The organism is Enterococcus sp. DIV1304_2 (genome assembly GCF_050555445.1).
Taxonomy (GTDB): Bacteria; Bacillota; Bacilli; order Lactobacillales; family Enterococcaceae; genus Enterococcus_B; species Enterococcus_B pernyi.
In genome coordinates this window covers 625,514-683,184 of record NZ_CP187851.1, presented here as the reverse complement: position 1 = coordinate 683,184, position 57,671 = coordinate 625,514, and the positions used below count along the sequence as shown (strand labels likewise).

The 57,671-nt window shown below is 38.9% G+C and carries 50 protein-coding genes, 1 pseudogene and 1 riboswitch (2 of these 52 running past the window's edge); of the genes and pseudogenes, 12 read left to right on the top strand and 39 right to left on the bottom strand.

Annotation, left to right across the window (positions count from 1 at the left end):
• The 5 genes from IGJ14_RS03235 to IGJ14_RS03215 form a co-directional block, all read right to left on the bottom strand.
• A protein-coding gene (locus IGJ14_RS03235) for a DHH family phosphoesterase (protein WP_207463676.1) crosses the window boundary here: on the bottom strand, positions 1 to 498 show its 5' portion. Its footprint begins 453 nt before the window's first position; 498 of the gene's 951 nt are visible here — the first part of the coding sequence; the start codon lies at positions 496 to 498; the stop codon falls past the left edge of the window.
• A 15-nt stretch (positions 499 to 513) separates the two neighbouring features.
• Positions 514 to 1,845 (bottom strand): DRTGG domain-containing protein, encoded by a 1,332-nt coding sequence (locus IGJ14_RS03230; protein ID WP_019723185.1) that lies wholly within the window; start codon positions 1,843 to 1,845, stop codon positions 514 to 516.
• Positions 1,846 to 1,854: 9 nt separating this feature from the next.
• Complete coding sequence (locus IGJ14_RS03225) at positions 1,855 to 2,535, bottom strand: metal-dependent hydrolase (protein WP_207463677.1); 681 nt, start codon at positions 2,533 to 2,535, stop codon at positions 1,855 to 1,857.
• 753 nt (positions 2,536 to 3,288) lie between these two features.
• Entirely contained in the window at positions 3,289 to 3,639 is a 351-nt protein-coding gene (locus IGJ14_RS03220; RefSeq protein WP_207463678.1) for a PTS sugar transporter subunit IIB, read from the bottom strand.
• Positions 3,640 to 3,753: 114 nt separating this feature from the next.
• Positions 3,754 to 5,433, bottom strand: a complete 1,680-nt coding sequence (locus tag IGJ14_RS03215) for a ribonuclease J (RefSeq protein ID WP_010736115.1) — start codon at positions 5,431 to 5,433, stop codon at positions 3,754 to 3,756.
• Positions 5,434 to 5,906: 473 nt separating this feature from the next.
• Between IGJ14_RS03215 and IGJ14_RS03210 the strand changes: the two genes are divergently transcribed.
• Together IGJ14_RS03210 and IGJ14_RS03205 are read left to right on the top strand one after the other, a co-directional pair.
• The gene (locus tag IGJ14_RS03210; RefSeq protein WP_066026206.1) at positions 5,907 to 7,415 is read left to right on the top strand and encodes an ABC transporter permease; all 1,509 of its coding nucleotides are present in this window, start codon (positions 5,907 to 5,909) and stop codon (positions 7,413 to 7,415) included.
• A 12-nt stretch (positions 7,416 to 7,427) separates the two neighbouring features.
• Positions 7,428 to 8,093 (top strand): ABC transporter ATP-binding protein, encoded by a 666-nt coding sequence (locus IGJ14_RS03205; RefSeq protein ID WP_010736117.1) that lies wholly within the window; start codon positions 7,428 to 7,430, stop codon positions 8,091 to 8,093.
• 61 nt (positions 8,094 to 8,154) lie between these two features.
• Here the strand turns inward: IGJ14_RS03205 and IGJ14_RS03200 are convergent, their stop codons facing one another.
• The 12 genes from IGJ14_RS03200 to IGJ14_RS03145 all read right to left on the bottom strand — a co-directional run bounded on the left by IGJ14_RS03200 (position 8,155) and on the right by IGJ14_RS03145 (position 24,014).
• Positions 8,155 to 8,376 carry a CsbD family protein gene (locus tag IGJ14_RS03200; RefSeq protein WP_010736118.1) on the bottom strand — a complete coding sequence of 74 codons (222 nt, stop codon included), beginning with the start codon at positions 8,374 to 8,376 and terminating at the stop codon, positions 8,155 to 8,157.
• A gap of 90 nt (positions 8,377 to 8,466) precedes the next feature.
• Complete coding sequence (gene iadA, locus IGJ14_RS03195; RefSeq protein WP_207463679.1) at positions 8,467 to 9,657, bottom strand: beta-aspartyl-peptidase; 1,191 nt, start codon at positions 9,655 to 9,657, stop codon at positions 8,467 to 8,469.
• A gap of 202 nt (positions 9,658 to 9,859) precedes the next feature.
• Complete coding sequence (gene yfcC, locus IGJ14_RS03190) at positions 9,860 to 11,599, bottom strand: putative basic amino acid antiporter YfcC (protein ID WP_019722929.1); 1,740 nt, start codon at positions 11,597 to 11,599, stop codon at positions 9,860 to 9,862.
• A 521-nt stretch (positions 11,600 to 12,120) separates the two neighbouring features.
• Positions 12,121 to 12,726, bottom strand: a complete 606-nt coding sequence (locus IGJ14_RS03185) for an SIS domain-containing protein (protein ID WP_010736121.1) — start codon at positions 12,724 to 12,726, stop codon at positions 12,121 to 12,123.
• A gap of 510 nt (positions 12,727 to 13,236) precedes the next feature.
• Complete coding sequence (locus IGJ14_RS03180) at positions 13,237 to 13,611, bottom strand: hypothetical protein (protein ID WP_207463680.1); 375 nt, start codon at positions 13,609 to 13,611, stop codon at positions 13,237 to 13,239.
• Positions 13,612 to 13,674: 63 nt separating this feature from the next.
• Entirely contained in the window at positions 13,675 to 14,556 is an 882-nt protein-coding gene (galU, locus tag IGJ14_RS03175; protein WP_207463681.1) for a UTP--glucose-1-phosphate uridylyltransferase GalU, read from the bottom strand.
• A gap of 30 nt (positions 14,557 to 14,586) precedes the next feature.
• A complete protein-coding gene (locus tag IGJ14_RS03170; RefSeq protein ID WP_019722927.1) occupies positions 14,587 to 15,600 on the bottom strand; it encodes an NAD(P)H-dependent glycerol-3-phosphate dehydrogenase in 1,014 nt (337 codons plus the stop codon).
• Between the two features lie 452 nt (positions 15,601 to 16,052).
• Positions 16,053 to 17,531, bottom strand: coding sequence for a helix-turn-helix domain-containing protein (locus tag IGJ14_RS03165; protein ID WP_207463682.1), 1,479 nt, complete (start codon positions 17,529 to 17,531; stop codon positions 16,053 to 16,055).
• Between the two features lie 163 nt (positions 17,532 to 17,694).
• Positions 17,695 to 18,744, bottom strand: a complete 1,050-nt coding sequence (locus IGJ14_RS03160) for a DUF916 and DUF3324 domain-containing protein (protein ID WP_019722925.1) — start codon at positions 18,742 to 18,744, stop codon at positions 17,695 to 17,697.
• A 30-nt stretch (positions 18,745 to 18,774) separates the two neighbouring features.
• Entirely contained in the window at positions 18,775 to 19,404 is a 630-nt protein-coding gene (locus IGJ14_RS03155; protein WP_195274173.1) for a WxL domain-containing protein, read from the bottom strand.
• 262 nt (positions 19,405 to 19,666) lie between these two features.
• Complete coding sequence (locus IGJ14_RS03150) at positions 19,667 to 21,706, bottom strand: pectate lyase-like adhesive domain-containing protein (RefSeq protein WP_207463683.1); 2,040 nt, start codon at positions 21,704 to 21,706, stop codon at positions 19,667 to 19,669.
• 571 nt (positions 21,707 to 22,277) lie between these two features.
• Positions 22,278 to 24,014, bottom strand: coding sequence for a fibronectin type III domain-containing protein (locus IGJ14_RS03145; protein WP_019722922.1), 1,737 nt, complete (start codon positions 24,012 to 24,014; stop codon positions 22,278 to 22,280).
• Positions 24,015 to 24,225: 211 nt separating this feature from the next.
• Here IGJ14_RS03145 and IGJ14_RS03140 point away from each other — a divergent pair, with 211 nt between their 5' ends.
• From IGJ14_RS03140 to IGJ14_RS03125, 4 genes are all read left to right on the top strand, one after another.
• The gene (locus IGJ14_RS03140) at positions 24,226 to 25,167 is read left to right on the top strand and encodes a helix-turn-helix domain-containing protein (protein WP_019722921.1); all 942 of its coding nucleotides are present in this window, start codon (positions 24,226 to 24,228) and stop codon (positions 25,165 to 25,167) included.
• A gap of 605 nt (positions 25,168 to 25,772) precedes the next feature.
• Positions 25,773 to 26,414, top strand: coding sequence for a lytic polysaccharide monooxygenase auxiliary activity family 9 protein (locus IGJ14_RS03135; RefSeq protein WP_195274179.1), 642 nt, complete (start codon positions 25,773 to 25,775; stop codon positions 26,412 to 26,414).
• Positions 26,415 to 26,821: 407 nt separating this feature from the next.
• Complete coding sequence (locus IGJ14_RS03130; protein WP_065096139.1) at positions 26,822 to 28,537, top strand: ABC transporter ATP-binding protein; 1,716 nt, start codon at positions 26,822 to 26,824, stop codon at positions 28,535 to 28,537.
• A 1-nt stretch (position 28,538) separates the two neighbouring features.
• The gene (locus IGJ14_RS03125; protein ID WP_019722485.1) at positions 28,539 to 30,314 is read left to right on the top strand and encodes an ABC transporter ATP-binding protein; all 1,776 of its coding nucleotides are present in this window, start codon (positions 28,539 to 28,541) and stop codon (positions 30,312 to 30,314) included.
• A 77-nt stretch (positions 30,315 to 30,391) separates the two neighbouring features.
• On the opposite strand, the gene IGJ14_RS03120 is transcribed toward IGJ14_RS03125, so the two are convergent.
• From IGJ14_RS03120 to IGJ14_RS03105, 4 genes are all read right to left on the bottom strand, one after another.
• Positions 30,392 to 30,925 carry a folate family ECF transporter S component gene (locus IGJ14_RS03120; RefSeq protein ID WP_195274181.1) on the bottom strand — a complete coding sequence of 178 codons (534 nt, stop codon included), beginning with the start codon at positions 30,923 to 30,925 and terminating at the stop codon, positions 30,392 to 30,394.
• 36 nt (positions 30,926 to 30,961) lie between these two features.
• Positions 30,962 to 31,059, bottom strand: a riboswitch (THF riboswitch).
• Positions 31,060 to 31,213: 154 nt separating this feature from the next.
• The gene (gene mgsA / locus IGJ14_RS03115; protein WP_019722486.1) at positions 31,214 to 31,645 is read right to left on the bottom strand and encodes a methylglyoxal synthase; all 432 of its coding nucleotides are present in this window, start codon (positions 31,643 to 31,645) and stop codon (positions 31,214 to 31,216) included.
• 63 nt (positions 31,646 to 31,708) lie between these two features.
• The gene (locus IGJ14_RS03110) at positions 31,709 to 32,035 is read right to left on the bottom strand and encodes a type II toxin-antitoxin system PemK/MazF family toxin (protein ID WP_104776820.1); all 327 of its coding nucleotides are present in this window, start codon (positions 32,033 to 32,035) and stop codon (positions 31,709 to 31,711) included.
• Entirely contained in the window at positions 32,036 to 32,269 is a 234-nt protein-coding gene (locus IGJ14_RS03105; protein WP_066026200.1) for an AbrB/MazE/SpoVT family DNA-binding domain-containing protein, read from the bottom strand.
• 506 nt (positions 32,270 to 32,775) lie between these two features.
• Between IGJ14_RS03105 and IGJ14_RS03100 the strand changes: the two genes are divergently transcribed.
• Positions 32,776 to 33,885: an ABC transporter ATP-binding protein gene (locus tag IGJ14_RS03100; RefSeq protein WP_010736134.1), complete on the top strand. Its 1,110-nt coding sequence runs from the start codon at positions 32,776 to 32,778 to the stop codon at positions 33,883 to 33,885.
• A 93-nt stretch (positions 33,886 to 33,978) separates the two neighbouring features.
• On the opposite strand, the gene IGJ14_RS03095 is transcribed toward IGJ14_RS03100, so the two are convergent.
• The 5 genes from IGJ14_RS03095 to IGJ14_RS03075 all read right to left on the bottom strand — a co-directional run bounded on the left by IGJ14_RS03095 (position 33,979) and on the right by IGJ14_RS03075 (position 38,531).
• On the bottom strand, positions 33,979 to 34,605 hold the full coding sequence (locus tag IGJ14_RS03095) for a hypothetical protein (RefSeq protein ID WP_019722490.1): 627 nt from the start codon (positions 34,603 to 34,605) through the stop codon (positions 33,979 to 33,981).
• Between the two features lie 251 nt (positions 34,606 to 34,856).
• A complete protein-coding gene (gene rsmA / locus IGJ14_RS03090) occupies positions 34,857 to 35,741 on the bottom strand; it encodes a 16S rRNA (adenine(1518)-N(6)/adenine(1519)-N(6))-dimethyltransferase RsmA (RefSeq protein ID WP_195274183.1) in 885 nt (294 codons plus the stop codon).
• The gene (gene rnmV / locus IGJ14_RS03085) at positions 35,734 to 36,303 is read right to left on the bottom strand and encodes a ribonuclease M5 (protein ID WP_066025111.1); all 570 of its coding nucleotides are present in this window, start codon (positions 36,301 to 36,303) and stop codon (positions 35,734 to 35,736) included. Before rnmV ends, rsmA begins: the two co-directional genes overlap by 8 nt.
• Positions 36,296 to 37,072 (bottom strand): TatD family hydrolase, encoded by a 777-nt coding sequence (locus IGJ14_RS03080; protein ID WP_023519222.1) that lies wholly within the window; start codon positions 37,070 to 37,072, stop codon positions 36,296 to 36,298. The genes rnmV and IGJ14_RS03080 overlap by 8 nt, the downstream gene beginning before the upstream one ends.
• A gap of 136 nt (positions 37,073 to 37,208) precedes the next feature.
• The gene (locus IGJ14_RS03075) at positions 37,209 to 38,531 is read right to left on the bottom strand and encodes an APC family permease (RefSeq protein ID WP_010736139.1); all 1,323 of its coding nucleotides are present in this window, start codon (positions 38,529 to 38,531) and stop codon (positions 37,209 to 37,211) included.
• Between the two features lie 168 nt (positions 38,532 to 38,699).
• Here IGJ14_RS03075 and IGJ14_RS03070 point away from each other — a divergent pair, with 168 nt between their 5' ends.
• The gene (locus IGJ14_RS03070) at positions 38,700 to 39,293 is read left to right on the top strand and encodes a hypothetical protein (protein WP_195274186.1); all 594 of its coding nucleotides are present in this window, start codon (positions 38,700 to 38,702) and stop codon (positions 39,291 to 39,293) included.
• Positions 39,294 to 39,334: 41 nt separating this feature from the next.
• Here the strand turns inward: IGJ14_RS03070 and IGJ14_RS03065 are convergent.
• A pseudogene (locus tag IGJ14_RS03065) lies at positions 39,335 to 39,577 on the bottom strand (Fic family protein); the annotation flags it as partial.
• Between the two features lie 142 nt (positions 39,578 to 39,719).
• Positions 39,720 to 41,729 (bottom strand): methionine--tRNA ligase, encoded by a 2,010-nt coding sequence (gene metG, locus IGJ14_RS03060; RefSeq protein ID WP_010736142.1) that lies wholly within the window; start codon positions 41,727 to 41,729, stop codon positions 39,720 to 39,722.
• Positions 41,730 to 42,006: 277 nt separating this feature from the next.
• Between metG and IGJ14_RS03055 the strand changes: the two genes are divergently transcribed.
• Both IGJ14_RS03055 and IGJ14_RS03050 read left to right on the top strand, forming a co-directional pair.
• A complete protein-coding gene (locus tag IGJ14_RS03055) occupies positions 42,007 to 42,285 on the top strand; it encodes a hypothetical protein (protein ID WP_010736143.1) in 279 nt (92 codons plus the stop codon).
• Positions 42,286 to 42,376: 91 nt separating this feature from the next.
• A complete protein-coding gene (locus IGJ14_RS03050; RefSeq protein WP_010736144.1) occupies positions 42,377 to 43,198 on the top strand; it encodes an NUDIX domain-containing protein in 822 nt (273 codons plus the stop codon).
• A 142-nt stretch (positions 43,199 to 43,340) separates the two neighbouring features.
• On the opposite strand, the gene IGJ14_RS03045 is transcribed toward IGJ14_RS03050, so the two are convergent.
• From IGJ14_RS03045 to opp3b, 5 genes are read right to left on the bottom strand one after another with little or no spacing between them, the layout of a single operon-like run.
• The gene (locus IGJ14_RS03045) at positions 43,341 to 44,348 is read right to left on the bottom strand and encodes an RNA-guided endonuclease TnpB family protein (protein ID WP_062805593.1); all 1,008 of its coding nucleotides are present in this window, start codon (positions 44,346 to 44,348) and stop codon (positions 43,341 to 43,343) included.
• A gap of 12 nt (positions 44,349 to 44,360) precedes the next feature.
• On the bottom strand, positions 44,361 to 45,314 hold the full coding sequence (locus IGJ14_RS03040) for an ABC transporter ATP-binding protein (protein ID WP_010736151.1): 954 nt from the start codon (positions 45,312 to 45,314) through the stop codon (positions 44,361 to 44,363).
• Entirely contained in the window at positions 45,289 to 46,371 is a 1,083-nt protein-coding gene (locus tag IGJ14_RS03035; RefSeq protein ID WP_019722498.1) for an ABC transporter ATP-binding protein, read from the bottom strand. Before IGJ14_RS03035 ends, IGJ14_RS03040 begins: the two co-directional genes overlap by 26 nt.
• 5 nt (positions 46,372 to 46,376) lie before the next feature.
• Positions 46,377 to 47,420 (bottom strand): ABC transporter permease, encoded by a 1,044-nt coding sequence (locus IGJ14_RS03030; RefSeq protein ID WP_019722499.1) that lies wholly within the window; start codon positions 47,418 to 47,420, stop codon positions 46,377 to 46,379.
• Positions 47,421 to 48,362 (bottom strand): oligopeptide ABC transporter permease, encoded by a 942-nt coding sequence (opp3b, locus tag IGJ14_RS03025; protein ID WP_019722500.1) that lies wholly within the window; start codon positions 48,360 to 48,362, stop codon positions 47,421 to 47,423. It abuts the gene before it with no gap.
• Between the two features lie 80 nt (positions 48,363 to 48,442).
• Between opp3b and IGJ14_RS03020 the strand changes: the two genes are divergently transcribed.
• On the top strand, positions 48,443 to 48,787 hold the full coding sequence (locus IGJ14_RS03020; RefSeq protein ID WP_019722501.1) for a DUF3899 domain-containing protein: 345 nt from the start codon (positions 48,443 to 48,445) through the stop codon (positions 48,785 to 48,787).
• Positions 48,788 to 48,879: 92 nt separating this feature from the next.
• Here the strand turns inward: IGJ14_RS03020 and IGJ14_RS03015 are convergent, their stop codons facing one another.
• The 6 genes from IGJ14_RS03015 to IGJ14_RS02990 all read right to left on the bottom strand — a co-directional run bounded on the left by IGJ14_RS03015 (position 48,880) and on the right by IGJ14_RS02990 (position 56,443).
• Positions 48,880 to 50,547: a peptide ABC transporter substrate-binding protein gene (locus IGJ14_RS03015; protein WP_010736156.1), complete on the bottom strand. Its 1,668-nt coding sequence runs from the start codon at positions 50,545 to 50,547 to the stop codon at positions 48,880 to 48,882.
• A gap of 333 nt (positions 50,548 to 50,880) precedes the next feature.
• Positions 50,881 to 51,423 (bottom strand): aminoglycoside N-acetyltransferase AAC(6')-Ii, encoded by a 543-nt coding sequence (gene aac(6') / locus IGJ14_RS03010; protein ID WP_195274188.1) that lies wholly within the window; start codon positions 51,421 to 51,423, stop codon positions 50,881 to 50,883.
• Positions 51,424 to 51,508: 85 nt separating this feature from the next.
• On the bottom strand, positions 51,509 to 52,582 hold the full coding sequence (gene rlmN / locus IGJ14_RS03005) for a 23S rRNA (adenine(2503)-C(2))-methyltransferase RlmN (RefSeq protein WP_010736158.1): 1,074 nt from the start codon (positions 52,580 to 52,582) through the stop codon (positions 51,509 to 51,511).
• 120 nt (positions 52,583 to 52,702) lie between these two features.
• Entirely contained in the window at positions 52,703 to 53,116 is a 414-nt protein-coding gene (locus IGJ14_RS03000) for a hypothetical protein (protein ID WP_195274190.1), read from the bottom strand.
• A 15-nt stretch (positions 53,117 to 53,131) separates the two neighbouring features.
• Positions 53,132 to 53,542 (bottom strand): ribonuclease G, encoded by a 411-nt coding sequence (locus tag IGJ14_RS02995; RefSeq protein ID WP_195274208.1) that lies wholly within the window; start codon positions 53,540 to 53,542, stop codon positions 53,132 to 53,134.
• A gap of 462 nt (positions 53,543 to 54,004) precedes the next feature.
• Positions 54,005 to 56,443, bottom strand: a complete 2,439-nt coding sequence (locus tag IGJ14_RS02990) for a DNA translocase FtsK (protein ID WP_195274192.1) — start codon at positions 56,441 to 56,443, stop codon at positions 54,005 to 54,007.
• Positions 56,444 to 56,868: 425 nt separating this feature from the next.
• Between IGJ14_RS02990 and IGJ14_RS02985 the strand changes: the two genes are divergently transcribed.
• On the top strand, positions 56,869 to 57,671 hold the 5' portion of the coding sequence (locus IGJ14_RS02985) for a metallophosphoesterase (protein WP_430608264.1). It continues 739 nt past the right edge of the window; only the first 803 of its 1,542 coding nucleotides appear in the window; its start codon is at positions 56,869 to 56,871; the stop codon falls past the right edge of the window.

Here is a 57,671-nt window from a genome sequence, read left to right as displayed (position 1 = left end):
TGTTGAAGGATATAAGAACCTTCCAGTATCACCAACGATTCCTGCATACAATAAACGAGCAGAATCGCTGTTCATTTTCAGCTCATTGGGGAACATCAAAGCAAACTCAGCGATCATTTCACTACAACTGCTGGCTTTCGTATCTACCCAAAGTAAATCGCCATAGGGTTCATCATTCGGATGATGATCGATTTTGATCACTTGATCTCCTAAGGAATAGCGCTTGTCATCAATACGTGGCGCATTCGCTGTGTCTGTCACGATAACTAATGCCTCTTGATAAAAGGCATCATCGACTTCTTGCATTTCTGTTAAATAACGCAAGCCTTCTACGTCTTTTCCCACTTGACGAACGTCTTTATCTGGAAAACTATTACGTAATAACTCGGCTAATCCCACTTGTGAACCTAAAGCATCTGGATCAGGTCTTTGATGTCGGTGGATCACGATTTTTTGATATTTCTTGATTTCATTCAAAATCTCTTCTTGTATGGTCATTTTCTTTCCTACTCTCTACGAACGTTCCATCACTTGGCAAACAACAATGGCTTTAGCCACGATCGTGTTTTCTATAAATACTTCTACATCGAGTTTAGCGGACCTTCTGCCGATTTCCAAAACTCTTGGACGAATGTCTAACTCACTTTCGATCTGGATCAGACGAAGGTAATGCAGATTCATTTGCTCCAACAAGATATTTCTTCGTTGGTTCATGATCATTGTTTTTTGCGCAACATCTGAAATGATTTCACTTAACACCCCAAAAGAAATCGTTCCAACACCTGTCACCATTTGTGGCGACACCTCAAATTTGAACTTAGGTGTCGTCAATCGATTGCCTTCACGGTCTGTATCGATTGTTTGGATCGCACCGGAAATCTGATCAGAGATCGTATCAGCGATTTGCGGTTGACGTTGCACCAATTGCATCGCCTTCATGACATCTTGCCGTGTGATCAATCCTTCTAACGTCAAATCATCGGAAACGACTGGCATGACTTCTAAACCATCCCAAATCATTTGATGCCCGACAGAAGCGACACTCATCGTTTTCTTGACACTGATTGGATCTTTTGTCATGACCCGATCAATGACTTGTGTCGGTGCTTTGCCTACGACATCTTTTGCCGTAATGATCCCCATTAAACGCATGTGATGATTCACTACTGGGAAACGAGAATGTTGGGTTTCTTCTGAAATCCGTTGATAATCAGCCACCGTATCCGACTGTAACAAATAATGTGTTTTCTGGGCAGTCAGATAAATATCACCGACGAGCATGATGTCTTTTTTGATCAGTTGGTCACTAAGCGCTCGGTTGATCATCGTCGCTACGGTAAAGGTATCATAGGTCGTGCGTAAAATCGGCATGGCTAATTCATCCGCTAATTGGGCAATCTCAGGTGTCGTATCAAAACCACCCGTAATCAACACTGCCGCTCCATCTTCGAGCGCTAACTTTTGTACTTCTGTACGGTTACCAACGATCATCAATGAACCTGGAGTGATATAGCGTTCCATCGCGTGTTCGGTCATCGCACCAATGACAAATTTATTCAAGACTTTATCTAGACCGACTGCCCCGCCTAAGACATCGCCTTCAATGATCCGCACGACTTCTCCAAATGTCAATCGTTCGATATTTTTCTTCAATTTGCGCTCGATCCGAATGGTTCCTACTCGTTGGATCGTGGACACTAAGCCTACATTTTCAGCATCTTTAATTGCTCGATAGGCCGTTCCCTCACTGACATTCAATTCTTTGGCTATACTACGGACAGATATTCGATTCCCCACTGGTAGGCTTTCGATATATTCTAAAATCAAATCATGTTTTGTCGCCATCTCTTTCCCCTACACTTCCAGCGTTTCCGAAACGCTCATTATTTTTCCTTTGGTATCTGCTAATAAATCGATGAATATTTGCGGATCTTGTTCAATGACAGGAAAGGTATTGTAATGGATCGGCACGACTTTCTTCGCTTTGATTCGCTTCGCCGCACGAGCCGCATCCTCAGGCCCCATTGTATAATTGTCGCCAATCGGTAAAAAGGCTACATCGATCATAAACTGTTCACCTAAGAGCGCTAAATCGCTAAAATCTGCGGTATCACCCGCATGATAAATCGTCTTCCCATCTGCTTGGATCAGAATACCACTAGGCTCTCCCATATAACGCGAAACACCATCGATTTCAATACTTGAACTATGCTGTGCATGGACAAATTTGACTGTGCCAAAAGGAAACTTCCTTTTGCCACCGATATTCATCCCAAAAGAGTTTGCTCCTTGCTGTTGTGCATAATCAGCGATTTCGACAATACTGATGATGGTCGCCTCATTGTTCTTCGCAATCGGCAACATGTCTCCAATATGATCAGCATGTCCATGGGTGATCAATATCCAGTCCGTCTGGACTTCATCCACTTTTAAATCAGTCATAGGATTCCCAGTAATAAATGGATCTATCAGCACTTGCTGGCCATTTTGCATTTCAAGAGAAATACAAGAATGTCCATGATAAGTAATCTTCATCTTCTCACTCCTCAACATTTTGGTCACTGACTCTTTCGTTTTCGTTTCGAACATTTACACAATTAGTAGTACAGTATATCCTATTCAATTGTAACAGATAACACAGGTTGTACCAAGTCTCAAGTGAGCGTGTACTTAACACGGAATGCCTAGATAAGAGAATGTTTCGTCTAGGGTTGACAGTTCCTGTTTATTGTTATCCACTGTGAATAAATCTAAAATGACTACGGGTCTGTTACCATGCTCAAATCAAAAGAATAAGACAAAAGCGCGCATCCGCTATTCATCATAATCTTTCATTTGACAATAAAATAAAAGAGAAATACCATTAACCATATGATCAATGGTTAAGTAACTAATGCAATATAAGCACTTGAAAAATCAAGGAGGCCCTATTTGGAAAAATATAATTCAAAATCATTCACGATCGTTCGGTTGAGCATATATATTATTTGTATTCTCAATCCCTATCTTCACTTAGTAAACAATAATATTTTAAAAACTACTTTTACGTTATTGTCAATTGTATTCATTATCTACGACTTTTTGGATGTAGTAAAAACTGGAAAAAATAAAAATACCGATAGTAGAAATTAAGACTCTAGTTTCTACTATTGGTATTTTATTTAAGTTTAAATACCCTTGTGGATCCTACAAGATCAAACAAAATAGCTACACTTTCTTAGCTAGAGGAGTCATGAGAATAAAAAAATGAAGTTTGCTAACTATATTGAAAATTTTCTCTTTTTTGGGTTAGTGATTAATAAATTTTTTTAAGATATTCTCAGCATTTAGCAGACCATAATCTTTCATGTCTATCACTTCAATAACCTTTGTAGGATAATCTTTTACGATACTTTCTCTCATAGAAGAAAGCTCTGGAGATAATAGAATAACATCGGCAGCCTTTGCATACTGATCCAACTTAGAAATGCTATGCATGTCAACATGCACAAGTAAATGTTGTTTTTTTGCTAAGTTGTTCATCTTTGTTACTAACAAATTGGTATAAAGGGTACTATCTGTACTCATTGAAGTTACGCCAAAAACGATGATCTGTATCTCTTTCATTTGATTATTTTCCAAAACAAGTTCCTTTTTCATTGTAGACTCTTCCACCTTTCAATAGTATATATTTAATAATCTCGCTCATATAAAATAAAAGCTATACCAAACATATCCATCATCTGAACATCCTTTGGTACAGCTTTTCATTTTTTATCTTTTGCCGCGACGTTGTGTCGCTTCCATGATGACTGGTAAAATCACTGGGCGGCGTTTGGTTTGTTCAAACAAATAGCGACCTAATTGATCACGTATTTCTTGTTTCAGCTTGCTCCACTCGAAATCATCGCTTTCTAAATGTTTGCCTACAATGGTTTCGATCATGTTGCTACTTTCATTGATCAAATCACGACTTGCTTTGACATAAACAAATCCTCGTGAAGTGATTTGTGGTTTTGAGACAATTTTCTTTTCGCGACGACTAATTGTCACTACTGCAACAAAAATACCGTCTTCCGATAAGATTTTACGATCGCGTAAGACGATATTTCCAATATCGCCAACACCTAGTCCGTCGATCATCACATTTTCAGCACTTGTCGTACCTGCCACACTCATCCGCTTGTTTTTATATTCTAAAATATCCCCACGTCCTGTGATATAGATATTTTTATAGGGGATACCAACTGCATGGGCTAAGTCTGCATGGGCAGCTAGTTCACGGTATTCTCCTTGAACTGGGATGAAATATTTAGGTTTCATGAAGTTCAACATCAATTGTAAGTCATTTGGATTTGCATGACCGGAAACCCGCAGGTTGTCAGAGATTTGTTTGACTATTCCACCTGCTCGGTAAATGATGTCTTCTGTCTTAGCAACCATTGTTTCCATCGCAATACTTGGTGTCGTTGTGATATAAACAAGATCGCCTTCTTTGATCTTGATATGGCGATGCGCGCCATTCGCCATTTTTTGTAAAGACTTGATTGGTTCACCCATCCGGCCTGTTTCCAAAATGATCAGTTCTTCAGGCTCATAGTTTTTCATATCTTTTAATGTGACCAATAGGTCTTCACTTGGTAATTGAAGTTTTTCTAAGCGCATAGCTGTTCGGATGATCCGTTCAAAGTCTTGCCCAGTCAACACAACCTTACGTCCTGCTTTAGCAGCGGCGTCTAAGATTTGTTGGACGCGTTGAAGATTACTTGCAACACAAGCAACGATGATCCGTCCTTCCCAATATTTGATCGTATCAAATACTTCATCAGCAATTTGGAACTCAGAAGCAACAGGGGTCGCGTTTTCTGCATTTGCTGACTCACTTAGTAAAGCTAATACGCCTTCTTTCCCAATCTCTGCTAAACGAGCGTAATCCGTTTGGTACATTGGGATCGCCATTTGGTCAAATTTGAAATCACCCGTATAAACGATATTTCCTTCTTGGGTTTTTAAATTGATCCCAACTGAATCTGGAATCGTATGGGTGGTGCGGAAGAAGCTAACGATCGTTTCACCGAAATCGATTTCTGTATGCTCATCTACCACATGAAAATCTTTGAATCCTTTTGCAGCATCATTGCGATTGACATTCAATTTTGCTAATTCGATCGTCAATTCGGTTCCGAACACAGGAACAGAAATCTTTGACAATAAATAAGGCAACGCCCCAATCGCATCTGCGTGACCATGTGTCAGAAAGACACCTGCTACACGATCGACATTATCTTCTAAATACGTAAAATCAGGAATCACAACGTCAATCCCTAATAATTCGTTTTCAGGATATTTCAGACCACAGTCTAAAACAAAAATAGCTTCCCCTACTTCTGCAATGTACAAATTTTTTCCGTTTTCGCGTACACCGCCTAAAGGGATAATCTTAATGGTACTCACAAATTTCACCTCTTCTTATGACATCTTCATTTTGACGATGTCGATTCTCTATTTTATTTAAAACGATCCAATTTCTGAGTGCCTCGTTTTCGGATGATTTCATTAGATAATCAAATCCATCTTAATCTTACAGGCGTTTAGGATCTTTTTTTGACACAAAAAAATCGGGATTACTTCAGTTGCTCGATCAACTGCTCCACATCATTATACAACAAATCAAACAAATCGCTAGCATGTACGATTGTTTCTGTCTTCATGTTTTTCCCAGACCATTTTTTCTTCTTTTGTTTTAGAAGATACTTCGTCTATTTTAACATAAATTACTCAATAACTATAGAATGTTTTTCATTTCCTGCTCCATTTGATCTGTTTTTAGCTTTCAACTGTTTGTATTCGTGGCCGCTTTTTAAGGTAGGCTTAAGCTACTCCCTTTATTCTATTTTTTGTACTCATTTCGAAAGGAGATCGAACCAATGAATTTTTTCAAACGAGCATTAAAAAGTACAAAAGTAAAATGGGGGCGTTCTTTACTATTATTAGCAGTTTTTACAGCAATCCTTGTCTTCGTTCTTGCTGGACTAACCATACGTAGTGCGGCACAAGAAGCAGCAGAGCAAGCTCAAAAAGATGTCGGTGCGACGGTCACTTTAAGTGCAAATCGTGAAGCGGCTTTTCAAAAACAAACAGAGGCAACTGATACTGAATCCGGTGGACGACCAGATCCTGGAAGTTTCTCCCTCACACCTGTTTCAGTCAGCGATGCAGAAAAGATCGCAGCACTAGATAATGTAGCAAGTTTTTCCTTCGAAAGCTCTGCATCAGCTTTAGCAAATAGCGGGATCACTGCCATTTCAAGCTCTGATACCTCAGAAACATCCGAAGAAACTGATACTGCAACTGATGCTGCACCAAACGGTGAAAACATGGGTGGAGCTATGGGAGGTGGCAAACCCCAAATGATCCAAGCAGATTTTCAAATCAGCGGGGTATCCAATACAGCCCAAACCAGTGGCTTTACAGATGGCACAGCTAAAATCATCGAAGGAGAAGGAATCACTGATAGCGACAAAGATACGAACAATGTTGTGATCGACTCTACTTTAGCTAGTGCGAATGACTTATCCGTAGGGGATACTTTCATAATTACTAGCACGGAAGATGAAGAAACGACTTATGAAATGACGATCAAAGGAATCTATGAGTCAAGTGAAACAAGTAGTAGCATGGGAATGAATTTCAATTTCATGAATCCAGCGAACACTTTGTATACTTATTATACGTTTGCCAATACATTGAATGGCTCGACAGAAGATGACACAATCGATTCTGCGGTTTATACGCTGACCGATCCTAATAAAATGACAGACTTTATCAATGAAGCAGAAAACCTGATCGATACTTCAACGTTCAGTCTTCAATCAAACGATACCATGTTCCAAGCAATGCTTGAACCACTTAACAACGTGGCCAGTTTTTCACAAAATGTCGTTTTACTCGTTGCGGTTGCTGGAATCATTATTTTGACTTTGATCATCATGATCACGATTCGTGAGCGTCGCCATGAACTAGGGGTATTGCTTTCATTAGGTGAATCCAGAAGCAAAATCGTCCTTCAATTGTTTGCAGAAGTGGCCATATGTATGATCGTCGCGTTAGGTGTGGCTTCATTCAGTGGAAATGTCGTTGCAAATGCGGTCGGTCAACAGTTGCTTGATCAACAAACTGAAACGTCAACTGACTCACCTGCCGAGCAACAAGGAGAGCAGATGCCTGGTGGTGGCAATCGTGGACCTGGCGGACAACCAGGTGGAACTAGTAATCCATTTACCGTTTCGGAGCAAGTAAGCGACCTTGAAATCACTGTTCAACCAGCTCAACTTGGCCTACTAGCAGCTGTTGCATTTGGGATCAGCTTACTCTCAGTTTTTCTAGCCTCCATCGGCATACTACGATTAAATCCACGAAAAATTTTATTAAACTAAAGGAGGAATTGGATGTTACGTACAGAAAACTTGGGCTTCTGGTATCAGAATCCAACAGAAGCACTTTATAAAGATGTGAATCTATCCTTTGAAAAAGGAAAAATGTACGCCATATTAGGGGCTAGTGGTTCAGGAAAGACGACCTTTCTTTCGTTGATTTCAGGACTTGATACACCAAAAGAAGGGACTGTTTATTATGAAGAGCGAGCTTTAGCTAAAATAGGCCTACGGAATTATCGTAAAAATGATGTGTCTATCATCTTTCAAGCGTACAACTTATTGCCTTACCTTTCCGCTCTTGATAACGTCATTACCGCCATGGAGATTTCAAATACTCCTCAAAAAGAGTATCGCCAAGTAGCACTTGATCGGTTGGCACGCGTTGGGATAAATGAAACACTTGCAAAACAACAAGTCACTAAATTATCTGGGGGACAACAACAACGCGTAGCGATCGTCCGAGCGATTTGTTGCGAACATCAGTTGATCATTGCGGATGAACCAACAGGAAACCTTGATGAAACGACTTCACAAGAAATCGTTCAACTCTTCCAAGAAATCGCCCATGAGCAAGATCGCTGTATCATCATTGTGACACACGAATTAGAAGTGGCAAAAAAATGTGATGAAGTCTTTGAATTAAAGAACAAAACATTCGCGTCCATTGCCATTGGATAACCGCTAAAAAAGCGTCCACCTTATTGGTAGGACGCTTTTTTTTTAAGAATTTACAAGTCGACTATTTATGGTCTTTTTTTGAAAATTTTTCTTTTACATCTTCAAAGCCTTCTTTGATTTCATCGCCGATATTACGAGCTTTACTCTTGATATCCGCACCTACAGATTGGGCTTTACCTTCTGTTTCTTTACTTCTATCGCCTGTTGCTTTTCCATAGGCTTCTTTGCCTTCGCCTGCAACTTTGTCTTTCAAATCTTTAGAGCGTCCTTCTAAATCTGCCATGATATTTCCTCCTCTAAAATTTGTCTTTGTAACTACTTTTAGAGTAACACCAATTATAAAAACAAACAAACAGAATGCTTATTGTGTTATTTAGTTGTTAAGAATTTGCTCAAATGTTCCCCAAACTTTCACTTGTTTTTCTTGGACCATGATGGTGCCATTAGCGATCACCGTATCGATTTCTAAGGTTTCTTTATCAAGTAGACAAAGATCTGCATCTTTACCAACAGCGATTCTTCCCTTTTGGTCCAGTTTAAGGACTCTTGCAGGATTGGACGTCACAGCTCGTAAGGCAATCTCTAAAGGAATGTCTTCTTTTTGAACTGCTTCTTTGATCCCCACCAGTAAGGATTTCGCACTACCGACGCCCATACCGATAAAATGGTTCTCTTGGTCAAAATATGGGAGACTACCTTGTCCATCGGAGGTCAAGGTGAAGTTATCAAGAGAGACTTGTGCTTCCAATAACTGCTTCAATGCTTTACTGAAACGAACTTCACCATCGGTCTTTTCCCAAAAATCAGGATCTTCACTTGCAGTGAAATCGATCGTTCCACCTTTTTTCGCAAATTCGATACATGCAGCTAATAATTCAGCTGTCCGATTCGCATGCGTCGGATAAAACTGAGTAATAGGAATTTCTGTTTCTTCAACCACACGATTCAATAGTTCCAATTTTCGACTTCCACCACCTAAATGGACATTCACGATCCCTGCTTTACCTGATAACATGCCCCCAACACGAGCATCCGCCACTGCCCGAGCAAACTCATCGAATGTTGGCTGAGAAGAGCGATGATCAGACACAGCGATTTCTCCGATCCCAATGATCTTATCAATGGTAAGAAAATCTTTGATCAATGAATCAGTCACCGTTTTGACCGGCAACCGATAAGAACCAACATAAACATACGTAGTCAATCCTTCTGCCTCTAGCCCTCTTGCTTTACTGATCAAAGCAGTCATATCTCGACCCTCGCCATCTGTCCCGATACAACCTACGACTGTTGTCACTCCTGCTGTCGTTAATTGACTAAGTGTGACTTCTGGCGTGCGATTGTGATAGCCTCCTTCGCCGCCGCCACCTAAAATATGGAAATGGGCATCAATAAAACCTGGGGTCAAGAGTTTTCCTTCTCCTGAAATTTCTTCCACGATCAATTCTTCGTAACCGCCGGATAGTTGATCTTCCAAAGCAACGATCTTATTTCCTGCCACTAACACATCCTTCTTACCAAGATATTCTGGTGCATAGACATCGATTTGTCGAATGAGTTTCATATCTGATCTTCTCCTTTATAAAATAGTCTGTACCTTTTAGAACACTCAAAAGGTTGTTTAATAAGCAATCCATCGCTCTTTCGGAAATAAGCGAGAAAATCCAAAAATATGAGATACTTTCGGGTTTTCTCGCTTATTGTCTCAGAGTTACGTATCGGTTAGCATAACTTCTTTGATTGCTATAAATCAGTTCTTATTTGTTTTATTGAAGTCCGATCGCGATTGCAATCATAATGAAGATCGTTCCTAAAACAAAGAAGAATCCTTGCATTTTGATTTGGAATCGTGCCCATTTTGCCCATTCGATCCGTGCCACACCTAAGACACCAATCAAGCTAGCAGAAACCGGCGTGAACGCATCCATGAATCCTGAACCTAATTGATAAGCTAATACAGCCACTTGACGAGAGACACCTACTAAATCAGCCAACGGTGCCATGATTGGCATCGTCAATGCCGCTTGTCCAGAATTTGAAGTGACGACTAAGTTGAACAAACTTTGGAACACGTACATCGCCCATGCGCCGATCACTGCCGGCACACCAGTCAGTGCTGTTCCAATACCATGTAAGATCGTATTAAGCGCAGAAGGTACAGAAGCATCTGATCCACCTAATACAAGTAAGATTCCTTTTGCCATCCCAACAACGATCGCTGTTCCAGCTAGATCTGCTGCTCCAGATTGGAAAGAAGAGGCAATATCATTGACCGTCATACCGTCCAATTTGAATAAAACAGCAATGATCCCTGCAACGAGTCCCATAACAAAAAATTGAGAGGCGATTTCTGGGATATAATAGCCTTTTTGTGTGACTCCCCAAACGATCCATACTAAAACGATCAACATTTCGCCTAAAATCAATTTATGGCCTAATGTAAATGGTTTTTGTTCATCGGATGTTTTCTTCAAGTGGTTACGGAAGTATTCGTCAGATTTATACGTTAATGAACTTTCCGGATTCTTCCGAACTTTTTCGCCATAGATCATTAAGTAACCAGCCGATAATGCAGTCACGACGACCCACATGATCAATCGGAAGGTGGCGCCTGATAAGACTGGAATACCTGCGATCCCTTGTGCAACGGCGACACTGAACGGACTCATCCATGACGTGGCATTCCCGACTTGTGACGCCACATAGGTGACTGTGACGGCGACGATTGAATCATAGCCTAAGGCAATCACAAAAGGTACCATGACCATTGAGAATGGAATGACTTCTTCAGCCATACCGAACGTTGCGCCTCCAAATGAAAAAGCAAAGAACAAGAGCGGTAAAGCTAAACGTTCTAGACCACGTGTCTTATTGATAAAAGCATAAATACCTGCATCGATGGCACCCGTTCGCATGATGATCCCGAATGCACCACCCACGACTAAAATAAGTGCAGCAATCCCGACTGCTGAACCATATTTATCACCTGATACTAGACCTTCAAAAACGAAGTTTAAAAAGCCAAAACCACCGAAATCATCGGTCCCCCATAGTTTTGCTGTTTTATGCAATTTCTTTGAGGTGTCATAGATGTCTTCACCATATTCATCGTATAAAACATCATCTGTCAGTGAGATCTCATCTAGTTTCTCCTGGGTCAAGTTTTTCTCACCAGCTGCCAAGACTTCTTCTAATCCTTCTTCAGGAACAGCCAGCTTTTCTCTTTCCTTTGGATCATTTTGTAATTCTTCCAGTTGATCAAATACAAAAGCCTTATCTAATTCATAAGCATAACGAAACGAATCTTGGCGCAATACTGTTCTGGTACTGGTTTCTCCATTTGCATCTTTGTATTCTATATCTTGCGTACTGAATCTCCCAGCTGGTACGATAAATGTTAATAACCAGGCAAGTACAACTACACCAAAAATAATGACATACGTATGCGGGGTCGTCATTTTGGTAAAGTCTCGTTTTTTCTTTACTGAAGAATTTTTTCTCTTCAAAACTCGTTCTTCCTTTCTTGCTACGTTTTTGTCAATAATGAATAAGCAAATAGATTATACAGTAAAATGTTCTATACCACATGAATAAACAATTAAAAAAATCTATTGATTTTAGTTATCCTCAAGACACATTTTAATAAAAACGCTGGTTTCAAAGCCATAGCACCTATAAAAATGGATTAAAATTCTTTTTTTATTTTTACAATGTCGCTATTTCCGACTATTTATTTTCATTTCTAATTACGTATAAACAAAGATTTTTTAGCTATTAACAAATATTTATACATTTTCTTCCTCGCTCCTTTCCTATTTGAACCGATGTTTTTGATTGAATTTCTGCCTCTCTCTTCCTCTCTTTTTATTTTCATTAGGTATCTTCATTGCAATATTCATAACAAATGTACTATAATTGGAGTGTAAAGAGTTTTGGGGAAGACTCTTTCATCAACGTGTATAAAGAGACAAGAAAGAATCTTCATGATTCTTTCTTGTCTCTTTTTCGGACTCTTAACCTTCTCTCTTTAGTGACTCTCCAACAAATAATACACTGAAAAATAAACGATCTGCTGTAATAGGATTAAGGTTGCTAAGGAAGCTGCACCACATATAGCTGGCTCAAACTTAGGAACCGTAAGGACGGCATCATCTATCGTTGCATAGTTATCTAATACTAGATCTGCATATTCATATAAGCGCAAACCACTACTATGTCTTGACTTGATACTTCGGGATAAGTCAAATCCGGTGATCACGATCAATAGATACCCTTGTTCTTTGACCCATTCCGCCAGTTCAATGATTGCAGGATTTCTACCTTCATTTGATAAGAAAAGAAAAATATCTTCGGGTTGCGCATTGATTTGTTCAATGATTGCTTGGCCAGTTCCTTCCAGCGACTCATAAATCCCCGCTGCGGGATGTTCAATCAACTGAGTTGGCAAGATTTTTGGACATTGTTGCCAAAATTCATAGGCAGTACCTTGTAAGGTACGGCTAGCAAAAATATGTAAACATCCTCCTCGATGAATCTGTGTAGCAATCCAACGACCCGCTTGTTCCATCAAGGGTTCCTCGATCCTTAATTTTTGTTCAAGTTTTTGACAATAATCAAAATAGGGTAAGCTCATTCTTTTCTCCTCTTCTTCTGCTATTTCAGAATAGAGACAACTATCAAAAAGAAAAATACAAAAAGATGAGACGAAGCAATTGCTCAGTCTCATCTTTACCTTAACCACTTATTTATTACAATCAAGCAAAAGATCTGATGTAGCAGCATCTTGATGTTCTTCGGCTTCAGTGTAAAAGATAGGAACGATGTATCGCTAAAAGCAAGTCTTTAAAACGGATTAAACAAACTTCTCGCTTGAATATACATCTGTTTTGACATAGTAAATAAACTGCCCCGCTTCCTCCGCTTTTTAGATTCATAAGGTAGAAAATCTTCCTTAAATCAGGTACAATAAATGCGGTCGGTGCGCTGCATCGACTATGGCAAAATGATCGGTCAGGGTGTATACGTGTGACTGGTCATTCCTTGATAGTTAGTTGCCGCTAACTATCAAGGAGCCTTTTTTTTTAGTTATTTCTATCTGCATCTATTGTAAGGAAAGTGCGAAACAAGTGCAAGTATCAAAATATCAGCGGTCAGACCTTGTCCGTCTTTCTGAGACATCCTTTGAGCGGTTCGGAGAAGCCGCATGTTTGCCTTTTTTGACGACATGAAATCTTTTGAGTAGATACGGGATATAGGCAAAAAGGTACAGCAAAAGAAAAGCTGCCGCAAAAAGAAATGCCTGTTGATCTCCCCACAAAAGAACGATGATCAAACTAGCGATTGCCACTGTTGCTAAGTACCAAATAAAAATCAAAAAAGTTTCTTTTATTCTGACCATATAAAACATCGTAAACAAACTAATAAATAATACTGGCAGTAAAAACAGCCAATTATTTCCCTCCATCAACCATTTCAATCCATCAAGAAACGTTTGTGCAATGTTGATTAGAATCCCCATGTAAGCAATACACCTCATTTACTATTCTTTTCTCAAGATTTTATTTCTCTAATTGTTAAGTTTTTAGTCCAGAGAATGACTTAGATCAATGAGGTATTGTTTCAGCTGCTCGCTGATTTCAGGATGACCTAAACCGTATTCGATACTTGTTTTTAGATAACCAAATTTATCACCGACATCATATCTAGAGCCTTTGAATTCTCTCGCATATACGGGTTGCTTTTTATTTAATTCATCAATGGCATCCGTCAATTGAACCTCATTTCCAGCTCCAGGTTTTTGTGTTTCTAATAATTCAAAAATTTCTGGTGTCAATAAGTAGCGTCCAATAATCGCTAAATCACTCGGAGCTTGTTCAGGTGTTGGTTTTTCGACGAATCGTTTCACTTCATACAAGCCTTCAGATTCTTTTGTTTCTGGATCGATGATCCCATATTTTGACGTGTCTTCATGAGGAACTTTCATGACTGCTACAGTCGAACCTTTTGTTTTCTCGTAATCTAAGATCAATTGTTTTGTCAGTGGAATCTCATCTTCCATCAAATCGTCCCCAAGCATAACGATGAATGGTTCATCTCCAACAAAAGTTTTCGCTTGTAATACCGCATGACCTAGTCCTAAAGGATGGGACTGACGGATAAAGTGGAGATTGACATTCGTTGTTTCTTCGACTAATTTTAGCAAGTCGATTTTATTTTTTTCTTTTAGATTCAATTCTAATTCGATATTCGAATCAAAATGGTCTTCAATCGGTCGTTTTTCTTTTCCGGTAACGATCAAAATATCTTCGATCCCCGAAGCTAAAGCTTCCTCTACGATAAATTGGATCGTTGGTTTATCAACGATCGGCAACATTTCTTTTGCCATTGCCTTTGTAGCAGGTAAAAAACGTGTACCTAGACCTGCTGCAGGAATGACTGCTTTTCTTACGATTTTATTCTCCATATGCGTATTTATATACTCCATTCTGTTGATTTACTGAAATTCGTTTTCCATCTTGCCATCACGCAACATGATTTCTTTTGCTGCTTGTTTGATATCCTTCCCTTGATAAAGGACCTGATAGATTGTTTGAGTGATGGGCATCTCTACACCTAGTTGCTCAGCAAGTTCAACCGCCGCTTTTGTTGTCGATACACCCTCCACGATCATCCCCATATTCTCTAGGATTTGGTCTAATTTCTGTCCTTCACCTAACATATGACCCGCGCGCCAATTTCGTGAATGGACACTGGTACAAGTGACGATCAGATCACCAACACCGCTCAATCCAATAAAGGTCAAAGGGTTCGCGCCCATTGCTACACCGAGACGACTGATTTCAGCTAATCCTCTTGTCATGATCGCCGCTTTCGCATTGTCACCAAAACCAAGACCGTGGATCGCGCCGGCACCGATTGCAATGATATTCTTCAATGCTGCACCTGTTTCCACACCGATCACATCATTATTTGTATAGATTCGGAAATAATCATTCATAAATAATTCTTGCACATAAGTAGCTGCTTTTTGATCAACACTTGCAGCAGTGATCGTTGTGATATCGTGGACTGCCACTTCCTCTGCATGACTAGGTCCCGACAAAACAACGATGGATTGACGTTTTTCTTCTGGGATTTCTTCAGCAATCACTTCTGAGATCCGCTTATGCGTGTCTTGTTCTAATCCTTTACTTGCATGGATGATCACTGGTTTTGTCGTTAAATGTTGTAGCAATTCTTGTGCTACAGCACGGATCGCTTTCGTCGGTACGACAAATAATACTGCATCTACCTCTTTGACAGCTTCAGCCAATTCTGTGTAACCGATGATCGATTCTGGTAAATGTAATTCAGGTAAATAGTGTTTATTCGTATGATACGTATTGATTTCTGTGATTTGTTCTGGAACATTCCCCCAGATACGGACGTCATGTCCATTTTCTGCTAAGGTTTGAGCTAAAGCAGTTCCCCAAGAGCCAGGGCCTAATACTGCAATTTTTTGTTTCATGGAAATTCCTCCAAAATTCATAGTTAGTTTCTATTATAGTATAGATTAACAAAATACTGGACTTATTTTCATTGTTTTTAGCTTTTGTTTAAGAAGAGGTCGGGATAGAAGTGTTTCGAAGTGGCTACTTTTTAGACGTGTGAGAGGTCAAATGCCCCAGAAACATTTTATTCAACCATTTTCTTTCTTGATCTAACTTAAATAGAAATTATAATGTTGCAATACCATACAAGATGTTTTTTTGGTCTATTCCAATGATATAGTCTATTTATCAACAGTCGAACTAAAGGAGGTGCATCTTATGTGGTCAGTTACTCCACCAATGTAAGTGCAAGTTTCAAGAATAGACAAAATCCTCAAGAATAAAAAAACGAAAATCGTCGTTCAACAAGCGATTTTCGTTTTTGTATTTATTTTTCTAAAAATCAGCTGTCTCTGCCCATCTCTTCTATTTATCGTAATTCTTTCTCGATGATTTTTTTATACATAGCAATATCATAACCAAACAATTCTTTCCTTATGTTAAACAATTCACAAAAATCAAAATTAAAGGATACCCTCATTTTGAAGCAATCAATTTGTGGTAGTTTCTCATGGCTGATATTATATAAAATCACGTCACGTTTATTATAGTTGCTGGGAATGGTTTCCGGATTGAATTGTTGAATGTCCAGGGTGTTTCCAAATTCTTGTTCTAACATTTCTTGTGCCCATAAGAAGTCCGTACAAACACCTGTCAGTAAAAAGACTCTTTTTTCATTTTTACTCCGATAGGTCAAAAAATAAATTTTTGTTGCTAAATACCGAAAATGATCATCTGAAAATGCTAGGTTCAATCCTGAAAAATCATTCCAGTCCATAAAGATCCGCTTGATTTTCTCAAAGAAAGCTTGAGGAATCTCTGCCATATCTGTCCCTTCCACAACATGTTCTTCAGGAATCAGCTGTTGAAAATTAAAATGACATTTCCGCAAAAACATCAAAGTTAGTACTTCGATGGTTCGTTGATTATTAGAAAAGTTAGGAATATTACGTTCCATCTTGTCGATCAGATACTCATACTGGATCACTGGGAATTTTTTAGTAAAAGCGATATAGTATTGATAGTTCTTTTCATGTGCATTTATTTCATAAAAATTTTGGTTTAAAAAATTGAATACGATCGTACAATAGTTTAAATTTCGTTCATCTGGGCTTAAAAACATTTGTTTCAAAAAATCGACAAGACGATCTTCTATCTGATGATAAATAGGTGTGCATTTATACATCTCTAACTTTTTTATATCTAGATTGTCTTTTAACTTCATTTTTCGATCAAACATCAGTTGAAGTAAAATCTGTGCGTATTCTTTTGAGAAATCTGAAAATAAACATTTTTGTTCTTTTTCGATTTGTTGAAACAAATGATTTATTTTGTACTGACTTGTTTTTGACACCTTAACTACTTGAATACCGCTCTTCATTTGAAAAAGTGCAATTAAAAACCGTAAGCGATACTCATCTTCTACCTTCTTATCATTGAGGTCGATGCCATAAGAGGCGACATAGGACATCACCTCTTTTTTTAGTTGATATGCTTTGGAGGAAGAGATAAATTCTTGCTTGGCAAAACCTAGGGGATTCGAAAAATCGGTTTTAAAGAAATACATACACGCTTTGATAAATGGTGAATATTGATAGACTTTCTTCATATACGTTCGTTTATTTCGTTTATACTTATGTCTGATCAAATACCCTGTTGGATTTGATTCAATCAACGGATCAGTCTCATCGAATTGTAGATTGATTGCTTTTATGTCTCCTTTTATCGTTGAAACAGAAACATCCAATTGTTGAGACATCTCCAGCGAAGTCAAACTTGATTTTTCCCATAATAGATTAATAATAGTTACTTTTCGAAAAATTTCTTTCTCTAAATATTTTCTAAACACTATTACTCCCCCACCCACCTGTTAAATTAAATGGATAATATCATTAAAAAATCAAGTTGAAGTAAAAGTTTCATAAAATTTAAAAAAATTTATTTTTTTGTAAAAAAAGAGGAAGAACGCGGCATCACTTCTGTTCTCCCCCTTTTACTTATTATAAACTAGCTTAGCTCTTCTCTTGTTCAACTAACTTCCTTTTGATTTTACCTATATAAATACACAGACCTAGAATAATCACTAATAAGACACACCCAGTTATCATCATCCATTTGTACTTTGCAAAAAAACTAGGCTGACTTTTTATCAATATATCTGTTTGGTTTAATTTTTTGCTTATATTGTTTTTTACTGTGAATTTCCTTGTTAACTTCCAGTGATGTTCCCCCTCATCCGCTTCAAATGTCGCAACATACACTCCCGGTAATAATGCTTTACCGTCTAATGGTATCCTATAGTTCAATATCGTATTTGGAGCAATCGAGCCTTCCAGCTGGCTTGCTTGATATATAACTTCTTGATCATCTTCTTTCGTAATGATTGCTTTGAGGTTGGTTAGCCGGATTAATTTGGGTTTTGGATTTTGGATTTTCTCTGTAAAAACATTTCGCGTATTCACTTGTCCTGCTTGCGCATCTAAAAGTTTTAATGTTGAAGGAATTTGCTCCGGATCACTTGATTGTAAAACTAACCCGATTTCTCTTGCAAAATTATTTTGAATATTGCCTTCTTTGTTTGCTTCATTATTCTGGACTACCCGGATCGCTCCAATGGTAATCCCAGATAATTCTTTTTCAGGCATCTTGATTTTCACTTGTAATTCATGCGTTTGCTTTGGAGAAATTTTGATTTTATTTTCTGAGATTTTCACTAGATCTTCTATATTGACTTGCGCGTTATTGGCTAACCCCTTGACCGATTTATCATACTCAATGACCCCGATACTGTTCGTATTTCCTTGATATAAAGTTGTGTCTAGCATGATCGTCTGATCCGAGATATTTTCGATTTTAAGATGCAACGTCTGTTCTTGTTTTGGTACCATTTGTAAATCAAAATAGGAGACCTGTTTATTTATTTGATTGTCCGGCAATTGCGTAGACACCAAAAATGGAATATTCTGAGAAGCTGAGTTTTCATCACTAAACACAGGTACGTCACATAAATGAGACAAAACAAGTAAAAATAAAAACATGGCTATATTTTTTTTGATTTTCACAGGACACTTCCTTTCTGTCAAGGGCAGTTCTTACAATGTATCAGAAAACGTCCAAGTCAATTGTGCCTGATAGGTATCCGCTTCTTTTTTTGCTGCAGCAGGAATACTTAATTTGTATTGATTGATTGGCAATGTTGAAATTCCTAATCCCTCTCCTGGACTCGCTTTGAATACTTCCACATCCACATCTGGAGTAATCACATAGTCTTGAGTATTGATTACACCGCCTGTAGGTAGATCGCCACCAATATTTGTCACATTTCCTGTATTGATCGATAATTCTGCCCCTGCTAACTCAGATTGATTGACTGAGGACTTAAACTGGGCAATTTGTTTTACTTTTAGTTTCCAACCTTTTGTTAGATCACCACGATTATCTGTGACTTGGATATCCGTAGTTGTTGGGTTAGACGCCTGATTACCATCTACTGTAGCGATTTGTTCGATGGATTGATCATATTTGATATTAGCAGTACCAAAATTCAGATTGGTTGGTAACTTGTTGGTTGCTAGGTTCAAATCTTCTCCATTTCCACCAGTTGGTGCTTGTAAAGTCACTGTGCCATCGGTTGTTGTATCGGCATTCACCGATGTTATCCCTAAACTTGCTCCTACTAAGATACTCATACCTGCCATGACATATTTTTTTGTGATTACCATTATCTTATGCTCCTTTTCATTGTATAAAATATTTTATAGCTAGCCGACTTTGTTGCCACTTCAATTGTGATCAGTCTGCACGTCGTTCCTTTTTGCTTTCAGAAATGATCCATTGTGAGCTGTCTCTATCAACGATTGGCACAACGTTCTATGAATGCGCGCACAACTTAATCCTGATTCTTTTTTCGATCTCTCGTTTTCTGACTCCTCAGATTGAACACTCTCATGCTACCAGTATCCATCGTCCGTTAGAAACTTATGGCTAGGGCGTTTCTGAAAGTGTCCAAGTGATTTTTGCCTGATAAGAATCAGCGATTTTCGGACTGTCACTTGGCAACTCCAACTTAAACTCAGTGAGTGGCAAAACGATCTGTCCCCGACTATTCCCTTTATCCACTCGAAATACTTCTTTTTCTTGCCCAACAGGAATATCAATTGTTTGATTACTTCCAGTACTTATCACTGCTCCCCCACTACTATTAGTTGCAGTCCCTGTTTCAAATTGGATGATTGACCCTGTTAATTGAAAGCCATTACTTATTCCAGTCAACACATGGTCCTGAGTGACTTTTACTTTATAGCCGTCTCCATTGTTACTTCGTTTGTCAGTGATATCGATTTTCCCTGTGGCATTTGTAGCAATCAATTGATTGTTTGTATATTGGATTGCGACATGGCCAAAATCAAGTATGGATGGATAGATTGATTGATCATTGAAAAGGTTCTCCTCAACCGTCACATTCATACTTTTCGATTTATGCTTATAGGTATAGGTGAGAACATACTGTCCTTCTTCTTCTGTCAATTTTTGTGGATCAATATCAATCATATTCGCTCCTTCGATTTTTTGTGCAGTGACACTGACGTTTGTCTCGAAAAATGAAAGAGATGAATTGCTGCTACTATCTGATTCGATGATACAATCTAATCCATCATATTCATTCCATGTATCTTTGGCATAAATCGTTGGTAAGGAATGAAGCTGAATATCAAATACATTGACTGTCGCCACAGACTCCGCATCATCACAAATAAAAGTAATTTGATAGGTCCCTATTTCCTCTCCATCCGCTTCGCCTTGAATCGTGACATCATTGATGGTTTGTGGCTGCCCTAGCGCATTTGTTGCACTCACAAAGTTATATGGTGGTATCCAAACTTCACCCAATAATAGATCGATATCCTTGGTAATTACTTGTGCTTTACTCGTGAATGGACCACTAGCTATTTTTCTTACATTTTTAGACTGGAAATATTTTGGAAACATGGGATTATTGGACGTCACATTCAAGGTATTTTGTGCAATATCAATCGAAGTTAAATTAAAACTTGTCGTAATTGGTCCGGTATAGCCGATATCGGGAAGTGGATCTGTGTCATTTAGCTTCCAAGTACCTATCCCACTATTTGAAGCGATCGTGAATGGTGCACTGCTATAATATGAACCTAAAGCACAGCCTCTGGAATTAGCAATCGAAAAATTACTAGTCGCTGCGATTGATAGCGATTGACCGATCGCAATAGTTGCTGTTGGATTATTTGATTGTGCGGTAAAAGTTGTATGATCTTCTATGTTCAATACAGTGCTGCTGTTATTACCTACTACTGGATAGCTGTTACTCGTATTATTGAATGCTACATTTGCTCCATTTCGTATATTTAATTCTTTTACTTCACACACTTCTTGCGTATCTGATGAGGCTGTAATATTCTCATACAAATTCGCTGTTCCATAAGGCAGATAAATGAATTGTTGTCCAGAAGATGTAACATTTGTATAGTTGATCGTGACTCCTGGGAATTCGGACCAGAAAAAAGAATATGGATGTTGATTGATTAGTGTGACATCATAAATAGAGCAAGTCGTATACGCTAATGCAACGCCAATCAGTTGAAGATTAATATCAATCGTATGGTCATTGCCATAAATATTTTTTGGCGAATTGATATTAAAAGATGCCGTTAACTTGATATCTCCAGTTAAATAAATGTCTGTAATAGTGCTGTCCAATAAAGCGGTTCGAAAATCATTGAAGTTATCCACACTAGCTATGCCTGAAGCTACTGTAGGAACAGCTAAAACGGACTGGAAATCACTTTGCGCAGTACTATTGGATGGTTCACTTATTTCTTCTGAAGAACCTATTTCCTTTGTCGTGGTACTTTCACTCGGCGCATTTTCACTACTGTCAGTTGTCGAATCAGCAGACGCATGATACGGTAGACTGATGGCTACTTTATAAAAAGAAAAAACGATACTTACTATACACATAACTACCTTTATTTTTTTTGCCAGCTTCATCTTTATCATCCTAAAAAACATCCCTTTTTTGTACAACTAGATAATTTGATCCCACCAATAGTATCAGGTTGATCATTCTTCCTTTCATGGTTGCCTGCTCAGGTGGATCATGGTTTTTCCATCAAAAACTCAGCTTGAAAACAACCATTTACCTTATATTTATTTCTCATATATCAACCTCCTTTACCAAGTGGTCACCAATCTATGTCTGTATTATGCTTGATAAATTATGGAAAAAAACCCATAGATCTACCCTTCTCAGTGTAAAAATTTAATAAGCATTTTACCTGTACGTTATGATTTCAATTCATTCATGTTACTTGATAAAATAAAAAAAGCCCTCTAAAAAGAGGACTTGGAATTTTTATAATAGTTGTTATAATATATGTTTTTTTCATGTTCTGTTATACAAACATAAATAAATAATTGAATTTTTATCATGCGTTTGCCCAATTGCTAAGATTCTCGTTATACATGCACGAAAATCTTAACAATACTGAGCAAATCACTTATTCGTTGATTGATTCAGCATCAACGATTGCTTCATTAATAAAAAACGGGTATGGATCGATTAGCCAATCAATTCCCAAGGTCCCCATTGTTCAGTTCCAGGCTCATTGCCTCGTGTCCACCATTTTGCACGATATGTGTTTCCTTTGTGTGTCACGATATCACCTAAATCATAAATTGTATCTGCATCCCATGCTTCTGCTGATGGTGCATCCGCCGTTGTCACAACTAATGCTTTGCTTTCTTCTGAAATGTTGCCCGCTTCGTCAAATGCTTTTACTGTATAAGAATACTCTGTATTAGCTGTTAATCCTGCGTCACTAAATGTATTTGTTTCTGTTTCTCCTACTTGCTCACCATCACGGTAAACATAGTAGCCTACTACACCCACGTTATCTGTTGATTGTGTCCATGATAAAGAAACACTCTTGTCACTAATTGATGAAGCCGTAATGTTCAATGGTACTGATGGAGCTTCTAAGTCTGCTGGTGGCTCTTCTAATGTAGAAATCACTAATGCTTTACTTTCTTCTGAAACGTTACCAGCGGCATCAAATGCTTTCACTGTATAAGTGTATTCTGTGCTGGCAGTCAATTTTGTGTCTGTATAAGCATTGTTTGTTGCTCTACCAATTTGTTCGCCATCACGATAAATGTAATAACCTGCTACGCCACGATCATCTGTTGATTTTGTCCATGATAAAGCAACAGTTGAATGTGTTGCTGTGCCTGCTAGATTTGTTGGTTGTGATGGTTTTTCTGTATCAGGTGTTTTTTCTTGGAATAGATCCTGATAAGACTTCGCAAATGATTCATTGTACTCGACACCAGCTGAGTTTCTTCCTTCATCCCAGTTGATACTCCAAGTCATCAAACCTTTTAATGGTGTTTGATCTTTTTCCATTTGTTCGAATACATCGTAAACTTTTGATGGTTCTTTTACAAAACCATTTGCTGCTGCATCCACGTTTGCTGGAATACCTAAAGCTAAGCGATTCGCTGGGATTTGGATAAACCCACCGCTTCCTTCGTTGAAAGCTTTTGAAATTCCATATAAGAATTCAAATTTTTTGCTGTCATTATTTTGAGCGATCCATTCAGTTCCAACACTGATACCGTCACCTGCTTGGTTGTATAACTGTGGTGCAATAAAATCATATTCTTGTTCTAAAGCAGTAATGTATGGTACATATTTACCTTGTGTTCTTAAGTACGGAAACTCTGGCGCCATAGAGATAATAAAATGTTTTTGTTCTTTCTCAAAATGCGCACGGACAATCTTCAAAGCATCTGGAATCACTGTTTTATTGTCGCCTGCATCTACTGCGGTTTGTTCTAAATCGATATCTAAGCCATCAAATCCATAAACTTCAACCAAACGGATGATTTCATCGGCAAAGGCTTGTTCTTCCCCTTTATGTAATTCAATATGTGAATCTGCACCACCAAGTGAAATAATGACCACACGATTTTCAGCATTCAAAGTGGCTACTTTTTGTCTAAATTCAGCATCTGACATATTGTAAGGTTTGAATGTTGGGATACCTTCTCCTTTCATGAATGACACAGCAATCACATTATAAAAAGGATTTACTTTTGCCAAATCAGTATCTGCCGGACGACCACCTTGGTAACCAGCACCTTGTTCAGGCACCCAATTATGATAATAACCTACTGAAACTTGGCGATTTGAGATATCTGGCATCGTATCTGCTGCGTCTGCTGCAAACACATCTGTTCCGCCTCCAATCAAACAACCTAAAAGACCAACTGAGAATAATAAACTTTTCTTATTCATTTTTTCCCTCCTAAATTTGTATTACAGAACAGATTAAAACATATCTTATCCTTCAAAATTTTTTTTGTTTGGTATTGCAACAAAATAACTTTCCAAACAAAAAAATCGCACTTTTTTAACAAAAGGGCGCATATATGAAAACATAACATCCACATAACTACATTATGCTATTATAGCCATGTACAAAAAACAGCTTCTGGAGGAAATGAACATGACAGAACATGCTGCTCTAATTCGAAAATTAAGAAAAGATCGTGGGTTGACACAAGAACAACTAACTTCAGGTATCTCACAAAGAGGAACCTTAGCAGCTTTCGAATCACGTGGAACAAAAATCGGCTTTGAACTAATAGTAAACTACCTTGATCGGATGAATATCACACTTGAAGAATATCAGTTTTTATTGAATAGTAATTCGTTGTCTAATAAACAAAAATTAACGAATTATTTAATCACTTCAAAAACCATTACATCTGCTCAAGAACAAGAATTGCTCAACGAATTTGAAAAAACAGGAAACATTTATTATCGTTTGATCTATGCCCAAAGAAAATTGATTTCAAATTATCTGTATAGTAGTTCTTTTACCGCATCAATGAAAGAAGAAATCAGTGTTATAAAGAAGTATCTTGAAAAGATTGATACATGGGGGCACTTTGAATTGACTATTTTTTCGAATTGTTTATTTATTTTTGATGATGAATATATTGCCTATTCGTTCCAAAATAGTGTCACAAAGATGAAAGCCTACATAGATAATACCTATTATTCTGAGCTTCTTTCTAACTTTATTTTGAACGGCGTACGTCTTTCTTTTAACCGTGAATCAACCACATTACGCAAATTATTTCTAGCCCAATTAAAAAAAATCGCGACAACACACAAACAAACACTCGATCTTGCACATTATAAAGTGTTTACTGCTTTAGATAAACTAGCTGATGGACAAAAAACAGCTTTAAAAGAAGTAGAAACGGGTATTGCGTTTTTTGAATGGTTAGATCTTTCTACGAGTAAAGACTACATGATCAATCTAAAAGAAAAATTTTGCGCTGAAGTATGTGATTTTTCGCACAATGATCACCACACAAAAGTCGTTGTCAAAAGTACGTGCGATCGCCTCTCTCCACAACGCCAAGTGAATACTGCCTAAAATAACCGTGTATCTCCTCACTCCCAATGAGAAGATACACGGTTTTTAAGTCTCTCTATTTATTCTCGGTTGATTCGATAGGTTCCACTGGAATGGCGTACTTGATACGAAAGTTTCTAAACAGTTCATTGCACATTTCGTAGTCAGACGATGATCGATCAAAGAACTATCAGAAATGCAACGCATTAAAGAAATGCGTCTTCGTGTATTCCTTTCAGGGACACCGATTACTAAAAAACCCTGACCAGTCTATGGACCACCTACAAGGGCGCACCAGCCTACTGCCTGTGTAGGTGCCTAACGTTGCTTCCTTGATTTTCTGATTCGTTCTCTACATTTCCTCTCAATAAATTCTTTTGTTATTTGTTTTATCCCCATGTCTCCCCTTTCTATACCGTGCAAACGCGACTCCTTCAGTGGCAGTTCTTTCTCCAGCGAACATTTGCGTTTCACCTAAAAAATGACTAAATAGTATAATTTCTAATAACACTCGCGATGAACGAAATTTTTTTGTTGCAATAACACACATAATTTTCAGATTAAAAATATATCAGTTATGATAACAATCGTACATTACATAAAGTAAAAATATCGGAGGAATTATTATGAAAAAGAGTACGTTAATTGGTTTAGGATTCATTTTAGCAGGTATCGGAGCAAGCACGCTTACTTCTGTTGATGTTGCTGCTCATGGTTACGTTTCTGAACCAGCAAGTCGTGGCTACCAAGGAAGCCTTGACAAAAATACAAACTGGAATGCTGCATTCAAAAAATACGGAGCTGTTATCAATGAGCCACAATCTCTTGAAGCACCAAAAGGATTCCCAGCTGCTGGACCTGAAGATGGTCAAATCGCTTCTGCAAATGGTGCGGTAGGTGATTACTTATTGGATCAACAAACAGCCTCATTGTGGACAAAACAACAATTGACAGCTGGTGCAAATGATTTTACTTGGACATTCACTGCCAACCATGCAACAACGAAATGGCATTACTACATGACAAAAGCCGGTTGGGATCAAAATGATGCGTTGACAAGAGACGACTTGGAATTCATTGGTGAAGTAGGCAATGATGGACAACTAGCTTCTACTAATCCGACACATTCGATCAACATTCCCAATGACCGTTTAGGTTATCATGTGATCTTAGCTGTTTGGGATGTCGCTGATACTAAAAATGGGTTCTATAATGTCATTGATGTCGATGTTAAAGGTGAAACAGTTTTAGCTGACTTACAAAAATAAAAAATTATTAATGACCGAAAGAGACCGAGGCAGGAATCTTTAACCACGGAAAATAAGTCACCATCTACGAGAGTTGTTCATCAATTTTTTGTAGATGGTGCTTTTTTGTAGTGATTTTTTTCTATGGTTTATTCAATTATAGGCGTTGCAAGAGCGACAACGCGTTAAGCGTTATGGTGTGATTTCTTAAGTTTTACTAAAATGTGTGGATTATGAAAAGGCTTGTTCTCTTTTCATTCTAAATTTCATAAGCTACAATATGAGAGTACCTAGTTATATCATCGTTAGATTTCTCGCTGCAAGATATTTTTGTTGCTTTAAGGATATCTATTTATCATAAATCGGTTGTTTTTTGCCGATAGACGTTCGAACAATATTGGGTAACTTGTTTTTAGGAGGAAATTTTTATGATTCAGTTATTGCGCTATGCGAAAGACTATCGAAAACAAATCATCCTAGGTCCTGTATTTAAATTTTTAGAAGCAGTCTTTGAATTGATTTTACCTTTACTGATGGCTTCGCTGATCGATAATGGGCTAAAAATGAACAATCGTGAAGTGATCATCAATATGGGTATCTGGATGATCGCGATGTCTGTGATCGGATTGATCTGTGCCATTATTTGTCAATATTATTCATCCATTGCCTCTCAAGGGTTTGGAACAGAACTTAGAAATCAACTCATCAAAAAAATCAACTCTTTCTCCCATAGTGAATTAAATCATTTTGGGACGGATACATTGATCACACGCATGACCAATGATATCAATCAGTTACAACTTGCACTCGCAATGGTTATCCGTTTATTGATCCGAGCACCTTTTTTAAGTATTGGATCAGTAGTGATGGCGTTTGTGATCGACTGGCAAGTCGGGCTATTCTTCTTAGCTTTATTACCAATTTTTTCAATCATTTTATACTTTATTATCCGTAAGACGATCCCCCTCTATCAAAAAGTCCAAGAAAAGTTGGACGGTCTAAATGAGACTGTTAGCCAAAACTTAAGCGGGGTTCGTGTGATCCGAGCATTTTCACGTACCAATAAAGAAATCGAAACATTTGACGAAAACACAGATGTCTTAGCAAAAAATTATTTACGTGTTTCCAATATCTCCGCTTTGCTCTCTCCGGCAACGACATTGATCATGAATGTCGGGATCATTTGTCTATTGACTGTCGGCGGGGTCAAGGTAAATATCGGTTCCTTACAACAAGGACAAGTTTTAGCTTTGATCAATTACATGAACCAAATGTTATTAGCCTTGATCGTCGTTTCCAATCTTGTCGTGATTTTTACTCGTGCAGAAGCTTCTGCTCAGCGGGTCAAAGAAGTCTTAGATACCGAAAATACCATTACAGATGCTGAGACTCCTAGTGAACCAGTCATGGATTCTGAAACAATTCTACAATTTAAAGACGTAGATTTTCGTTATACGCCAGAATCTGGTCTGTCATTACAAGGAATCAATTTCACTTTGAAACGCCAAACTGTCTTAGGGATCATTGGTCCGACCGGAAGTGGGAAGACGACATTGACACAATTGATCCCACGTTTTTATGATGTTAGTGAAGGCTCTGTGCTATTTGATGAACAAGACGTTCGTGACTGGCCCTTAGATTCATTACGAAGTCAGATTTCGCAAGTACCACAAACGGCTGTCTTATTCACCGGTACCATTCGGGAAAATCTTCAGTGGGGAAAACCTGACGCGACAGACGCAGAGTGTTGGGAAGCTTTGGCAATTGCCCAAGCGGAGGATTTTGTTCGCCAATTACCCAAAGGTTTAGACACAAGAGTCATGGAGAATGGGAAAAACTTTTCCGGAGGACAAAAACAACGGTTGACGATTGCTCGTGCATTGATCGCCAAACCTGCCTTATTGATCTTAGATGACTCCTTGAGTGCCCTTGATTATCAAACGGATCTAAACTTGCGCCAAGCACTACAAACTTCCCTCAACACAACGGTCATCATTATTTCTCAACGCATCCGTTCGATTCAACAAGCAGAGCATATCCTCGTCATGGATCAAGGAAAAATCGTGGCCCAGGGTACGCACGATACATTGCTTAGTCAATCTTCTGAGTATCGTGAAATCGTGGCATCACAGGAGGAGGAATAAAATGAAAACAAAAAAACTATCTTGGCAAACACTCAAACGTTTTGTTCCTTATCTGACGGCCCATCCACGTGAAATTTGGTTAGCTGTCTTGTTGGGAATCGTCAATGGTGTTGCTACCGTCGTAATGACCTTACAAATCGGTCAAAGTATCGATCAAATGGTTGGTGTGGGACAAGTCAACTTTACTCGATTAGTTCAACTTCTGGTGATGTTTGGCGGGATCGTTTTACTTAATGTCATCAGTCAATGGCTGATCCAAGTATTAAGTAACCGATTGGCTTACCTATCCGTTGCGAATCTACGAAAAGATGCCTTTGCTCGTTTGAATCTTTTACCTTTAAGATACTATGATCAAAATTCCCATGGGAATATCGTCAGCCGTTTCACAAATGATATGGACAATATCTCCATCGCGATATCAGCGGCGTTCAATCAATTATTTTCTGGGGTAGCGATCATTATCCTCTCACTGATCTTCATGCTCAACTTGAGTCCGTTATTGACACTTGTCGTCATTTGTTCGACACCAATCATTTTCTTAGTCAGCTGGTTAGTCGCACGGGCTTCTCAAAATGATTTTGATAACCAACAAAAAATCATTGGGAACATTTCAGGATTCGTTACGGAACGTATCGGTAATCAAAAAATCATCAAAGCGTTCCAACAAGAAGAAGTCAATCAACAGCAATTCAGCGCATTGAATGCTGACTTATATGAGAAAGGGCAGCGCGCGCAATTCTCTTCTTCATTAACGAACCCATCTTCTCGTTTTGTCGATCACTTAGCCTATCTCTCCATTGGTTTGATTGGTGGTTTACTTGCCTTACGAAGTGATTCAACGATTACTGTCGGGATCATTTCAAGCTTTACGATCTATTCAAGTCAGTTTTCAAAACCTTTTATTGAATTATCAGGGATCACGACACAGATCCAAACAGCATTTTCTGGTTTAGAACGAGCATTTGAATTGATCGACCAACCGGAAGAAACGCCAGATGAACCTTTTGCGTATCAACTTGATCCTCAAACGATCAAAGGCGAGGTCGCTTTCAAACATGTTTCTTTCTCTTATGAGCCACAACAACGGTTGATCGAGAATTTCAGCTTTGTTGCCAAACCAGGTCAAACAGTGGCAATCGTAGGTAAAACAGGAGCTGGTAAATCCACATTAGTGAATTTATTGATGCGGTTTTACGATGTCAATTCTGGGACGATCACGATCGACGATTATGATATTACCCAAATCGCCCGTGATTCCCTACGCAAGAGCTTTGGGATGGTTTTACAAGATACTTGGTTATTCGACAGTACGTTACGAGAAAACTTACGTTACGGGAAGCCAGATGCCAGTGATGAAGAAATCAATGAGGCCCTAAAATCAGCCTATATGTATGAATTTGTCCAACGCTTGCCACAAAAACTAGATACACGCATTGGTGGACAGGGATTAAAAATCTCCGATGGGCAGCGTCAATTACTGACGATCGCTCGTACGATGATCAGTAATCCACCCATGTTGATACTTGATGAAGCAACAAGTTCAGTGGATACATTGACAGAGAAGAAAATCCAAAATGCCTTCCTAAAAATGATGGAAGGAAAAACTAGTTTTGTGATTGCCCATCGCTTGTCCACGATCAAAAATGCCGATCAGATCCTCGTGATGGATCAAGGGGCAATCGTTGAGATGGGAACACATGATGAATTATTGAAAATCGAAGATGGTAGCTATCGTCAACTTTATCAAGCGCAATTTACTGGATCGGTTGAAAAATAGTGAACATCGAATCAGATGATTTTTCTGATCTATGCAAAAAACAAGCAGTCTTCTGGGATGGGAAGACTGCTTGTTTTTTATTTTGTATGCGTCGTTAAACTCCGCAAAATTCTTTTATATGGCATGGCGCGCCCAATCACGTAGATCATCGTCGATTGGATCGGCAACCAGATAACGGCTTTTAATAAACGTGGTCCCCAGAATACCCAGTTCATCGGTACTTGATACATGATGAGCAACCATAATGGTGTCAGGATCAAGCTAACGAACACTGTCACACTGAGCGTGGCTAAGATTGCATTTTTCCAAGTGATCTCTTTGCGATAGAAAAAGAACCCATAAATCGCTCCTTCAATAAAAGCATTCAACGTGAAGCCGATGAAAAAGACAGATTTAGGAAATAATGCCATACCCACCACATCAGCTAACACAGAACCAATCCCTGTCCAAAATGGGCCAAATAAAATACCCATGATTACTTGGGGAATGAACGTTACACTGATTTTGAGTAATGGTGTTTCAAATGAAACTAAGCGAGACAACGTGACCATCAATGCGATCAGCAGTCCCATGATCGTAATCATACGAGCATCTAAACGATTTTTCTTCATTTCTAGCATCTCCTTTAAGAGCTGCTACATGTTTCATGCAGCGAATGCGAAAATAAAACCGCGAACTTACGTCCTTCGTCCTAGAGGCAACATCCCATCCTCTAAGCACTTAACGCTTTATTTTCTACTCTGTTAATAGTGGGAACTTATCCCAGACAAACTATAGCATAGAAAAGGAAGAACTGTAAATAAAAAAAACTAATGTTCTAAACGAAAACGATTCCTAAGTTCGTAACATGGCAGACATTCGCCTTGATCAACTGTCTCTATCCTCATAAAATCCGAATTTTAAATCTTATTAGGAAAAGGGATCTTACTTCCTTCTTCATGGATCACTTGTCGGAACTCCAAAAATCCGGCTTCAAGCCCTCGTAATAAAACTTCTGCGGTACCGATATTCGTTGCTAAAGGAATATCATATACATCAGCCAAGCGGATCAACGCAGTGACATCAGGTTCATGAGGTTGAGCTGCTAAAGGATCACGCAGGAAAATCACCAGATCCAATTCATCTTCTGAGATCATCGCGCCAATTTGTTGGTCACCGCCTAAAGGTCCTGAATTGAACCGATGGACCGATAATCCTGTGGCTTCTGCAATCTTTTGTCCGGTCGTCCCTGTCGCGAATAGTTCATGTTGTTCAAGTATGATTTTATAGGCTGTTGTAAATTTGATCATCAATTCTTTTTTACGATCATGTGCAATCAATGCTATTTTCATCCGTCCTCACTCCTTTTTTACCAGTGTAACAAATTTCTTTGTGGTTTGATATTTTTCAAATTTCTATAAAAACATATCAAGAACTTCTAGTACATCCACCCATGTCAGAATATCACATTGTTCAATTTTTATTATGTTTCTAGCGGTGTAGTCAATTGAACGCAACTGATGTGTAACAACTTGTCCAGAAATGATTTGTGGTTCTTTGATCTTAATATATGTATCAAATTTTCTTTCAATTGATGTGATTGGGCAAATCAAACAAAAACCAGTGTATTGGTTGAAGTTATTCTTACTTACTACCAAACCTGGTCTTCGCTTCTGTATTTCCTTTCCTCTAGCTGGATCAAAATCCAGCCATACAATATCTTTTTGCTTTGGATAATCCATTTATAGTTCCTCCCCCTCAAGGTTCATCTCATCCCACTCTTTATCTTCTTGGGTGATTGAATCTCTAAAGCCTGCCCATGCCTCTGGAGTCTTAAAAATATCTTCTTTTTTGGGCTTTAATACATATGTTTCACCTATTTTAATAATCGTATATATTTTTCCAACTTCTGGAGAAATATCTTTGGGAAAAATCGCTCCTACAGAATTTCCAATCTTTCTAATAGTCGTTTCCATTATTATCATCTCCCAGCTTATATTAAATTGAGTTTAACTTAATTTAATATGAAAAACAAATTTTGTTTTCTTGGTTGCCTGCTTTTTTATATCTCTTAATATCTACAAAGTATTGCTCTAAGATAGTGAATACACGGTAAATCTTTGATAACTCGCGCAGTAAAAACCAAAAAATAAATTGCCATATTGCTGGAGTTTGCTCTCATTATTGAAGGATCTGCTTCATGAACATCATTTATTCTATTTTATAGGTGATGAGGTTGTGACAGAAGTGTTCAGCTTATTTCCGAAGGAGTTACTTCTGGAACACCGTTTATTCGCTTTTAAGGATAGAAACAAAAATGAATTTTATTTTTGTCTCACTTTCCACGCACTTTCCAATTATTTTGTACACATTGACGAAAGTTCCTACGAATTCTTGTTCATTGTGACATTGAATATAGATAGCGCTTTCAACTATACTAAACACATCAAATAAAAGAAAAAAAGAAAGCGTGGTTTGTACGATGGTAGAAATGGCTCTGAAAAATGTATACAAGAAATATGACAATGCAGAAAACTATTCTGTTACTGACTTTAACTTGGCAATCAAAGATCGCGAATTTATCGTATTCGTTGGTCCTTCCGGTTGTGGGAAATCAACAACTCTACGAATGATCGCTGGTCTTGAAGATATTTCCGAAGGAGAATTGAATATCGGTGGCAAAGTAATGAACGATGTTGCTCCTAAAGACCGTGATATCGCGATGGTATTCCAAAACTATGCCTTATACCCTCACATGACGGTATTTGACAACATGGCGTTTGGTTTGAAATTGCGTAAATACGATAAAGCAGACATCCAACAACGTGTAGAAAATGCTGCGGAGATCCTTGGGTTGACTGAATACTTAAAACGTAAACCTGCTGCTCTTTCAGGAGGACAACGCCAGCGTGTCGCTTTAGGTCGTGCCATCGTACGTGATGCAAAAGTCTTCTTGATGGATGAGCCGTTGTCAAACTTAGATGCCAAACTACGTGTAGCCATGCGTGCCGAAATCGCGAAGTTGCATCAACGCTTAGAAACAACAACCATTTACGTTACCCATGACCAAACAGAAGCCATGACGATGGCAGACCGTATCGTCATCATGAAAGATGGATTCATCCAACAAATCGGTTCACCAAAAGAAGTTTATGACACACCAGTCAATATGTTCGTTGCTGGCTTCATTGGTTCACCTGCCATGAACTTTTTCAACGTAAAATTAAGCCAAGGCGTTATCTCAGATGGTCATGGACTAAAATTGAGAATCCCTGAAGGCAAAAATAAAGTACTAGTTGAAAAAGGTTATGAAGGAAAAGAACTTGTCTTTGGTATTCGTCCAGAAGATATCCATAGTGAACAAGTTGTCTTGGATGCCTCACCAGAAACTGTTGTCAATTCAGAAGTCGTTGTTTCAGAATTACTAGGCGCAGAAACCATGCTTTATACTCGCACTGGAACAACTGAGTTCATTTCAAAAGTTGACGCGCGTGACTTCCATAAACCAGGAGAAATGATCGACCTTGCCTTCAATATCAATAAAGGCCATTTCTTTGATAAAGATACAGAAGATGTCATCACGATCCCATAAACGAAACAGAACTTGATGATACGTAAAAGACCCAACGATCGTTCGATCTTGGGTCTTTTTTTGGTTATTTTTCAGTCTTTATCTGTGACATTGCTAAACGACTTTTTTGATCGTTCCTTGTACGATCTCTTTCTTTTGCTGTTTCTTGGCAGCAGTGAAGACGGGTACATCAAAGAATTTGCTCAATGTTCCGGCAATGAAATAAGCAATATTATAATCCACCAAACTATGGATCAAGCCACCGATCCCCATCAAGATGAATACCGTATAGAAGTAGCCTTCTGCATAGTAGGTTTCCGGCATATTCCCAATGAAGAAGAAGACACTCACCACTAACATTTCGATGATCGAGTGAATCACGCCGATCAATAAGTTAAACCCTTGAAAACGCCAGTTCATTAATGTGAATTGCCCGTCTTTTAAGACGATCCCTGGTTTTTTTTGTAAATACCATGCACCGATTAGAGCGAATACCAAATGAGACAATGCACGAAGCGCAATAATCACAGGTGTCGTCAAGAAGAAGCCAAATGTTGTACCTAGCGCCACTGCCACAGCTACACCGGGTGAAAAAAACATTGCGATAAATAATGGCACATGTGAAGCTAGTGTAAATGAAGCAGGCGGAATTACGATCTTAGGCATGATCATCGGAATAAGAACGCCCATCCCGATCAATAAAGCGGAAATTGTCAATTTTCTTACAGAATTTGTTTTCATTTTTTTACTCCCTTGATGTGTCTTGACACATTTGTTTTGACCTATTGTACCGCTAACTTTCTAATGTGTCAAGACACATCAAGAGACACAAGGCGCCTGAAATACCACCCTCTTTAAAATCCAAGAATTTGATCTTGGAACTTGTTTCCTAAAATAGTCAGGCATCACTTGAAGAATACCCAAAATGGTTTTCTCAAGTGATGCCTTCAGACTTAGAGCGAAAAGACTTTTTCAGCCTTCTATTCCTCATTTTATTTTTTTAGATGTTCCATAGCATTGCTCAAAGCAGCAAATTCTTCTAAAGAAAGTGTTTCTCCTCGTCTTTTCGGATCGATTCCTGCCTCCGTTAGACTTTCAGTTAACCAACTTTTAGTTGCTTCGTCTTTCCCATAGGCATGTTGCAAATTATTCCATAAAGTTTTTCTACGCTGTTGAAACGCAGCCTTTGTCAAACGGAAAAAGGCTTTTTCATCCGTTACGGAAACTGCTGGTGTTGCGCGTCTTGTCAATTTCAAGATCGCTGAATCCACGTTTGGTTGTGGCACAAATACTGTTTTTGGCACAATAAACGCCAAACTTGCTTCCATATAGTATTGCACAGCGATCGATAAAGAACCATATGCTTTTGTTCCCGGTTTGGCTGAGATGCGATCAGCGACTTCTTTTTGCATCATCACGATCATTTCGTCAACCACAACGTCTGATTCAAGAAAGTGCATCATGATCGGTGTCGTAATATAATAAGGCAAATTAGCCACCACTTTCAATGGTAACTGCTCGTTGAATTGAGTATTGACTGCCTCTGCTAAATCAGTTTTCAAAATATCTTGGTGGATGACTGTGACATTCGGATAAGGTGAAAGGGTATCTGCCAAGACAGGAATCAATCGATCGTCGATTTCAAATGCGACTACTTGTTTGGCATGACGCGCGATTTGCTCTGTTAATGCACCAATTCCTGGTCCTACTTCAATGACATTAGTCTGCTGATCGATTTGACCAGTTTCAATGATTTTCCGAAGGATATTCGGCTCTGTCAAAAAATTTTGTCCTAAGCTCTTCTTAAAAGAGAAGCCGTGCTTCAATAAAATTTCTTTTGTTCTAGTGGGTGTTGCAATATCCCGATATTCACTCATAATGATCCTCCACTTTTTCCATTGCCTGCTTAAACTCAGTTAACGTAATTCGGAACATGTTCAATCGTTTTTCCAATTGTTTTCCGTTCGTATAGCCGATGCGTAATTCATCACCGAGCATCTCACGTTTTTCTTTTGCATGTGCTCCGGCAATCAATCCATATGCAACCAGCATTTGTCTAGTGATCTCCGGCGCTTGGGTCTCATCATCGACTGGCGTAACGACTTTTTTCAACGCTTCTAATATCGCTTCATCACTCGCATGTTCGACCCCCAAGCTTCCCTTTTTTTTCGGTACGGCTTGGTTCCTTGGCAAAAATGCATGTTTTGCTTGTGGTACCACTTCCATAATCGTTTTACGGATCTTCTCACCTGAGAAATCTGGGTCCGTAAAAATAATGATTCCCCTAGTTTCCTGTGCATGTTCGATCTGCATCAAGATTTCTTCATTGATCGCTGAACCAATCGTTTCTATCGTGTCGGCTTCAACCACTTCTTGTAGCCTTCTCGTATCGTCTTTCCCTTCGACAACAATGATTTCTTGGATCTTTAACTTAGTCATGCTCTGATAATCCAAATAAATGATGGGCGTTTTTCCATGTTTGTGCCGCTACTTCTTCCATTGGTAGTTGACGAAGTTCAGCGATCTTTTCGACTGTGTAACGAGTATACCCTGGTTCATTTCTTTTTCCTCGATAGGGCACTGGCGCTAAATAAGGAGCATCCGTTTCCACTAATAGACGATCCATTGGGACGTTTGTCGCTGCTTCTTGCACATCTAACGCCTTTTTGAATGTCACGACACCACTAAAAGAAATGTGCATCCCTAAATCAAGGAAACGTTGTGCCCATTCATAATCACCACTAAAGCTATGCATGATTCCACCAATATCACGAATGTCTTCTTCTTTTAACACCTTATAAGTGTCTTCCAAGGCATCTCTCGTATGGATACTGATCGGTAGACGCATTTCTTTTGCGATGGCGATCTGTCTTCTAAAGATTTTATCTTGGACTTCTTTGGGATCTTCCATCCAATAATAATCCAGTCCGATTTCACCTAAAGCAACCACTTTTGGTAAAGTCAATTGTTCTTGTAGTTTATTTTCGATTTCTTTCGTATAGCTACCAGCTTCTGTAGGATGCCAACCGATGATGCTATAAATGTTTGGGTAATCTTGACTAAGCATCAAGGACTTTTCGATCGTCGGTGTATCAAATCCTACGACGGCCATTTTAGTCACACCTAGTTCTTCTGCACGCTGGATCGTTTCAGGAATATCATCATTGAATTGTTCCGCGTTCAAATGAGTATGAGAATCAAATATCATCTTAATCTCTCCTTTTCATTCATTACTTTAGCATATATGTAGGCGTTAAAGAAGTCTCAAAGACTAAAAAACAAGATATATTATGCAAAGAAAGACAAGAAATGACTTGATTCACTTCTTGTCTTTTCATTATCAGTTAGTTACTTTCAGTTTGTCTTTTTTTGTAGTAAAACACAGGTACACCTAACAATGTGACTAAGATTCCGATCAATGCCAAATTCGTTTGTGTGATCAGTGTCATCCCTAAAATAAAGATGGCTCCTAAAATCGCAATGATCGGTATCACTGGATAAAGGGGTACTTTGTATGGACGAGGCATCTCTGGGGCTTTCTTTCTTAAAATAAATACGCCAATAAAAATCAATAAGCTAAATAGCCACATGACAAAAATCAACATATCTGTCAGAAAATCAAATGAACCCAAGCTCATCATGATACATGCAATCGCTAGTTGGAACAATGCAGGTACATAAGGAACGGTGAATTTTTTTGAGAGCTTTGTCAACTGGTTACTGAACGGCAACTCATTTTCTAATGCCATTGCATATGGGACACGAATCCCAGTCAACGTATAACCATTCAGTGCGCCGTAGACAGAGATCAAAATACCGATCGTAACGATTTTCCCTCCTAGTTCACCGAAGATGACCGCTGACGCATCAGATGAAGCATTCAAGTTCCCAGCAATTTGATCAATCGGTAATGTTTTTAAAAAGACGAAGTTGATCAATAGATAAACGAATGTCACAAAACTCAATCCTAAAATAATCGCTTTTGGTAGATCCTTTTCTGGACGTTTCATTTCTCCAGCCATGGCTCCGACACCTAACCAGCCATCGTAAGCGAATAGTGTCGCCAACAAAGCACCACTAAGTCCTTCTGCCCATGAAACACCTTGTCCGGCTTCTACTGGAAATAATTGAACAGTACCCTGTCCGGGTGTCAGAAGCCCCCAAATAATGATCACTGCAATTGGGATCAACTTGACTACCAATGTAATCGATTGAACGTACGCACCAACTTTGGTCCCTAACAGATTCAATCCAGTGATAGAAAGTGCTGTAATAATAGCAATCACTAATAAATAATCAGGAGATAGCTGTAAGAGATTGATCAGCTGTGTTGCAAAGATGATCGATAATGCCGCAATGTTGGCTGGAAAATAAATCAAACTTTGTGCCCAGCCTAACAAAAAACTTGGTAACTTACCGTAAGCTGCTTCAATATACTTGACCGCTCCACCTGTTTCAGGAATGGCAGTGGCTAATTCAGCGACTGTTAGCCCCGCACAGATCGTTAAGAATCCCCCTAACAACCACGCGAGTAACGTCAAACTTGTTGATTGTGTACTTGCCACTACCGCTGCTGTTTTAAAAAAGACGCCGGCGCCGATCACAGTTCCCATTACTGTGGATAATGCACCAAACAAATTGATCTCGCGTTTTAATTTCCCCTTCATCCTCTTCCTCATTTCGTATTTCTTTTTTATTTTTTTCAGTATAACCGAGAACTTTTCATTTTACCATTCTTTTCAGAAATTTGTAGTGAAAATATCCCTCTAAAGACGGATGTATTCTTGTCTTACTTCTTATAGAATGAAGCTACTTGAAATGTCAGGAGGTACCCTATGGATTTTCAATCGATCGATCCAAAACTAGCATCTTATCTAAAAGATAAAGGTACTACTTTCTTTCCCCAAAAAGAACAAAAACAATCCAAGCTACATTGGTTATTGTTGATTTTATTTGGCTGGCTAACCATTGCGACATTGACACAGCAATTGCTATTGATGGCTGGTTTTCTTCTCATTGCCGCCTTGATCAAAGGGCCTGGGATGTTGTTGTGGGGAATCGTCTATTCCTTTCTCGTCGGCTTGTTTCCGCCCATTGCTTTTTTACTATCGGTCATCTTTTTACTATTAAATGTTCAAACGATCGTCAAAAATTGGCGCGTCACGATGGTCGGGATTTTTTTCTACGGCTATCCTTTAGCCATGAACGCCTTGCGCCACTTGACTGATTGGGATACAAGATGGTTCTTTGCGATCAGCTTGCTCCTAGGGCTGGTGATCCTTCACTCGCTATTGACCAAGATTTATGCACGTTACGGCAATAGCCGCCTGATTGCTTGGTATATTCTATGTATTCCATTTTCAATCGTCGCAGCATTATTGCCAACGAAAGTCAAACAACGGCTAAAACTAAAAAGAGTCGGACGATGATTATCATCGCTCGACTTTTTTTAATTATCTATAAAGCTATTTTATTGATGAACCGATCCTGTGAATTTCATTTTTTTTAAAAACTGTTCATACATATCTTGACTCATACCTAAAGTATCCAGTAAATAATTATTCTCGGTTCCCCAATTACCTAAACCTCTGTAATAGAATTCACGATCGACATCTTTGATCACGAAAGGCATGATATTGTGCTTCAAGCATTCTTTGAACATCAGCAAACGTCCCATACGTCCGTTGCCATCTGCAAACGGGTGGATTCGTTCATATTGTCCACCCTAAAACTGAATAAACGGTGTTGGCACAACCTCGTTACATTTACTTTTACAGATTCACATAAAAGTGATCCTATAAAAAAAAGAACTATTCTAAGCTTATTTGCTTAGAATAGTTCTTAACAATCATTGATTAGCCAACTTCAGAACCGTTTGGCATACCTTTTGGTGCTTCGATCACTTGTAATGAACCATCAGCTGCTTCTGCTGAAAGGATCATTCCTTGACTGATCAGCCCGCGCATTTTGCGTGGTTTCAAGTTAGCAACGATCACTAATTTTTTGCCGATCAATTCACTTGGATCAGGATAAAATTCGGCAATACCGGATAAGATTTGACGGTCTTGGTCATCTCCTGCATCTAGACGGAATTGCAATAATTTATCTGCCCCTTCGACTTTTTGGCAGTTGATGACTTCTGCTACTTTTAATTCGACTTTTTCAAATACATCGAACTTGATTTGTTTTTCTTTAGTCGAAACAAGCTCTGTTTCTTCTGGGTCCCATTTGACAGAGTCCTCATTTGTTTGAGTGCCTTCTGACATTTTTGCTTGGATATACGCAATTTCTTCTTCCAGCTCTAAGCGTGGGAAAATCGGTGTACCTTTTGCAACGACTTTTGTCCCAGATGGGAATTCACCGAAGTGTAATCCTTCAAGGTTCATCGTCTCGGCATCCAACCCTAATTGATTAAAGATTTTAGTTGGTGTTTCTGTCATGATCGGTTGTAAGAGGATCGCAGTGATACGTAGCGATTCAGCTAAGTGGATCATCACGCTCTCTAACTCTTTTTTCTTCTCTTCGTCTTTTGCTAAGACCCAAGGTTCTGTTTCATCGATATATTTGTTGGCACGAGAAATCAATACCCAGATTTCGGCTAAAGCAGTGTTGAATTCCATTTTTTCCATTGCGTCATGATAACGACCAACCACATTCGCAGCAGTTGTTGATAACTCACTGTCAAACGGTGTCACTAATGACGCATAGTCAGGAACCATGCCATCACAATATTTATTGATCATTGCAATCGTTCGATTCAAAAGATTCCCTAAGTCATTCGCCAAATCGTAGTTCACACGTGACACAAAGTCTTCTGGTGTAAATACGCCATCTGAACCAAATGGTACTGCACGCAATAAGTAATAACGCAAAGCATCTAAGCCATAGCGTTCAACAAGCATCTCTGGATAAACGACATTGCCTTTCGATTTAGACATCTTGCCGTCTTTCATCAACAACCAGCCATGTCCAAAGACTTTCTTTGGCAATGGGATATCTAATGCCATCAACATGATCGGCCAATAGATCGTATGGAACCGAACGATTTCTTTTCCAACCATATGGACATCTGCAGGCCAATATTTCTGGAATAATTGATCGTCTTCTGAACCGTAGCCCAGTGCGGTGATGTAGTTCGACAACGCATCGATCCAGACATACACTACATGTTTCGGATCATTTTTGACATTGATTCCCCAGCTGAATGTCGTACGTGAAACTGCTAGATCTTCTAAACCTGGTTTGATGAAGTTATTGATCATCTCATTTTTACGTGATTCAGGTTGGATAAACTCTGGGTGTTCTTCGTAGTACTCTAACAAGCGATCTGCATACTTACTCATACGGAAGAAATAAGACTCTTCCTTGACTAGCTCAACTTCATGACCACTTGGCGCTTTCCCGCCGATCACTTTGCCGTCTTCATCTTTGTATACTTCTGCAAGTTGAGTTTCTGTAAAGAATTCCTCATCTGAGACAGAATACCAACCTTCATATTCACCTAAGTAAATATCGCCTTGTTCAAGCAAACGATCAAAGATTTTTTGAACTGCTGCTTTATGATAATCATCAGTTGTGCGAATGAATTTATCGTAGCTGATATCTAATGTTTTCCACAGTTTTTTGACATCTGCAGCCATTTTGTCTACATATTCCTGTGGCTCTACGCCTAATTCTTCTGCTTTTTTCTCGATTTTCTGTCCGTGTTCATCTACCCCAGTTAGATAAAACACATCAAAGCCCATCAAACGTTTATAACGTGCAACAGCATCACATGCAATCGTTGTATAAGAATTGCCAATGTGCAGTTTGCCACTTGGATAATAGATGGGCGTAGTGATATAAAAAGTTTCCTTTTCTGCCATGGGGTACTTCCTCCTTTATCGCATGGTGCGAATTCGTTTCCTTGCTAGTATACCATAAAATGAATACGCTGTTAGCTTTTTTTGATAACTCCCGAAATGTAAAGATGTCCTTTCCCTTCAAGAAAACATTTATAAAGAACCTACGTTATCGTGATGAACCACTTCCTTCTCTACCCACACTCTCGCTCCTTTTTCTTCAGGATCGTCTACTCTCTCATTTTTACTTTACAAACATGCTATAATAAGCAATATCATATAAGAAAAGGTTTTGAGACTAATGACAAAAAAACACAAACGAATGATTATCAGCATTGCTTTACTTTCTCTCATCCATCTATTATTTAGTTTTTACTATTTACATCTGTATGGTTATTTCAATCTACATGGGCAATTAAATACTTTTCTTTTGCTCACCTTGATCCTTCGAGTGATCCTAGCAGGGTATATCGTCCTCTGTGGCTTTTTCGCCATTCGAGAAGAAAAACAGAAGCTTCTCCCTTTTTATTTGCTTTTCTTCCTATTTAATCTACTCTTACCGTTTCTTTTTCAACTCTGAGTTGGATTTATTTGTCTAGAAATCTTTGGTTTTCAGGGAGATTCTGCTACAATAAAGTAAAAAGTACCTTAACATAATAGGAGGTGAGAAAGTGGAACATTTTCATTCAAAAGAAGAAGAAAAAACATATTATGAACAAGAGGCCTCTGAAACTGATTTCTTATCTTGGTACCAAGACCAAGAACGTCCTGAATATGAAAAACCTTCCTTGACCGTCGATATCGTTTTACTCTGCTACAACAAAGAAGAAGATCAATTAAAAGTTTTACTTATCCAACGTAAAAGCCATCCTTACCGAAATTCTTGGGCACTTCCCGGAGGATTCGTCCAAAAAAATGAATCGACTGGTGCCAGCGTCTTGCGAGAAACAAAAGAAGAAACAGGCGTCATCATATCCGAAGAAAATATTGAACAACTGCATACCTTCAGTACACCGAATCGTGATCCTCGTGGCTGGGTCGTGACAGTCAGCTATCTCGCCTTTATCGGTGAAGAACCTTTGATCGCTGGAGACGATGCCAAAGAAGTGCAGTGGTTTTCACTTGAACGCAATGCAAACAAACTGCATTTATCGAGTGGGGATGTAGCAATCACTCTAGACTTGACGACGAGCGAGTCTTCTGGCAAAGACACATTAGCCTTTGACCATAGCGAGATCATTGTCAAAGCCTTCAACCGTGTCGTCAACAAAATGGAACATGAACCACAAGTACTTCAAGTGCTAGGAAAAGACTTCACGATCACTGAAGCACGCAAAGTATTCGCTAAATTCTTAGGGATCGATTTTAAAATGATCGATCATTCCAATTTCAAAAAAGCTATGTTACAATACTTCGATGAAATCGGTGAACGTCCTGTCGGTATCGGACGTCCCTCAAAGATCTATCAATTAAAACCTGGACATACAGAATAAAAAAAGGAGAAGGGCACGAATGCTCTTCTCCTCTTTTTTGGTTTGTCATAATTAGTGAGCTTCTCTGAAAGAAATTCCTAGAAACAAAAACAATAGATGTTTTTTATTAGCAAGGCGAACCCTGGCGCCCCTACCAGTTTTTTTATTCAAACAGGACTTGTTTCCCGATTTCAACTAATTCCAGACTCTTTTTATTTGTGGAAGGATCTGTTTGTTCTTTCATATCGATCAATACTAACTTTTTGCTATACCATTGCGATTTATATTGGAGCTTTGCTAATAGCTTATGCCAGTCTTGGATAGAAAAATCACCTTCCGGACAATCTGCTGAAATCGATTCGACAAACAAATAATCATAATGACGGATCACTGTTCCTGAAATTTGTTCTAAATAGTCTTCTCGTTGAAATTTTTGTTTTAAATAAAGGTCTTTGATTTTCCTTTTTTGCTTTTGATAATTTTTTACTCTTTCAACGTGTGTGCGTCGATGCTGTGCTGATCGTCCTTTGATCACAAGCTTTCTCTTTGCCCGCAGGAGTTGTTGATCAACTTGTTTGAATTTAGGAATCGTAATGTCAAGTGGTGTGGACATCTCCACTAGACGATCTGGATCATAGGCTATCCCGATCCATTTATTTGACGCTTTCATCGTCTTTTGGGGAACTTCACAGAGCAAGGAAACATAAAAGATCTCGTTGTATCGAGATGAGATCGTTGCTGAACGAATCGTTCCTTCAATCGGACGATGTGCATGGATGCGAATTTTCTCTTTTAGCTTTGGCAATTTGAGGTATGTTTCTTCTAAATAGATGGTTCCTTTTTGATTATTCGTCGTATACGACTGCCAAATACTTTTTTTATTTTTTAGTTTGGGGAAGCTTGCGCGTCCTTTAAAATAATTACGAAATGCACGATCCAAGTTTAATTGGGCATTCGCTAAGGCTAAACTATCGACTTCCTTTAAAAACGGATATTGCTTTTTTAAAGAAGCTGGTGTCAGCGTATAATCAATCTCTTGTGTTTCTAAATAATACGCCTGTCTGGCTTTTAATAAATGATTGTAAGTGAAACGCACACAACCAAATGTTTGGATCAACCACTGTTTTTGTGAATCAGTGGGATAGATTCGAAATTTAAAGGCTTTTAGCATCGGCTTCTCCCCCTAGTTTGCGACTAGCAAGGCTTCTTTCTGCCGTTTTAATTTTTTCGCATAATAAGCAACTTCTTGTTCTGTTGCATATACAAAATGTTCAGGAGCAATTTCTCTTAACGTGCGGATTTGTCCATCATCTGGTTCAGGTTGATACTTGATCCGGCGACGTTGGCGTTCATGATCAGGGTCAGGCAATGGAATCGCTGATAGTAAACTTTCCGTATATGGATGCACTCCATGATTATAGATTTCTTCACTGGTTCCCATCTCAAGCAACAAGCCATTGTGCATCACACCAATACGGTCACTGATATGTTTCACCATGGATAGATCGTGCGCGATAAACAAGTAAGTCAATCCTTGCTCTTTTTGTAAATCTTGTAAAAGATTGACCACTTGGGCTTGGATCGATACGTCTAAAGCAGAGATTGGTTCATCACAAATGATAAACTTCGGATTGACTGCTAATGCTCGTGCAATCCCGATCCGTTGGCGTTGTCCCCCTGAAAATTCATGAGGATAGCGTGTGCCATGGCTGGGATTTAAGCCAACTGTTTTTAGTAACTCGTTGACTTTTTCTGCACGTTCTTCGGGTGATTTAGCTAGTCCGTTGACATCGATTCCTTCTGCAATGATATCTCGTACTTTCATTCTTGGATTTAATGAAGCATATGGATCTTGGAAAATCATTTGGACTTCATGACGAAACTTTGTCATGGCTTGTTTGCCTTTTAATTTCGTCACATCTTGCCCATCAAATAAAATCTCGCCACCCGTTGGTTCATTCAAACGGATGATCGTTCGACCTGTGGTTGACTTTCCACTACCAGATTCGCCAACTAAGCCGAATGTTTCTCCTTCATAGATGTGAAAACTGATATCATTCACCGCATGGACTTCATTTTTCTTTCCTACATTAAAATACTGTTTTAAGCCTTTAACCTCGAGCAGTTTTTTGTTCATTGTTCAATCCCCCTTGGCCATGTGCTTTTTGCTTTTCTTGAAAAATCGCCCAGCGCCGTTGAATCTCTTCTGGCGGTGTCACTTTTGGAGCTTGTGGGGCTAATAGCCAAGTAGCTGCTTGGTGTGTTGGTGATAGTTCGAAAAACGGTGGTGCTTGTTCCGCATCGATTTTCAATGCAAATTCATTTCGTGGATAGAAGGCATCTCCTTTTGGCGGATTCAATAAATCCGGTGGCGAACCTGGGATTGCATATAAGCGGTCATTGCCACTTTCCAATGTAGGCATAGAGCCAAGTAAGCCCCATGTATACGGATGCTGTGGATTGTAAAAAATCTCTTCAGATGTCCCCACTTCAATGATTTTTCCACCGTACATCACTGCTACTCGATCAGCGACATTCGCTACGACACCAAGATCATGGGTGATAAAAATGATCGACGTGTCGATTTTTGATTGGATTTTTTTCAACAACTCTAAAATCTGTGCTTGGATCGTCACATCTAAGGCTGTCGTTGGTTCATCTGCAATCAAGATTTCTGGGTAACAAATCAACGCGATCGCGATCACGATCCGTTGCCGTTGTCCCCCTGAAAATTGATGAGGATAGCTATGGATGCGTTTCTCAGCTTCCGGGATTCCTACAAGATTCAATAATTCTAAAGCGGCTTTTTGCCCCTCTTTTTTCGATACTTTATTATGCTTACGTAAAGATTCTGCTACTTGTTTACCAATCGTCATCGTTGGATCTAATGAAGTCATCGGATCTTGGAAGATCATCGCAATTTCTTTCCCACGAATCTTTTGCATTTCTTTTTCTGTTTTATCAACAATGTTTTGTCCTTTGAATAAAATCTCACCAGAATCGATCGATGCGTTACTTGACAGTAAACGCATGATACTTCTAGTCGTTACAGATTTCCCACTACCGGATTCGCCAACGATTGCCAATGTTTCACCTTTGTTCAAATGAAAATCGACGCCTCGGATTGCTTGGACTTTTCCAGCATAGGTATCAAAGGAGATTTGTAAGTTCTTTACTTCAAGAATTTTCGTCATCGTACTCACTCTTTCATTTTAGGATCAAAGGCATCACGTAAGCCATCTGCTAATAAGTTGAAACCAATCATGATCACCGATAAAGTTGCTGCCGGTATCCATAATAGGTACGGCAAGTATAAGAATGTTTTGTATCCATCACTCAACATCGTTCCCAATGAAGCAGAAGGTGGTGTCAAGCCTAGGCCGATGAAACTTAAGAAAGCTTCGAAGAAAATCGCTGATGGGATACTGAACATCATTTGGATGATGATCACACTCGAAATGTTTGGCAAGATATGCTTAAAGGCGATCTTCCATTTGGATTCACCTAATGTCATTCCTGCTAACACATACTCTTGGTCTTTTAATTTCAAGGTTTGCGCCCTGACGATCCGAGCCATCGGAATCCAGTTCGTGATCGCCATCGCTGCCACGATTGAGAAGATCCCTGGTTCAAAGACGACCAACATCAAAATCATCACGACTAAGTTAGGAATACCAGATAAGACCTCTAAGAAACGTTGCATCGCATTGTCCACACGACCACCTAACAAACCAGAGATCAAACCATAGGCAACACCGATCGTTACATCTAGTAACGCAGCGATGAAGGCAATCAGTAGAGAGATACGTGTTCCCATGAACAAACGACTTAACACATCACGACCTAGACCATCTGTTCCTAAAAAGTAGTTCACGTCTGCGGGAACATTTGCTTGCGCATATTTATCGACTAACTCACCAGCAACCATTGCTTTTCCGTTTAGTCCGTCGATATTGATACCAGGAATACGTGGGGGTAAGTTGATGTAATCGACATTTTGAGCGGTTGGATCATGGGGTGAAACGAAAATCGTGATGATCGAGATAAAGATGATCACAATCAGTAATCCCATGGAAATAACTGCCGCTTTGTTTTTCTTCAATCGACGCCAAGAATCCTGGATAAAATTCAGTGAAGGAGCTTCGATTTTTTCACGTTCTTCTTCTGTGTTTTTTTGTAACGGTAAAAATTCATCTGCAGGAATTTCTGCAATTGTTTCGTAGCGTTTTGGTATCAGTTCCATCTAGCTTCGACTCCCTTCAGAAACTCGGATTCTCGGATCAACTAGTCCGTACAATAGATCCACGACTAAAATAACTAAGATCAACATAAATGAATACAAGATCGTAACAGCCATGATCGTTGGATAGTCATTTGTTGTGATCGACTTAACGAATTGCTCACCGATCCCCGGAATAGCAAAGATATTTTCAACAACTAATGAACCAGTCATCAAAGCGACTGCTAATGGGCCTAACAAGGTCATCAACGGGATCAAACTATTACGTAGACCATGTTTGAAGGCAATTTCCCAACGACTCAAGCCTTTTGCTCGAGCCAATTCGACATAATCACTATGCAAGACTTCGACCATTTCTGTGCGGATGAATCTGGCAGAGTCGGCTAATGGCGACATGGCTAGTGCAATCGTTGGTAAGATCGTATACATGAACCCATCCCATTTTGCGATCGGCAATACACGAAATTGGATGGCAAAAATATATTGTAACAATACAGCAAAAACAAAGTTAGGGATAGAACGTCCTAAGATTGCGACTAATGTAGAAGACGTATCGACCCATGTATTTTGTTTCATTGCTGAGATTGTTCCTAGGATCGTTCCAAAGAAAGTTCCGAAAATGATTGCTTGTAGACCAAGCTGTAATGAAGGTCCTACTCGTCCTGCTAATAAGTTAGCAACTGGTTGGTTTTTGAATTGGAAAGAGATACCAAAATCTCCTTGGATCAAATTAGAAAGATAGATCCCATATTGAACGATGACTGGTTTATCCAAACCAACTTGTTTGTTCAACATCTCAATTGTTTCAGGACTTAAACGTTCCTGGTTTGTGTAAGGTGTACCAGGCAATAATTGCATCAAAAAGAATGTGATGGTTGCAATCAACCAAAGTGTGATGACCATAAAGAAGACACGTTTTAATACATATTTTATATAACTATTCACGAATGTTTCCCCCTAGCTTTTGACTTCTGATCAATGTTTCGCTACATTATTTAATGAACCAATGATAAAGGAGCAAAATAATGAAAAAAAAATATCGTCCTTATTTGTTTGCCGGTTTAGTGATCGTCCTCGTGTTACTTAAAAATATTTTGACTGATCAGTTGACCCTTCTTCAATTATCCAATGATTTATTTTTATGTGCGTTGCCGTTTTTGATTATCGGCGGATTTTTATGGGTGTTCTCCTCAGGTTTCTTTGATCACTTTCAACGTTCGTTTCATTTAGCACGAACGAGAAACCGGAAGGAAAAACCAGAATTTACTTCCCTATCTTCGGTCAGCTACGGTATGTATACCTTTTGGCTGATCATCGCTGGAATTTTGCTTGTGTTTTCGATTGTCTTTGCGCTCATCTCACTTGTCTAAATGAACGGCCAAAAGAATAACTAGGATCAGAAAATTGAGAGGTCTGGGATTTGTAATACATCCCAGACACTCTTTTTTCTTTTTAGGACAGATTATTCTTCAATATATGTCCATTTGTAATCCCATGATGCGCCAGCAGCATGATGAACGATACCTTTGACTTTTGGATTAACTAAATGACCTTCAGCTTTTTGATAAACTGGTGCGACACCCATATCTTCAGCGATGATTTTATTCGCTTCTTGTAAGTCAGCCCAACGCGCTTGTTCGTCACCAGCATCTTTAGAAGCAGATGCTTCAACGGCTTTGTCATAGTCTGCATTTGACCATTGACCACGGTTGTAAGAATTGCCTGTTACAAATAAGTCAGTAAAGCTACTTGGGTCAGCATAGTCTGCGCCCCAGCCACCTAATACTGTATCGAAATCACCAGATGATGAACGATCCAAACGAACAGAGAATGGTACTGGTGTAGGTTTTACTTTCACACCGTCAAGGTTTTCTTGGATAGAGTTTTGGATATATTCGATCACTTTTTTCGTTGAGTCATCATCTGATGCCATCAATTCAAATTCTAATGAGTCGATTCCTAATTCACTCTTCGCTTTTTCCCAATATTCTTTTGCTTTGTCTTGATCATATGATACTAATTCGCCGGCTTCTGCTGCGAAATCTTCATTTGTTTCAGGATTCTTAGTCATGTCTGCAGGAATCAAGCCTGTTGAAACAACTGAACCATCACCCATGACTTGTTTCACTAATGCTTCACGGTTGATTGAATAAGAAATGGCTTTTCTTAAGTTCACATTTTTGAATGGTGAATCATCTTCTCTTTGATTGAACTCGATATAACTTGTACGTGCTTCTTTAACTGACGTATAAGCTGGATCATTCGCATTTTGTTGTGCTAATTCACCTGATAAGATGACATCATCTGCTTGTCCATCTTTGAATAGATTCAATGCAGTAGAAGATTCTTTTACAACACTGACTTTGATTTCTGATAATTTAACTGCATCTTTATCCCAGTACTCTTCGTTTTTCTTGTACGTCCATTCTGTATCAGTACCTGGTCCATCAAAATCAGCTAAAGTAAATGGTCCGTTGTATACTGCGTTGTCACTTGATGATGCGTACGCATCTCCATGTTCTTCAACCACTGCTTGACTTTGTGGGAAGAATGAAGGGAAAGCAAGTAAGTATTGGAAGTATGGTGTTTGTTTGGCTAATTTGATTTCCAATTCATAATCGCCAACTGCTTTGATGCCTAATTCTGATTTGTCTTTGTCGCCTGCTGTGATTGCTTCAGCATTTTCAACTGGTGCAAAAAGATACGCATATTCTGATGCCGTCGCTGGGTCTACCGTACGTTGCCAACCGTAAACATAATCAGCTGCTGTGACAGGCTCCCCATTTGACCATTTTGCGTCTTCACGCAATTTGACTTTATAAGTCAATCCATCTTCACTAACTTCAGCCAATTCACTTGCACCGGCTGGTTGAGGTTTACTATCTTCATCTAAACGATAGATTCCTTCATACACATTATTTAGTGCAGTAAAACTGATTGTATCTGTTGCAACCGATAGGTCGGCTGACGGCATTTCTTGAGGTACTACTAAGTTGAAGACGCCTCCTCCATCTGCTGATCCACTGCTTGAAGAACCACTACCACTTGTATCTGCACTGCTGCCACCATAACAACCAGCAAGTACAAGCCCACATAAGGCCACAACACCAAAAGTTAAATTCTTTTTCATCTTCCGTACCCCTTTATCGAAATTTTCAGAATAATTAGTATTTTCTGAGTTGTTTATGAGTTTAATGAATAATTATTAAAATTGCAACAGTTTTTTTCGCTTTTTCTAAAAAATAATGACTTTTCCATGAACGTTTTATTATTTTTTTCTGAAAAAATGAGATAAATCAAGGATTTTTATCTAATCCTCTTTCGAATAAAATAATCATAAAAAAATGGTCGTTATAAGAACGTTTGATATGAATGTTCGGTTTTTGCCAAAAAAAAGAGCCTCCACACTAGGGGAGGCTCGCATGTTTTATTCGATTTAAAAAAAATCATTTTGGTGCTTCATTCATTGATTTATTTCTCCAAGTCGTTTTGCCAGAATGATATCTGGTTGATTGACCCCATTTGCATCAGGAAGCGCTCCAACGACTTGATAGCCCATTTTTTCATAAAATGTATAAGGATGCTTGTTGAAAGTTTCGATTGATTTCAGTTTATCCAACGGATGATCAAAAAGATCCGTATGACTAAGACTCGTGTCCCCATCCGTATCATATGTTCCTAAATAAACCATCACACCACCTTTAGAGGCGATTTCTTTCTCCACATAAGCAACTAAGCGGCTACCGATATACTGCTTTCGATAAGAAGTTTCTACTACTAGAGGGTGAATTTCCCAACCAGTCATTCCATACTGCGGAATCGCACCGATAAAACCAACCAAACGATCTTGTTCCACCGCTGAGACAGCGATTCGATCCGTCGCCAGCAGTTGCTCGACTTCTTTCATTGGTTGTTCACCGTAATCCTTCGGCCAAGTCAATCGCAAAAGGTCAGCTAGCTGATCCTTCAAACCGATATTTCTACGATCAAATTCACTGATGATCATCCTATTCCCCTCCATTCCAATTTCAGCCTATTCTATCAGCCAAACGGGAAAAAGAGAAGGAAAGAAAACTTAACTTTAAGAATATTTATTTTGCTACAGTTTTTTCTTTTTTCATTTGTTTGCTACGCAATTGCCCACAAGCTGCATCAATATCTGTCCCATGCTCTTTGCGAATCACACAATTGATGCCGTTCTTTTTCAACACATCATAAAATTTCAATACATCCGCTTTTGGACTTCTTGAATATTGATCATGTTCACTTACTGGGTTGTAAGGAATCAAATTGACATAAGTTAATTTTTTCTTGTCTTTCAACAGATCAGCAAGTTGTTGCGCATGTTCTGGCCGATCATTTACTTGATTCAGCATGATGTATTCAAATGTGATCCGACGGTTTGTTTTCTCTAAATACTCATCCACTGCTTCCATCAATTTTTCAATTGGGAAACGGCGATTGATACGCATCATGGACGTACGGACTTCATTATTTGGTGCATGTAATGAAATCGCTAAGTTGACTTGTAATCCATTTTCAGCAAACTCTTTGATTTTGTTTGCCAACCCGCTAGTTGACACCGTGATGTGACGAGCACCGATTGCTAAACCTTTGGCATCATTGATGATATGCAAGAAATCCATGACATTGTCGTAATTGTCGAACGGTTCACCGATCCCCATCACCACGACATGGGATACCCGTTCCCCCAGTTGACGTTCATCAAAGTAATGTTGGACCATCATGATCTGAGCCACGATCTCACCCGCAGTTAAGTCTCGGTTTTTCGTTAATAAACCACTGGCACAAAAAGTACAGCCAATATTACATCCGACTTGTGTAGTTACACACACAGATAAGCCATATTCTTGTCTCATCAACACCGTTTCGATCATATTTTTATCTGGCAACTCAAACAAGTATTTGACTGTCCCATCACTTGCCTCTTGCACGATCACTTGTTTCAATGGATTGATCTCAAAGTTTTCTGATAGCTTTTCAATCAAACTTTTTGAAAGATTCGTCATTTCTTCAAAGCTTGTGACACGCTTTTGATAGAGCCATTCCCATACTTGTGAGGCACGGAATTTCTTTTCACCATGTTCTAAAAACCAAGCAGTCAATTCTTTATTTGTTAAGCCATAAATGGATTGTTTTTCCACGATTATTCCCTCTTTTTTTCAAAGTATCGCTACATACTATAACTGATTCCCTTTATTAATGCAATAGTTCACAAAAGAAACTAAATAATCGTTAAAAACTTGTACTAAATCTTATTTAGGTCATGCATGGGTATCATGCCACTCATCGTATTCTTCTACTGATTTTTCTGGATCTAAAATCATCCATTTCATAAAGATAAGCCCTAAAATCAACAAGGTTGCTGGAATGATCAAGAAAAAACTGAATAGTAGTGGGGAACCATAACCAATAGCAGAAATGATCAACCCGACTGTTTTTTTAGAATCTACTGCTTTTGAAAGCAATAAATATAAGGTTAAAGTGAAGCCGATCACGCACATCATACTTAGGATCGACCAAAAAATAATTCCATAAAAATTCCCCCATAGACGTGTCACATAGACGAGAGGAACCAGACCTGACTGCTCTGCTACTCGGTTAAAGAAACCAAAAAGATAAATCACTGTTTGAACGATGTTCAATATAAAAATAGTTTTGATCATTTTTTGATGCATCTTGTTTTCTCCTTTCTAGTAGTAATAACCATCATAAATGTAAGGATCATAGTTATACGAATCCCGGATAAAAGAATCACGAATATACCATAAGCTAGAAAGAATGAATACGACGAAAACAAGATATAAAAGGATGATCGCAATTTGAATAATAAACATCGCTATGCCAGCTCGACTCCAAGTTTTTTGGACTTGTTTGAATGTTTCAATATCCGTATAGTTTCCATCTCTCCATGCCCATTCATTGCCTTTGAATCCGCAAATAAACACCCAAACAAGATTGAATAGTGGAATCAGACACAGTAATGGAAGATACGTTTTGTTCCCAATTCCCCAGATGATGTTAAGAGAGAAGGCGCCCCAATTCCATTTTTTGATTTCTTCCGGTACTTCCTGATTGCCCCTTTGAAACTCAGAATTTGCCAAGCCGACTTGGGGTTCATCACGCGTTGCTTTTTTTGGGTGACTCGTTGGTTGTATCGGTTCTTCGATCGGTTTTTCGATTGGTTCTTCGGTTGCATCTACATCGGCATCCAGTTCTTTGACTGGTTCTTCGATTGGTTCTTTGGCTCGTACTTTAGGTTGTTCGTTGACTGGTTTTCCAGTCGCTTCATCCCTTGTTTCTGTTAATTGTTCATTCGTGATTTTTTCGGAAACTTCATTCGTTACTTGATCAATCTTTTTCGTTGTCTCATCGTTCATTCAGTGAATCTCCTTTCATCTAAAAAAACTATTGTGACTTTAAGCTTATCATTTTTTTAACATGAATGATTTTATAATAGTCGTTTTGTTACTACCTGTTTTTTTTCACAAAAAATATTTTTATGGACTAAACGCAAAATAAAAGCAAAAAATCAATTCGATAAGAAAAGATTTCTTGCTTTCATTTTATATATCCTGATTTTCAGATAATGGTTGCTCCATTGACTCTTCCATTTGTTCAATAAAAACTTTTCGAGGCTTACTGCCTTCTGAAGGGCCTACGACGCCGTGAGCCTCTAATTCATCGACTAAACGAGCTGCCCGATTGTAGCCGATTCTAAAACGACGTTGCAACAGAGAAATACTAGCGGTTTGCATTTCGATAACTAATGCTTTTGCCTCTTCAAATAGTTCATCTTGAGGTTGTTCAGCTGAACCAGCTGATTCAACTTCATCCGTTGGCATCATTTTTTCTTCGTAATTGGCTTCTTGTTGATCGGTGACAAAGTTAACCACACGTTCCACTTCATGGTCTGAAATGAAGGCGCCTTGAACACGGATCGGTTTGTTCTCACCCATTGGTAAGAAGAGCATGTCCCCTCGTCCTAAGAGCTTTTCCGCCCCATTAGAATCAATGATCGTTCGTGAGTCTGTTCCGCTGGAAACAGCAAACGCCATTCGTGAAGGCACATTGGCTTTGATGATCCCGGTGATAACATCCACACTTGGGCGTTGTGTCGCTAAGATCATATGGATACCTGCGGCACGAGCCATTTGCGCTAAACGGATGATCGCATCTTCGACTTCGTTGCTTGCAACCATCATCAAATCCGCTAATTCATCAACAATGACAACGATAAATGGTAAGGTCGGATGTTTGGTTCCATTTTCTAGATTTTTTTGTTGGACAAATTCATTGTACCCAGAGATATTTCTCACACCAGTTGCAGCAAACTTCTCATAACGTTCTTCCATTTCCTGTACGACTTTTTGCAACGCTTGTGCTGCTTTTCTAGGATTGGTCACAACTGGCGTCAACAAATGCGGGATACCATTATACATATTCAACTCAACCATTTTCGGGTCGATCATCATCAGTTTGACTTCATGAGGTTTTGCTCGCATCAAGATACTTGTGATGATGCCGTTGATCGCTACTGACTTCCCACTACCAGTCGATCCGGCAACGAGCAAATGAGGCATTTTCGATAAATCAGCCGTTTGGACACGACCCGAAACATCTCGTCCTAGAGGTACTTCCAATAGCTTGTCTGGATGATCCGGTTGGGCTTCGATGATCTCTCTAAACGAAACCATACTGATCTTGCTATTCGGCACTTCGATCCCAATCAGTGATTTCCCAGGGATCGGTGCTTCCATACGAACATCTTTTGCGGCTAAAGCTAAGGCAATATCATCAGTCAAACTAACGATTTTACTTACTTTTACTCCGACAGCTGGTTGGATCTCAAACTTCGTCACAGATGGGCCTAAACTTGCTTTGACGACTTTCGCATCGACACCAAAACTTTGGAAAGTTTGTTCTAACACGCCAATGTTCTTTTCAATTTTCTTGTACTCATCACTTTGATCCACGGTTTGCGCTGAGTCTAATAAATCGATTGAAGGTAGCTCGTATGCTTGATTTTCTTCTTCTGCTTCGATCTCAAATTCTAATGCAGTGCCATCATCTTCAAATAACTCATCTTCGGAAGACTCTTGTACTGGGCTCATCTCATCCTGTTTAGGACGTTCCATAACAGGAGGTTGGACATTTCCTTGAAAACTGTCAATCGGCACAAAACTTAATTGTTCAGGTTCACTTTCTTCATAAATAGGAGAAGTTTCCTTTTGGACCTGATTCTTTTGACGAGTGGCTCGCTTTTGTTCCATTTCCGCAGCTTCAGCTTCGGCTGCTTCTTTCGCAGCAAGACGTTTTGCTTCCTTCGCTTCTGCTCGTTGCTTTTGCCGCTCTTCTTTCGCAGCTTGTTTACGTGCCTGCTTTTCTGGATCGCCTTCTAACAGTTCTTGGAATCTATCTCCCATGACTTGTAAGGCATTCAATAATTGATGCCCCTCAACATTACTGAATAATACTGCTCCGCCAAGAATCAATAAAACAGCTACGAAATAACTTCCCGGTTGAGCAATCAAAAAGAATGTCAGATTATAAATAAATGCACCTAACATACCGCCACCGACATTCGTGGTGATTTGGCTTTGACGAATATCTGCCGATAGTAGATCCCAAGTCGTTCCAATGATATTGGGTTCTCCGCTGTTCAATTTTCCAAAAAGATTGGCATGTAAAAAGAGTAAGATACCTAAATAAAACAGACCGACTCCCAGCCAACGACGACTCTTACCCATCGTGAATTCTCTATTTTTGACCATGATCCAAAATCCTAAAACTGCTAATAATACACAGAGGATCTGATACGTATTTCCAGCGACTATGCGAAAGCCATTCGCCACTAAAATGCCTAAAAAGCCTAATTTCAAAAAGCCAAAGACGGCAAATAGTATAAAAGCAAAGCCAACACCGATCGCAATCATTTGCTCCTGCTGCTGTTTTTGTTTTTTAGTTTTTCTCTTCTTCTTAGCAGGACGTTTTTTCTTTGCCATGATATATCCCTCTTTTCATCAAGTTCCATTATACAAAAAAAAGCAAGCGAACAAAAGTTTTGTTTGCCCGATTGCTGATTTTCTTTTTATCTGATTCTTCAAAACTCTTCCTACGATCCTCGCCACCCCTTTTGCCTCCATGGTCTTCGCTCTTTCGTTGAGGTGAGGATAGAAATTCTTTTATGTCTTTGTAAGAAGAATTATTTGTTGCAACACCACACACTATGAACAGTACCTATTATAGGAAGATATACTTTTTTATAAACAATCAACTTTAAAGGAGGTTACGACAATATAGGAAATCACACCACTTTTTGTTTTGTCATAGCACTCACAAGAATCAAAAAAGCCTTCGAGTGTAGAATTTCAAAATAAAAGTGAAACAAACTTTAAAAAATAAATTAATTTAAGAGAATGGAGTAGAAATGAAATTTGAAAAGCGTACTAAAATATTAATAAATAAAATGATCAAAAGCATTACTTTGAGTGCGAGTATTCTAGTAGGTACAATTATGGTTGGCACTACGGCATTCGCAGACATCGACTATGCGTTTGTAGTTACCTCTGATCCTCAATTTCCATGGACAGCAAAAACAGACGATGGTATTTATCAATCAGATAGCGATCTCAGAGCGGAGTCCGCTGCGTTAATTTTAAATCAGTATGACAGTATCAATGATTATTCAACAAGCATCGGCAATAAAGTAATACATACCTATGTCAATGGGGATGTCACTGCCTACGGTCAAGGCTCTCAGTGGAGTCGCATGGATCAATTATTCAGTAGACTAAAAATGCCTTATTCTTATGGCCTAGGAAACCATGATATTGAAAATAATTTCGAGGATACTTTCCTCAACCAAGCTTGGCGGATAACCTTTAACAGGATGCATACCTATAGACCTCATAATTGGATTTCAAAAGATACTTGGAAAGAAGATTACTTTTTCGAATCTAAGCATGTTGGTAGCCTAAACTATTCACAAAAAATCGGGGATTTTAGAATGATCACAGCCAACAATTATCCCACGATGCATCTTTCTTGCTCTGATGGGACTGGCCCTACTTATTGGTTAACACCTGGAATGGACTATATCGAGAGACAGTTAGAAGAAGCAAGAAGTGCAAACCAACCGGCTATTCTTTATATACATAAACCAAATGATTGGAAATTGGGAAGTGATCCCCAAGGAAGATTCAAGGCAATGGTAGAAAAATATTATGATAA

Coding starts and splice junctions, on each gene's coding strand:
- IGJ14_RS03185 (WP_010736121.1), bottom strand. CDS start 12,726: ATGAGCTTACCCTATTTTGATTATTGTCAAAAACTTGAACAAAAATTA.
- IGJ14_RS03035 (WP_019722498.1), bottom strand. CDS start 46,371: ATGACGAAAATTCTTGAAGTAAAGAACTTACAAATCTCCTTTGATACC.
- IGJ14_RS03105 (WP_066026200.1), bottom strand. CDS start 32,269: ATGGAAACGACTATTAGAAAGATTGGAAATTCTGTAGGAGCGATTTTT.
- IGJ14_RS03015 (WP_010736156.1), bottom strand. CDS start 50,547: ATGAAAAAGAATTTAACTTTTGGTGTTGTGGCCTTATGTGGGCTTGTA.
- metG (WP_010736142.1), bottom strand. CDS start 41,729: ATGGCAGAAAAGGAAACTTTTTATATCACTACGCCCATCTATTATCCA.
- IGJ14_RS02990 (WP_195274192.1), bottom strand. CDS start 56,443: ATGGCAAAGAAAAAACGTCCTGCTAAGAAGAAGAGAAAAACTAAAAAA.
- IGJ14_RS03030 (WP_019722499.1), bottom strand. CDS start 47,420: ATGGAACTGATACCAAAACGCTACGAAACAATTGCAGAAATTCCTGCA.
- IGJ14_RS03020 (WP_019722501.1), top strand. CDS start 48,443: ATGAAAAAAAAATATCGTCCTTATTTGTTTGCCGGTTTAGTGATCGTC.
- IGJ14_RS03045 (WP_062805593.1), bottom strand. CDS start 44,348: ATGCTAAAAGCCTTTAAATTTCGAATCTATCCCACTGATTCACAAAAA.
- IGJ14_RS03130 (WP_065096139.1), top strand. CDS start 26,822: ATGATTCAGTTATTGCGCTATGCGAAAGACTATCGAAAACAAATCATC.
- IGJ14_RS03150 (WP_207463683.1), bottom strand. CDS start 21,706: ATGAAGCTGGCAAAAAAAATAAAGGTAGTTATGTGTATAGTAAGTATC.
- IGJ14_RS03225 (WP_207463677.1), bottom strand. CDS start 2,535: ATGAAGATTACTTATCATGGACATTCTTGTATTTCTCTTGAAATGCAA.
- IGJ14_RS03205 (WP_010736117.1), top strand. CDS start 7,428: ATGTTACGTACAGAAAACTTGGGCTTCTGGTATCAGAATCCAACAGAA.
- rsmA (WP_195274183.1), bottom strand. CDS start 35,741: ATGAGTGAATATCGGGATATTGCAACACCCACTAGAACAAAAGAAATT.
- IGJ14_RS03210 (WP_066026206.1), top strand. CDS start 5,907: ATGAATTTTTTCAAACGAGCATTAAAAAGTACAAAAGTAAAATGGGGG.
- IGJ14_RS03110 (WP_104776820.1), bottom strand. CDS start 32,035: ATGGATTATCCAAAGCAAAAAGATATTGTATGGCTGGATTTTGATCCA.
- IGJ14_RS03125 (WP_019722485.1), top strand. CDS start 28,539: ATGAAAACAAAAAAACTATCTTGGCAAACACTCAAACGTTTTGTTCCT.
- IGJ14_RS03100 (WP_010736134.1), top strand. CDS start 32,776: ATGGTAGAAATGGCTCTGAAAAATGTATACAAGAAATATGACAATGCA.
- IGJ14_RS03155 (WP_195274173.1), bottom strand. CDS start 19,404: ATGGTAATCACAAAAAAATATGTCATGGCAGGTATGAGTATCTTAGTA.
- IGJ14_RS03180 (WP_207463680.1), bottom strand. CDS start 13,611: ATGGGGATTCTAATCAACATTGCACAAACGTTTCTTGATGGATTGAAA.
- IGJ14_RS03230 (WP_019723185.1), bottom strand. CDS start 1,845: ATGGCGACAAAACATGATTTGATTTTAGAATATATCGAAAGCCTACCA.
- IGJ14_RS03135 (WP_195274179.1), top strand. CDS start 25,773: ATGAAAAAGAGTACGTTAATTGGTTTAGGATTCATTTTAGCAGGTATC.
- IGJ14_RS03120 (WP_195274181.1), bottom strand. CDS start 30,925: ATGAAGAAAAATCGTTTAGATGCTCGTATGATTACGATCATGGGACTG.
- IGJ14_RS03055 (WP_010736143.1), top strand. CDS start 42,007: ATGACAAAAAAACACAAACGAATGATTATCAGCATTGCTTTACTTTCT.
- IGJ14_RS03145 (WP_019722922.1), bottom strand. CDS start 24,014: ATGAATAAGAAAAGTTTATTATTCTCAGTTGGTCTTTTAGGTTGTTTG.
- mgsA (WP_019722486.1), bottom strand. CDS start 31,645: ATGAAAATAGCATTGATTGCACATGATCGTAAAAAAGAATTGATGATC.
- IGJ14_RS03170 (WP_019722927.1), bottom strand. CDS start 15,600: ATGAAACAAAAAATTGCAGTATTAGGCCCTGGCTCTTGGGGAACTGCT.
- IGJ14_RS03095 (WP_019722490.1), bottom strand. CDS start 34,605: ATGAAAACAAATTCTGTAAGAAAATTGACAATTTCCGCTTTATTGATC.
- IGJ14_RS03200 (WP_010736118.1), bottom strand. CDS start 8,376: ATGGCAGATTTAGAAGGACGCTCTAAAGATTTGAAAGACAAAGTTGCA.
- galU (WP_207463681.1), bottom strand. CDS start 14,556: ATGGAGAATAAAATCGTAAGAAAAGCAGTCATTCCTGCAGCAGGTCTA.
- IGJ14_RS03075 (WP_010736139.1), bottom strand. CDS start 38,531: ATGAAGGGGAAATTAAAACGCGAGATCAATTTGTTTGGTGCATTATCC.
- IGJ14_RS03000 (WP_195274190.1), bottom strand. CDS start 53,116: ATGCATCAAAAAATGATCAAAACTATTTTTATATTGAACATCGTTCAA.
- rnmV (WP_066025111.1), bottom strand. CDS start 36,303: ATGACTAAGTTAAAGATCCAAGAAATCATTGTTGTCGAAGGGAAAGAC.
- iadA (WP_207463679.1), bottom strand. CDS start 9,657: ATGAAACTCATTCGACAAATCGATGTCTATGCACCAGAATATCTTGGT.
- IGJ14_RS03040 (WP_010736151.1), bottom strand. CDS start 45,314: ATGAACAAAAAACTGCTCGAGGTTAAAGGCTTAAAACAGTATTTTAAT.
- IGJ14_RS03080 (WP_023519222.1), bottom strand. CDS start 37,072: ATGATATTTGATTCTCATACTCATTTGAACGCGGAACAATTCAATGAT.
- IGJ14_RS03070 (WP_195274186.1), top strand. CDS start 38,700: ATGGATTTTCAATCGATCGATCCAAAACTAGCATCTTATCTAAAAGAT.
- IGJ14_RS03140 (WP_019722921.1), top strand. CDS start 24,226: ATGACAGAACATGCTGCTCTAATTCGAAAATTAAGAAAAGATCGTGGG.
- IGJ14_RS03220 (WP_207463678.1), bottom strand. CDS start 3,639: ATGAAAAAGGAACTTGTTTTGGAAAATAATCAAATGAAAGAGATACAG.